The sequence below is a fragment of the Janthinobacterium sp. GW456P genome (genome assembly GCF_002127655.1).
GTDB lineage: Bacteria > Pseudomonadota > Gammaproteobacteria > Burkholderiales > Burkholderiaceae_D > Janthinobacterium.
The window spans coordinates 209,015-266,244 of record NZ_NEHB01000013.1 but is presented as its reverse complement, the minus strand read 5'-3'; the positions used below and the strand labels follow the sequence as shown (position 1 = coordinate 266,244).

At 63.9% G+C, this 57,230-nt stretch carries 49 protein-coding genes and 2 pseudogenes (2 of these 51 running past the window's edge); 27 read left to right on the top strand and 24 right to left on the bottom strand.

The window, feature by feature from the left end; genetic code table 11:
* Positions 1 to 1,358, bottom strand: partial view of a PLP-dependent aminotransferase family protein gene (locus CBW66_RS14640; RefSeq protein WP_230492198.1) — the 5' portion only. Its footprint begins 61 nt before the window's first position; the window shows 1,358 of its 1,419 coding nt (coding positions 1–1,358); it begins with the start codon at positions 1,356 to 1,358; its stop codon lies beyond the left edge, outside the window.
* Positions 1,359 to 1,499: 141 nt separating this feature from the next.
* Here CBW66_RS14640 and CBW66_RS14635 point away from each other — a divergent pair, with 141 nt between their 5' ends.
* Together CBW66_RS14635 and CBW66_RS14630 are read left to right on the top strand one after the other, a co-directional pair.
* A complete protein-coding gene (locus CBW66_RS14635; RefSeq protein ID WP_086138880.1) occupies positions 1,500 to 2,414 on the top strand; it encodes a DMT family transporter in 915 nt (304 codons plus the stop codon).
* Positions 2,415 to 2,590: 176 nt separating this feature from the next.
* Entirely contained in the window at positions 2,591 to 3,784 is a 1,194-nt protein-coding gene (locus tag CBW66_RS14630; RefSeq protein WP_086138881.1) for a PLP-dependent aminotransferase family protein, read from the top strand.
* Between the two features lie 126 nt (positions 3,785 to 3,910).
* Here CBW66_RS14630 and CBW66_RS28995 read toward each other — a convergent pair whose 3' ends face one another.
* A complete protein-coding gene (locus CBW66_RS28995; protein ID WP_170932942.1) occupies positions 3,911 to 4,057 on the bottom strand; it encodes a hypothetical protein in 147 nt (48 codons plus the stop codon).
* A 17-nt stretch (positions 4,058 to 4,074) separates the two neighbouring features.
* Here CBW66_RS28995 and CBW66_RS14625 point away from each other — a divergent pair, with 17 nt between their 5' ends.
* Entirely contained in the window at positions 4,075 to 5,433 is a 1,359-nt protein-coding gene (locus tag CBW66_RS14625; RefSeq protein ID WP_086138882.1) for a diguanylate cyclase, read from the top strand.
* 110 nt (positions 5,434 to 5,543) lie between these two features.
* On the opposite strand, the gene CBW66_RS14620 is transcribed toward CBW66_RS14625, so the two are convergent.
* The 5 genes from CBW66_RS14620 to CBW66_RS14600 form a co-directional block, all read right to left on the bottom strand.
* On the bottom strand, positions 5,544 to 7,814 hold the full coding sequence (locus tag CBW66_RS14620) for a TonB-dependent hemoglobin/transferrin/lactoferrin family receptor (protein WP_170932943.1): 2,271 nt from the start codon (positions 7,812 to 7,814) through the stop codon (positions 5,544 to 5,546).
* Between the two features lie 245 nt (positions 7,815 to 8,059).
* The gene (locus CBW66_RS14615) at positions 8,060 to 9,637 is read right to left on the bottom strand and encodes an FGGY-family carbohydrate kinase (RefSeq protein ID WP_086138884.1); all 1,578 of its coding nucleotides are present in this window, start codon (positions 9,635 to 9,637) and stop codon (positions 8,060 to 8,062) included.
* 3 nt (positions 9,638 to 9,640) lie between these two features.
* A complete protein-coding gene (locus tag CBW66_RS14610) occupies positions 9,641 to 9,868 on the bottom strand; it encodes a hypothetical protein (RefSeq protein ID WP_086138885.1) in 228 nt (75 codons plus the stop codon).
* Positions 9,869 to 9,986: 118 nt separating this feature from the next.
* A complete protein-coding gene (locus CBW66_RS14605; protein ID WP_086138886.1) occupies positions 9,987 to 11,555 on the bottom strand; it encodes a glycerol-3-phosphate dehydrogenase/oxidase in 1,569 nt (522 codons plus the stop codon).
* Complete coding sequence (locus CBW66_RS14600; protein ID WP_086138887.1) at positions 11,552 to 13,162, bottom strand: FAD-binding oxidoreductase; 1,611 nt, start codon at positions 13,160 to 13,162, stop codon at positions 11,552 to 11,554. The genes CBW66_RS14605 and CBW66_RS14600 overlap by 4 nt, the downstream gene beginning before the upstream one ends.
* Before the next feature lie 138 nt (positions 13,163 to 13,300).
* Here CBW66_RS14600 and CBW66_RS14595 point away from each other — a divergent pair, with 138 nt between their 5' ends.
* From CBW66_RS14595 to CBW66_RS14585, 3 genes are all read left to right on the top strand, one after another.
* Positions 13,301 to 14,368, top strand: a complete 1,068-nt coding sequence (locus CBW66_RS14595) for an AraC family transcriptional regulator (RefSeq protein WP_086138888.1) — start codon at positions 13,301 to 13,303, stop codon at positions 14,366 to 14,368.
* Positions 14,369 to 14,460: 92 nt separating this feature from the next.
* The gene (locus tag CBW66_RS14590; protein WP_086138889.1) at positions 14,461 to 15,243 is read left to right on the top strand and encodes a 3-hydroxybutyrate dehydrogenase; all 783 of its coding nucleotides are present in this window, start codon (positions 14,461 to 14,463) and stop codon (positions 15,241 to 15,243) included.
* 172 nt (positions 15,244 to 15,415) lie between these two features.
* Entirely contained in the window at positions 15,416 to 16,264 is an 849-nt protein-coding gene (locus tag CBW66_RS14585) for a DUF2071 domain-containing protein (protein WP_086138890.1), read from the top strand.
* Here CBW66_RS14585 and CBW66_RS14580 read toward each other — a convergent pair.
* The 4 genes from CBW66_RS14580 to CBW66_RS14565 all read right to left on the bottom strand — a co-directional run bounded on the left by CBW66_RS14580 (position 16,247) and on the right by CBW66_RS14565 (position 20,645).
* Positions 16,247 to 17,836 (bottom strand): PAS domain-containing methyl-accepting chemotaxis protein, encoded by a 1,590-nt coding sequence (locus tag CBW66_RS14580; RefSeq protein ID WP_086138891.1) that lies wholly within the window; start codon positions 17,834 to 17,836, stop codon positions 16,247 to 16,249. The genes CBW66_RS14585 and CBW66_RS14580 overlap by 18 nt on opposite strands.
* A 145-nt stretch (positions 17,837 to 17,981) precedes the next feature.
* Positions 17,982 to 19,250 carry an HD-GYP domain-containing protein gene (locus CBW66_RS14575; protein ID WP_086138892.1) on the bottom strand — a complete coding sequence of 423 codons (1,269 nt, stop codon included), beginning with the start codon at positions 19,248 to 19,250 and terminating at the stop codon, positions 17,982 to 17,984.
* Between the two features lie 376 nt (positions 19,251 to 19,626).
* Positions 19,627 to 20,217 carry a hypothetical protein gene (locus CBW66_RS14570; protein ID WP_086138893.1) on the bottom strand — a complete coding sequence of 197 codons (591 nt, stop codon included), beginning with the start codon at positions 20,215 to 20,217 and terminating at the stop codon, positions 19,627 to 19,629.
* 62 nt (positions 20,218 to 20,279) lie between these two features.
* Positions 20,280 to 20,645 (bottom strand): helix-turn-helix domain-containing protein, encoded by a 366-nt coding sequence (locus tag CBW66_RS14565; protein WP_086138911.1) that lies wholly within the window; start codon positions 20,643 to 20,645, stop codon positions 20,280 to 20,282.
* 112 nt (positions 20,646 to 20,757) lie between these two features.
* Here CBW66_RS14565 and CBW66_RS14560 point away from each other — a divergent pair, with 112 nt between their 5' ends.
* On the top strand, positions 20,758 to 21,465 hold the full coding sequence (locus tag CBW66_RS14560) for a glutathione S-transferase family protein (protein ID WP_086138894.1): 708 nt from the start codon (positions 20,758 to 20,760) through the stop codon (positions 21,463 to 21,465).
* Between the two features lie 118 nt (positions 21,466 to 21,583).
* On the top strand, positions 21,584 to 23,680 hold the full coding sequence (locus CBW66_RS14555; RefSeq protein ID WP_230492197.1) for a S9 family peptidase: 2,097 nt from the start codon (positions 21,584 to 21,586) through the stop codon (positions 23,678 to 23,680).
* A 125-nt stretch (positions 23,681 to 23,805) separates the two neighbouring features.
* On the opposite strand, the gene CBW66_RS14550 is transcribed toward CBW66_RS14555, so the two are convergent.
* From CBW66_RS14550 to CBW66_RS14515, 8 genes are all read right to left on the bottom strand, one after another.
* A complete protein-coding gene (locus CBW66_RS14550) occupies positions 23,806 to 25,860 on the bottom strand; it encodes an esterase-like activity of phytase family protein (protein ID WP_086138896.1) in 2,055 nt (684 codons plus the stop codon).
* Positions 25,861 to 25,933: 73 nt separating this feature from the next.
* Positions 25,934 to 26,860: an AraC family transcriptional regulator gene (locus CBW66_RS14545; RefSeq protein WP_086138897.1), complete on the bottom strand. Its 927-nt coding sequence runs from the start codon at positions 26,858 to 26,860 to the stop codon at positions 25,934 to 25,936.
* A gap of 55 nt (positions 26,861 to 26,915) precedes the next feature.
* Entirely contained in the window at positions 26,916 to 27,833 is a 918-nt protein-coding gene (locus CBW66_RS14540) for an AraC family transcriptional regulator (protein ID WP_086138898.1), read from the bottom strand.
* Between the two features lie 15 nt (positions 27,834 to 27,848).
* The gene (locus CBW66_RS14535) at positions 27,849 to 29,324 is read right to left on the bottom strand and encodes a mannitol dehydrogenase family protein (protein WP_086138899.1); all 1,476 of its coding nucleotides are present in this window, start codon (positions 29,322 to 29,324) and stop codon (positions 27,849 to 27,851) included.
* The gene (locus CBW66_RS14530; protein ID WP_086138900.1) at positions 29,324 to 30,373 is read right to left on the bottom strand and encodes an ABC transporter ATP-binding protein; all 1,050 of its coding nucleotides are present in this window, start codon (positions 30,371 to 30,373) and stop codon (positions 29,324 to 29,326) included. Before CBW66_RS14530 ends, CBW66_RS14535 begins: the two co-directional genes overlap by 1 nt.
* Positions 30,374 to 30,391: 18 nt before the next feature.
* Positions 30,392 to 31,210, bottom strand: coding sequence for a carbohydrate ABC transporter permease (locus CBW66_RS14525; RefSeq protein ID WP_086138901.1), 819 nt, complete (start codon positions 31,208 to 31,210; stop codon positions 30,392 to 30,394).
* A 10-nt stretch (positions 31,211 to 31,220) separates the two neighbouring features.
* Positions 31,221 to 32,081 (bottom strand): carbohydrate ABC transporter permease, encoded by an 861-nt coding sequence (locus CBW66_RS14520; RefSeq protein WP_086138902.1) that lies wholly within the window; start codon positions 32,079 to 32,081, stop codon positions 31,221 to 31,223.
* 217 nt (positions 32,082 to 32,298) lie between these two features.
* On the bottom strand, positions 32,299 to 33,609 hold the full coding sequence (locus CBW66_RS14515) for a sugar ABC transporter substrate-binding protein (RefSeq protein ID WP_086138903.1): 1,311 nt from the start codon (positions 33,607 to 33,609) through the stop codon (positions 32,299 to 32,301).
* A 321-nt stretch (positions 33,610 to 33,930) separates the two neighbouring features.
* On the opposite strand from CBW66_RS14515, the gene CBW66_RS29430 reads away from it, so the two are divergent.
* The 7 genes from CBW66_RS29430 to CBW66_RS14480 all read left to right on the top strand — a co-directional run bounded on the left by CBW66_RS29430 (position 33,931) and on the right by CBW66_RS14480 (position 40,183).
* Positions 33,931 to 34,872, top strand: coding sequence for a carbohydrate porin (locus CBW66_RS29430; protein ID WP_253251339.1), 942 nt, complete (start codon positions 33,931 to 33,933; stop codon positions 34,870 to 34,872).
* Entirely contained in the window at positions 34,805 to 35,437 is a 633-nt protein-coding gene (locus CBW66_RS29425; protein ID WP_367379989.1) for a carbohydrate porin, read from the top strand. Before CBW66_RS29430 ends, CBW66_RS29425 begins: the two co-directional genes overlap by 68 nt.
* Entirely contained in the window at positions 35,410 to 35,667 is a 258-nt protein-coding gene (locus CBW66_RS29790) for a carbohydrate porin (protein WP_367379988.1), read from the top strand. Before CBW66_RS29425 ends, CBW66_RS29790 begins: the two co-directional genes overlap by 28 nt.
* 277 nt (positions 35,668 to 35,944) lie before the next feature.
* Entirely contained in the window at positions 35,945 to 37,198 is a 1,254-nt protein-coding gene (locus CBW66_RS14495; RefSeq protein ID WP_086143001.1) for an ABC transporter substrate-binding protein, read from the top strand.
* Positions 37,199 to 37,313: 115 nt separating this feature from the next.
* Complete coding sequence (locus tag CBW66_RS14490) at positions 37,314 to 38,198, top strand: carbohydrate ABC transporter permease (RefSeq protein ID WP_086140640.1); 885 nt, start codon at positions 37,314 to 37,316, stop codon at positions 38,196 to 38,198.
* A complete protein-coding gene (locus CBW66_RS14485) occupies positions 38,195 to 39,064 on the top strand; it encodes a carbohydrate ABC transporter permease (RefSeq protein WP_034777933.1) in 870 nt (289 codons plus the stop codon). The genes CBW66_RS14490 and CBW66_RS14485 overlap by 4 nt, the downstream gene beginning before the upstream one ends.
* A 9-nt stretch (positions 39,065 to 39,073) precedes the next feature.
* Positions 39,074 to 40,183, top strand: coding sequence for an ABC transporter ATP-binding protein (locus CBW66_RS14480; RefSeq protein ID WP_086140639.1), 1,110 nt, complete (start codon positions 39,074 to 39,076; stop codon positions 40,181 to 40,183).
* 71 nt (positions 40,184 to 40,254) lie between these two features.
* Here the strand turns inward: CBW66_RS14480 and CBW66_RS14475 are convergent, their stop codons facing one another.
* Positions 40,255 to 41,283, bottom strand: a complete 1,029-nt coding sequence (locus CBW66_RS14475; protein ID WP_086140638.1) for a ParB/Srx family N-terminal domain-containing protein — start codon at positions 41,281 to 41,283, stop codon at positions 40,255 to 40,257.
* A 25-nt stretch (positions 41,284 to 41,308) separates the two neighbouring features.
* A complete protein-coding gene (locus tag CBW66_RS14470; RefSeq protein WP_086140637.1) occupies positions 41,309 to 42,526 on the bottom strand; it encodes a hypothetical protein in 1,218 nt (405 codons plus the stop codon).
* 241 nt (positions 42,527 to 42,767) lie between these two features.
* Here CBW66_RS14470 and CBW66_RS14465 point away from each other — a divergent pair.
* Both CBW66_RS14465 and CBW66_RS14460 read left to right on the top strand, forming a co-directional pair.
* A pseudogene (locus tag CBW66_RS14465) lies at positions 42,768 to 43,131 on the top strand (type II toxin-antitoxin system RelE/ParE family toxin).
* Complete coding sequence (locus CBW66_RS14460) at positions 43,100 to 43,435, top strand: DNA-binding protein (protein ID WP_086140636.1); 336 nt, start codon at positions 43,100 to 43,102, stop codon at positions 43,433 to 43,435. Before CBW66_RS14465 ends, CBW66_RS14460 begins: the two are co-directional and overlap by 32 nt.
* Before the next feature lie 15 nt (positions 43,436 to 43,450).
* Here the strand turns inward: CBW66_RS14460 and CBW66_RS14455 are convergent, their stop codons facing one another.
* The 3 genes from CBW66_RS14455 to CBW66_RS14445 are packed head-to-tail and all read right to left on the bottom strand — an operon-like array spanning position 43,451 to position 46,347.
* On the bottom strand, positions 43,451 to 44,473 hold the full coding sequence (locus tag CBW66_RS14455; protein WP_086140635.1) for a Gfo/Idh/MocA family oxidoreductase: 1,023 nt from the start codon (positions 44,471 to 44,473) through the stop codon (positions 43,451 to 43,453).
* Between the two features lie 28 nt (positions 44,474 to 44,501).
* The gene (iolG, locus tag CBW66_RS14450) at positions 44,502 to 45,488 is read right to left on the bottom strand and encodes an inositol 2-dehydrogenase (protein WP_086140634.1); all 987 of its coding nucleotides are present in this window, start codon (positions 45,486 to 45,488) and stop codon (positions 44,502 to 44,504) included.
* A complete protein-coding gene (locus CBW66_RS14445; RefSeq protein ID WP_034757651.1) occupies positions 45,481 to 46,347 on the bottom strand; it encodes a MurR/RpiR family transcriptional regulator in 867 nt (288 codons plus the stop codon). Before CBW66_RS14445 ends, iolG begins: the two co-directional genes overlap by 8 nt.
* 275 nt (positions 46,348 to 46,622) lie before the next feature.
* Between CBW66_RS14445 and CBW66_RS14440 the strand changes: the two genes are divergently transcribed.
* From CBW66_RS14440 to CBW66_RS14395, 10 genes and pseudogenes are all read left to right on the top strand, one after another.
* Positions 46,623 to 47,645, top strand: coding sequence for a sugar ABC transporter substrate-binding protein (locus tag CBW66_RS14440; RefSeq protein WP_230492273.1), 1,023 nt, complete (start codon positions 46,623 to 46,625; stop codon positions 47,643 to 47,645).
* Between the two features lie 175 nt (positions 47,646 to 47,820).
* On the top strand, positions 47,821 to 48,954 hold the full coding sequence (locus CBW66_RS14435; RefSeq protein WP_170933038.1) for an ABC transporter permease: 1,134 nt from the start codon (positions 47,821 to 47,823) through the stop codon (positions 48,952 to 48,954).
* A 3-nt stretch (positions 48,955 to 48,957) separates the two neighbouring features.
* A complete protein-coding gene (locus tag CBW66_RS14430; protein ID WP_086140632.1) occupies positions 48,958 to 49,743 on the top strand; it encodes an ATP-binding cassette domain-containing protein in 786 nt (261 codons plus the stop codon).
* Between the two features lie 8 nt (positions 49,744 to 49,751).
* Positions 49,752 to 51,698: a 5-dehydro-2-deoxygluconokinase gene (gene iolC, locus CBW66_RS14425; RefSeq protein WP_086140631.1), complete on the top strand. Its 1,947-nt coding sequence runs from the start codon at positions 49,752 to 49,754 to the stop codon at positions 51,696 to 51,698.
* Entirely contained in the window at positions 51,695 to 51,931 is a 237-nt protein-coding gene (locus tag CBW66_RS14420) for a 2-deoxy-5-keto-D-gluconate 6-phosphate aldolase domain-containing protein (RefSeq protein WP_086153641.1), read from the top strand. The genes iolC and CBW66_RS14420 overlap by 4 nt, the downstream gene beginning before the upstream one ends.
* Positions 51,928 to 53,997, top strand: a complete 2,070-nt coding sequence (locus CBW66_RS14415; protein ID WP_086153640.1) for a 3D-(3,5/4)-trihydroxycyclohexane-1,2-dione acylhydrolase (decyclizing) — start codon at positions 51,928 to 51,930, stop codon at positions 53,995 to 53,997. The genes CBW66_RS14420 and CBW66_RS14415 overlap by 4 nt, the downstream gene beginning before the upstream one ends.
* A gap of 15 nt (positions 53,998 to 54,012) precedes the next feature.
* A complete protein-coding gene (iolE, locus tag CBW66_RS14410; RefSeq protein WP_086140630.1) occupies positions 54,013 to 54,927 on the top strand; it encodes a myo-inosose-2 dehydratase in 915 nt (304 codons plus the stop codon).
* The gene (gene iolB, locus CBW66_RS14405; RefSeq protein ID WP_086140629.1) at positions 54,924 to 55,718 is read left to right on the top strand and encodes a 5-deoxy-glucuronate isomerase; all 795 of its coding nucleotides are present in this window, start codon (positions 54,924 to 54,926) and stop codon (positions 55,716 to 55,718) included. The genes iolE and iolB overlap by 4 nt, the downstream gene beginning before the upstream one ends.
* 14 nt (positions 55,719 to 55,732) lie before the next feature.
* Positions 55,733 to 56,146 (top strand): aldehyde dehydrogenase family protein, encoded by a 414-nt coding sequence (locus CBW66_RS14400; RefSeq protein WP_086142999.1) that lies wholly within the window; start codon positions 55,733 to 55,735, stop codon positions 56,144 to 56,146.
* Positions 56,086 to 57,230: pseudogene (locus CBW66_RS14395) on the top strand (CoA-acylating methylmalonate-semialdehyde dehydrogenase); its annotated part runs 151 nt beyond the window's last position; the annotation flags it as partial. The gene CBW66_RS14400 and the pseudogene CBW66_RS14395, both read left to right, overlap by 61 nt.

Here is a 57,230-nt window from a genome sequence, read left to right as displayed (position 1 = left end):
AGGCGCATGCGGGTTGACGGCAGCTGGCGCGGCGAAAACAGGCTGCCCGGCCCCAGCACCAGTCCCTCGGCCAGCGCCTTTTCGGCCAACACATTCGTATCGCAGCCCGCATCGGCCCAGATGAACATGCCGGCCGGCGCGGGATCGAAACGCAGACCGGCACGCTCGGCGCGGCGGTACGTGCCCTCGCGCACCTTGTCGAGCCGCGCGCGCAGCCGTTCCGCATGCTTGCGGTACAGGCCTTGCGAGAGGATTTTATACACCACGCGCTCGCCGATGTCGCTGGTGGTCAGGGTGGCGAGCATCTTGCGGTCGGCCAGGCGCTGCGCCCATTCCGGCGAGGTGGCGATGAAGCCCACGCGCAGGTTGGCCGACAGGCTCTTGGAAAAGCCCCCCAGGTAAATCACGCGGCGCAGCTGGTCCAGCGCGGCCAGGCGGGTGGCCGGCTGCACCTCGCCACCGGGATGCATGTCGCAATAGATATCGTCTTCGACGACGAGGAAATCGTGCTGTTCGGCCAGGCGCAGCACCTGGAACGCCTTGGCCGCCGACAGCGACGTCGAGCTGGGGTTGTGCAGCACCGAGTTGATCACGTACAGCTTGGGACGGTGCAGGGCCGCCAGTTCCGCCAGCACGGCGATATCGGGGCCGTCACCCAGGCGCGGGATGCCGATGACGTGCATGCCCATGGCCGCAAAGGCGCCGAACATCAGCCAGTATGCGGGATCGTCGACGAAAATAGTGTCGCCGGGACGGGCAAACTCGCGCGCCACCAGGTCCAGCGCTTGCATCACGCCCACCGTGGTGACGATCTGCTCGGGCGGACAGGCGATTTCCAGGCCCGCCAGTTTCAGCTGCAACTGCTGGCGCAGCGGCAGGAAACCCTGCGGCGATCCGTAACCGAGCAACAGGCTGCCCGGCTGACGGCTGACGTCGCGCAGGGCGCGCGCCACCAGGTCGCCATCGAGCCACTCGGCGGGCAGCATGCCGGTGCCGGGCGCGGGGATGACCGGCGTCTTGCGGAACATGTTACGGATCAGCCAGACGACGTCCATCGGCTGCGCCGCCGCGTCCTGCGCGCCGGCGGGCGGCGCCGGCGTGTTCATGGACGAACGCTCGCGCACGAAAAAACCGGCGCCGCGCCGCGATTCCAGGTAGCCGCGCGCCACCAGCTTGTCGTAGCTGGCCACCACCGTGGCGCACGACACATCCAGGCTGGCGGCGCACTGGCGGATCGACGGCATGCGCGCGCCGCCGCGCAGCAGCTTGTCGTCGATGCGCGCCGCCAGCGAGCGCGTGATCTGGTCGATCAGGGTTTCGCCCGAGGCGCGCGACAGCAAAGGGAGTGTATTGCTCATATGACCATGACAGTATGTGAAATTATGCGTGAAAGTGTATTTGTACTGTATTGCTATTGAGCCCTAGGATAGCAGTACGGCAGAAATTAATCCACGCCTGCCGCGCACCCCGCACACCCATTCGCCAGTATCAGGAAATCCATGCCATCGACTATCAGTACCGCCCCCGCCAGCCATCCTCCCCGCCTCGGCGCCGACCGCAAAGGCTTACTGCTGGGCCTCATCGCCGTCGCCCTCTTCAGCCTGACCCTGCCGTTTACGCGCCTGGCCGTAGCCGAACTCGACCCCACCTTTGTGGCCCTGGGCCGCGCCCTGGTGGCCGCCGGCCTGGCCGGCCTGTGGCTGTGGCACCAGCGCGCGCCGTTGCCGCGCCGTGAACAATGGCTGCCGCTGGCGCTCGTGTCGCTGGGCTGCGTGCTGGGCTTTCCCTGGCTGACGTCGATCGCCATGCGCAGCCTGCCCGCCTCGCATGGCGCCGTGCTGGTCGGCATATTGCCGCTGGCCACCGCCGTGTTTGCCGTGCTGCGCGGCAAGGAGCGCCCTTCCCCGGGGTTCTGGCTGATGGCCCTGCTCGGCACACTATTGGTGGTGGCGTTCGCATTGCGCCAGGGCGGCGGCAGCTTCCACCTGGCCGACTGGCTGATCTTTGCCGCCGTGCTGCTGGCTGCCCTCGGCTACGCCGAAGGCGGACGCCTGGCGCAAACGATGCCGGGCCAGCACGTGATTTCCTGGGCGCTGCTGCTGGCCGTGCCTTTTGTCTTGCCCGTGGTGCTGTGGGACGCCTGGCCGCAGCGCGCGCTCATGGCGCAGGCCAGCAGCGTGGCCTGGCTGGGTTTTGCCTACATCTCCGTGTTTTCCATGTTTATCGGCTTCTTTTTCTGGTACCGTGGCATGGCGCTGGGCGGCGTGGCGCGCGTGGGACAGACGCAGCTGCTGCAGCCTTTCCTCTCTCTGGTGGGCGCGGCCGTGCTGCTGAACGAGCCATTGACGGGCGAAAGCCTGCTGTTTGCCGGCGCCGTGATCGCCGTCGTGGGCATCGGACGCAAGCTGAAGTAAGGTTCCCTGACGCCCATTTGCAACGCCGTTGCGCGTACGCATGGGCACGGCGGCGTACAAGCCGTACAATACAGCAGCACTTTGGCGGCGCCTACCCGGCGCCGCTTGCGCACGCACCGCCACAAGCGGGCCAACAAATCCAGCCGGCGCAGCTCGGCATCTTCTGTGAGACTCGTATGAAAATTGAAAATCCGAATCCGATCCAATGGCGCTTTGCCGAACGCGCGGAACAGCTGCAAAGCTCGTTCATCCGCGAAATCCTGAAGATCACGCAGCGTCCCGAGATCATCTCGTTTGCCGGCGGCCTGCCCTCGCCCGCCACCTTCCCCGTGGAAGAAATGAAGAGCGCCTTCGACAAGGTATTGTCGAACAATGGCAAGGTGGCCCTGCAATACGGCCCCACCGATGGCTACCTGCCGCTGCGCCAGTGGATCGCCGACTCGCTTTCCGGCAATGGCAGCACCATCCTGCCCGAGCAAGTGCTGATGACGTCCGGCTCGCAGCAGGCGCTGGACTTGCTGGGCAAGGTCCTGATCGACGAAGGCAGCCGCGTGCTGGTGGAAACCCCCAGCTACCTGGGCGCCCTGCAGGCGTTTTCCGTCTACCGTCCCGAATTCGTGTCCGTCGATACCGATGACGAAGGCCTGGTGCCGTCGTCGATCGATCCCGTCGCCGATGGCGCGCGCCTGTTGTACGCGCTGCCGAACTTCCAGAACCCGACGGGCCGCAGCCTGTCCGTGGCGCGCCGCGTGGAACTGGTGGAAACCTGCGCCCGCCACGGCCTGCCGCTGATCGAGGATGATCCGTACGGCGCCCTGAGCTACAGCGGCGAGCCGTATCCGAAGATGGTCAACATGAATCCGGACGGCGTCATCTACATGGGCTCGTTTTCGAAAGTGCTCACGCCCGGCATCCGCCTCGGCTACGTGGTGGCGCCGATGCCGCTGGTGCGCCGCCTGGAACTGGCCAAGCAGGCGGCCGACCTGCACACCTCGCAGCTGACGCAGATGGTCGTGCATGAAGTGATCAAGGATGGCTTCCTGGAGCGGCATATCCCCAGCATCCGCAGCCTGTACGGCAACCAGTGCCAGGCCATGCTGTCGGCGCTGGAAGAGCACTTCCCGGCCGGCGTCACCTGGACAAAGCCGGAAGGCGGCATGTTCATCTGGGTCACCCTGCCGAAACACATCGATGCGATGAAACTGCTCGATGAAGCCATCGCCAACAAGGTCGCCTTCGTGCCGGGCGCGCCGTTCTATGCCAACACGCCGGACACGCACACCTTGCGCCTGTCGTTCGTGACGGTGCCGCCGGAACGCATCCGCGAAGGCATCGCCATCCTGGGCAAACTGATCGCCGCAAAAATGTAATCGCCCTCTCCACGCCCCGCAACCGCGGGGCGTGTCCCCCGCTGCGCCGGCGCCACCGGGCACGCATCTTTTCCGTTTAAAAATAGCTTTCACGATAGCAACTGCGTTTATTTATTTTTAAAAATATCATAAAAATAATATTTCCATGCCTTGCGCAGCATCGATTTTTTCACCCAAAAAATTGGCGAGGCGGTATGATTTGACCGCTGCATCAGATTTGACCCCGGTCAGCATCACCGAAAATGCAGCAAACGCTGGCAGCGCAGAGTACATCGAGAAGGCCGGAAGCAATGAGTCCAGGCAGTGTGGAGCATTCCCAGCGGCATGAAGCCGCCATTTTGATTGTCGACGATGCGCCGGCCAACCTTGAGCTGCTGCGCAAGCTGATGAGCGAACAGGGTTATCAGACCTATGTTGCCACGTCCGGCGAGCGGGCGCTGGCGATCGCCCAACGCACCCAGCCCGACCTGATCCTGCTCGACGTGATGATGCCGGACATGGACGGCATCGAGACGTGCCGCCGCCTCAAGCAGCATCCGCTGACGCAGCGCATCCCCGTCATCTTCATGAGCGCCAAGACGGAAACGGAAGACGTGGTGGCCGGCTTCGACTGCGGCGCCGTCGATTACATCAGCAAGCCGCTGCGCATGGCCGAAGTGCGCGCGCGTGTGCGCGCCCAGCTGCAAATCCGCAGTAACAATGAAACCCAGCAGGAACAGGCCGAGCGCCTGCGCACCATCGTCAACAACATGGCCGAGGGTTTGCTGATCATCGAGGCGAACGGGCGCATCCAGTACACCAACCCGGCCTGCGACCAGTACCTGGGCTACCGCGAAAACGAATTGGCCGGGCGCTTCATCGGCGAGTTGCTCAGCCCCCTCGTGACGCAGGAATACCTCGACTACTTCGCCATGCACGCGGCCAATCCGGAAAAGGCGCACAACCACGGTACGCGCGAAGTGGCGATCCGCCACCGCAACGGCGCGGCGCTGAGCATGGACCTGACCCTGACGCCCATGTATCTGCGCCAGCCCCTGTATATCGGCCTGCTGCACGACATCACGCACCACAAGCAGTCGGAAGACGCGCTGCAGCGCGCCGCCTATCTCGATCCGCTGACCCAAATAGCCAACCGCCGGCATTTCGACAGCTTCCTGGAAAAAGAGTGGCAGCGCGCCGTGCGCGGCGGCGGCGCCCTGTCGCTGGTGGTGCTCGACGTCGACCACTTCAAGCTGTACAACGACAGCCTGGGCCACCCGGCCGGCGACAGCTGCCTGCAGCAGGTGGCGCAAGCCATCGATGCGCATGCCAGCCGCTCCGGCGACCTGGCGGCCCGCTACGGCGGCGAGGAATTCGTCCTGCTGTTTGCCGATACGGACGCGGCCAGTGCCCTGCACCTGGCCGAGGCCATCCGCGCCAGCATCGAAGCGATGCGGCTGCCGCACCCGCGCTCCACCACCTCGCCGTGGATCACCGTCAGCATCGGCGTGGCGACCATCCGCCCGCACCAGCTGGACGACCGCGAAGCGCTGTTCGTCGCCGCCGACCGCGCCCTGTACGTGGCCAAGGAAGCGGGCCGCAACCAGGTCCGCGCCACGCACTCGGGCAGCACGGCCTGGGAAACGGTCAAGGCGATCGTTTTACGTTGACGTTTGAAGTTGGAAGTTCAACGGAACATGCAACGGATCGGGAGTAGGCCCAAGTCACAAAAAAAGGCACTCCGGGCCAAGCGTCTCCGGCCCGCCGTTCTCAAAGCGAATCAAAATTTTCTGGACACGCTCAATTTCGCATTGCGCCCCACTCCTGTCACCGCCTCGCTCAGGTAGGGCATGTAATTGCGGTTGAAGACATTATCGACCGTCAGCCGCACCTCCGTGCCGCGCCACACGCCCTGCCTGCCATTCCATGAGGCGAACAGGGTGTGCAGCGCATAGCCTTTCGACGGCGGCAAGCGGTACACATTGCCCACTGGCAGGACACGGTCCTGCTTCGCCACGAAGCGGCCCTGCCAGCCGATGCTGGCCCCAAGGTCGGGCATGCGCCAGCCCAGGCCCGCCATCAATTTATCGGGTGCGATGGTCGACACGGGTTCGTCCCGGCCCCACGGGTCGCGTTGCGAACCGCTGCGGGTGCCGCGCTGCTTCGACAGCGAGGCGCTGGCAAACAGGCGCGGCGAGTTGTAGTAGGACTCCACTTCCACGCCCTGCGTATGGAAACCGGCCAGGTTGCGGTAGGACGACAGCGCTGGCGGCACCTTGCCCGATCCCGGCACATAGCCTTCGACCAGAATGCCCAGACGCGGACCGATATTGTCGCTGACACGGTTCTGGTACGCCGTCAGGCGCAGCTGCGCATCGTCGCGCTCCATGAAGACGTTCTGGCGGTGCAGCATGGCGCCCGCGCGCACGGCCGTCACGCGCTCGACAGCCAGGTCGCGGCTGGTGCCCGGCGTCGATGAACCGAGCCTGGACGACACATAGTATTCGTTCGAATACATCTCGTCGATCGTGGGCGCGCGCCAGGTGCGGCTCAAGTCGCCGAACAAGGCCAGCGTACTGGACGCCTTCCAGAACAGGCCCAGACGGGGCGACCAGTCTGCGTGCGCCTTTTCGCTGAAGTCGTGGCCGGCCGCCGCCAGCGGGCTGTTGTAGCGCGGCGCCTTGTTCGGCACGCCCTCGGAGACGACCCGGTCGTGGCGCAGGGCCGCCGTCAGCGTCAGGTCGCCATACGTCATCGCATCCTGCAGATACAGGCCCGTGGTTTCCTGGCGCCCGGCCGGCATGTAGTAGGGCTGGAAGTAGCCGTAGTTATAGCTGGGGTCCTTCAATGCCGTCGACGACGGGTAGTACATCAGGGTGTCGCGCACATTCTTGTGCCATTGCAGGCCCATTTGCAGCACGTGCGACACGGCGCCCGTCGCAAACGCGCTTTCGTTGCGCACTTCCGCGATGCGGTCCACGTACGAGGCCCAGCTCTCGTTGCCCAAGGACCCCAGGTAGGAACCCAGCGAAGCCGATGGCAGGCGCTTGTCATGCTGGTCCGTGTGCGAATAGCCGGCGCTGGCCGTCAGCTTGATCCAGGGATTATCTTGCGGCGCGTACTGCCACTTCACGGAATACGTATCATCGTCCTGGTCGCGGTAGACGGCCTTGCGCTGCCACGCCTCTTCCAGCCCGTACTTCTTGATTTCCGCCTCGGTCGGCGTGGGCACGTCCTCGCCCATGGCGGCGAACGGGCCCCAGCCCGAACTGCCGCTCTTCATCGCCGTCAGGGTCAGCAGCTGCTCCGGCGTCAGCCGGATATTCAGCTTGGCCAGGCTCGATGGCGCGTCGATGGCGGAAAAGCGGAATGGCTTGCCGTCTGGCTTGCGCACATCGTCCGACTTGCGCCGCGTGGTGAAGGCCATCGCATCGAAGCGGCCGTCTTCCGTGCGGCCGTAGACGGCCACGGTGGCGTCGTTTTCGCCATTGTTCGAGTGGCGCGAGTACTTGAGCATGGCGCCCGCTTTCTCGCCGCCTTCGAGCAAGTCCTGCGCATCCTTGGTCTCGACCGTGATGACGCCGCCGAAGCCGCCATTGCCGTACAAGCTCGTATGCGCGCCCTTGTTCACTTCGATCTGCTTGATCAGTTCCGGCTCGATGAAAATGGAACCTTGCCGGTATTTCTCGAAGCCCTTGGGCACGCCGTCAAGGATGACCTTCACGTCCTGCACTTTGTTGAAGCCCCAGATATTGAGGCTCTGGCCGCTGGGACGGGCCGTGCCGGCCAGGTCCACGCCGGGCAAGGTGTCGAGCAGGGACGCGACATTGTCGGCCTGCTGGCGTTCGATGTCGGCGCTGCTGATATACGAGCGTCCGGCCGTGCCGGCGCTGATGGCGTCGCCAAACACGCTGATGGCGGGCATCTGCACGGCGTCAGCCTTCTCGGACTTGTCGGCCATCGCCGCCGCCCGCGCATGGCCGTGCGCGCCGCCCAATGCCAGCGCCAGCGCGGCTGCCAGCGGGGTCCATCCTTGTTTGCTGCTCTTCATCGCTATCCTTGCCTGGGTTTGCTGCTTCATGCTTGTGGAATGAAAAAACGCTGGGCAGAGGACAGGCGGTGCACGATCAAGCGGCGGCGTTGACGGAAGCGTTGCGGCGGAATCCTGCCCGCGCGGACACGCCGCCGGCGCATGGCCGGCGGCGCACTGCAGTCACCGGGATACGTTGCCTTGGTGAAATGCGGAACACATCATATACCGGATGAGAATGATTCGCAATAGCATTGAAAGCCTAGTTATTCCGGATAGCCGGTGATGTCGGCAATCTCGCGGTACAGCGGCTGCAGCCGCGCATACATCTTGCGATACACGCGCCGGTACAGCTGCTCGTAGATTTTGCGGTGCTGGGGATGGGGCTGGAAGACCTTGCCCTTGCGCGTCATCGCTTGCACGGCGGCGGGAAAGTTTGCATGCCAGCCCAGGCCCACGCTGGCGGCGATGGCCGCGCCCAGGCCCGAGCTTTCATACACGTGGGCGCGCGCGGCCGGCAAGCCGAAGATGTCGGCCGTCAGCTGCATGGCCGCATCGCTTTGCGAGCCGCCGCCCGCGACGCGCAGCTCGGTGATGGCGATGCCGCTGCGCCGCTCGATGCGCTCCCTGCCCTCGCGCAGCGCATACGCGAGGCCTTCGAGGATGGCGCGGTAGATGTGCGCGCGCGTGTGCACGTCGCCGAAACCGATCATGGCGCCCTTCGCTTCCGGCCCCGGCACCTTGATGCCGGGACTCCAGTACGGCTGCAGCATCAGGCCCATGGAGCCGGGCGGCACGGCGTCGACCAGGCGGTCGAACAGCGCTTCGGCCGACAAGCCCGTGCCATCCTCGGCGGCCGCCGCCCGTTCCCGGTCGCCGAACTGTTCCTTGAACCAGTTGACCATCCAGTAGCCGCGGAAAATCTGCACTTCCGTGCTGTAGGCGCCCGGCATGGCGGCCGGATACGGCGGAATAAAACGCGTCACTTCCACGTACTTGCGGTTGGTCGTGTTGATGGTGGCCGTGGTGCCGTAGCTCAGGCACGCCACGTGCGGCTCGACGCAGCCGGCGCCCAGCACCTCGCACGCCTTGTCGGCGGCCGCCGCCAGCAGCGGCGTGCCCTCAAGAATGCCCGTCGCCGCGGCGGCCGATGCCGTGATGGCGCCCATGCGCGTGCCCGGCGCCACCAGCTCGGGCAGCATGGCAGGCTTGATCGCCAGCGCCTGCCACTTCCAGTCGAAGCGCCCGGCCCAGGCATGGCGCTTGTAGTCGAACGGGATATACGCCACCTGCGAGCCCGTCGAATCGACGTAGCGTCCGCAGAGGCGGTGGTTCAAAAAACCCGACAGCAGCAGGAATTTGTGCGTGCGGCGCCAGATGTCGGGCTGGTGCGCCGCGATCCAGTTGATCTCGGCCTCGCGGCGGAAGTAGCCGATCGTGCCGTCGAGGCGCGTGGCGCGAAAAAGCGCGCGCCACCATGGCGCCAGTGGGGGAACGTCGCGCGTGCTGCGCTGGTCCAGCCAGGTGATGGCGGGCCGCAGCGGTGTGCCGTGTTCGTCCACGTTGACCACCGTGCCGCGCTGCGTCGTCACGGCCACGCCGGCCACCAAGGATTTGTCGATGGCCGTGCCGCGCCACAGCTGCTGGCACGCTGCGCACACGGCTTGCCAGTAACCGTCGGCGTCGTGTTCGGCCCAGCCGGGGTGGTCCGAGTAATACGCTTCCAGGAACACTTGCGCCTTCGCCGCCAGCGTCCCGTCCCGGTCGAACAGCAGCGCGCGCACGCTCTGCGTGCCATTGTCGATGGCAAGAATGTACGGCCCCTGGCCGGAGACGCTGGTCATCGCCTATGCCAGGCTGGCGAGCGCGGCGCGCAGCGCCTGCAGCAGCGCTTGCGGATCCTTGTCCGGCTGTGCGCTGAAGGCGGGCGCTTCCCAGTCCTGGCCGCGCACCGCCACCACGCGCAAGCGCCCCTGTTCGTTCCAGGCCGGATACCAGCCCACGTCGACGATGTCGCCATTCGCGCACGTGATTTGCAGCAGGTCTTCGCCCAGCTCGTCGACAAGGGCGGCCACGGGCTGGCGCAAGTCCAGCGGCGACAGGCTGTCGTAGGTGATGCGCGCGTCGCCCAGTGCCAGGATCTGGCCAAACAGGATGGTGTCGATGATGCTCTCCTTACTTTCTTATGGTTTTTCAATCGCCCCGCGGCACGCTGTAATGGCGGCGCCACAAGGCCAGGTAGCGCTGCTGTTCTTCCTCCCAGCGCGCATCGTCCCAGCCCAGTTCATGCTGACAGACGGCGCGCAGGCGCGGCATGATAGCAAGCGCGCCGCCGGCCAGCTGCAAACCGAGGCGCGTGCGCCGCAGCAGCAAGTCGTCCAGGTGCCGCACATCTTCCATGCGTGCGCCCCAGCGCAGCTGCGCCCACAGCGTCTGCGTGCCGGGTATCGGCGCCAGTTCACCGTCCCGCGCCGCATCGCACAGCGCCTGCGCGGCGGCGCCATGACGGCCCAGCAGGCGCGCGCGCTGCTCGCCGTCGAGCAGCAAGGCTTTGCCCGACAAGGGCGGCGTGGCGTCGAAAATCGGCAAGGGACGCAAATCCGCCTGCCAGCCCGGCAGCAGCGGCGCGGCGCGGCGCAATGCATCGAGGGCGATCACGCGAAACGTCGTCAGCTTGCCGCCCGCCACCGTCAGCAAGCCGTTTTCCAGCCATAGCGCATGTTCGCGCGCTTCCTTCGACGGGTCAAGCCGGCCGCTGTCGATCACCGGACGCACGCCGGCAAACGTGGCCAGCACGTCGTCTTCGCCCAGTGCCAGCTGCGGGAATTGCCAGCGCAGCGCCACCAGCAGGTAATCGAGTTCGCCGCGCGTGATGGCCGGCTCCAGGTCCAGGCTGGCGCCGTGGTCGACATCGGTGGTACCCACCAGGGTTACGCCCTCCCACGGATACGCAAACACGGGGCGGCCATCGTGCGGATGCATCAGGCTGACGGCTTGCGCCAGCGGCAAACGCCAGGCCGGCAGCAGCAGATGGCTGCCGCGCAGGGGCCGCAGTTTCGGCGGCGCGCCGACTTGCCCGCGCAAGGCGTCGGCCCAGGCGCCCGTGGCACTGATCACCAGGCGCGCGCGCGTGGTGAATGTCGCGCCGCCGGCCGCATCGTGCAAGGTGGCGCCGGCGACCTTGCCATCTTCGCGCAGCAGCGACGCCACGCCCAGGTAATTGACGGCCACGCCGCCATGGCGCCGTGCCTCCTGCAGCACGCGCAGCACCAGGCGCGCGTCGTCCGTCTTGGCGTCCTGGTACAGCATGCCGCCGCGCAGCTCGTCGCGCCGGACGTGCGGCGCCAGCATGGCAAAGTCAAGCGCGTCGACATAGCGGCGCGCGCGCCGGCCCGCCATCACGTCGTAGATGGCCAGGCCCAGCATGAACTGGCGCCGCCCCGGCTTCCTGCCCGTGTAGTCGCCGAAGGCGAAGCCTTGCGGCTCGACCAGCCCGGCCGCATCCGCCAGCAAGGCTACCCGCTCGTGCACCGACTCGCGCGTCATGGCGAACTGTCCCTGCTTCAGGTAGCGCAAGCCGCCGTGCACCAGCTTTGATGACCGGCTCGACGTGCCCCAGGCGAAATCGCGCTGTTCCACCAGCAGCGCCGTCAAGCCGCGCCGCGCCGCTTCCAGCAGGATGCCGGCACCTGTGATGCCGCCGCCGACGATCAGCACATCCCACTCGCGCGCCAGGAGGCCAGGCAAGTCCGCCCTGTTCATGACGTGCCGCCGGCGTCGGGCAGCAGTTTGCCGGGGTTCATCATGCCCTGCGGGTCGAACTGGCGCAGCAGTGCGCGCATGGCGGCGATGCCCAGCGCTCCCTTTTCGACCATCAGCCACGGCGCGTGGTCCGTGCCCACGCCATGCTGGTGGCTGATGGTGCCGCCGTTGGCGACGATGGCGGCGCTGGCCGCGTCTTTCAAACTGCGCCAGCGCGCCATGTTTTCTTCAAAGGTGGGCGCCAGCCGGTACACATAGGTGGTATAGACGCTGGCACCCTGCGCATACACGTGCGACAAATGCGTGTAGGCGTGCACCTGCTCGCCGTGCTGCGCCAGCGCGCGGGCTCCCGCCTGCTCCAGCGCCGCCATCATGGGCGCCACGCCTGGCCAGTCGACGGCTGTTTCCACCGTGTCGATGACGTAGCCGTGTTCCCACGCGGCGTTGCGCAGGTAGACGTTGCGAAAGCGTCCCTGCTTCCACTTGTCGCCCATGTGGCGCCCCACATGCACGCCCCCGTTCCGCCGCGCCAGCGCCAGCGCCCCGCGCAGGGCCGCGCGCGCCGGTTTCTCGTCGCCGCTGACGCCCAGCATCAGCATGCACTTGCCTTCGCCGCAGCCGCGCAGCGACAGATAGCGTTCCAGCAGTCCCACGAGTTTTTTATGGCCGGCCAGGGTCAGCATGGTTTGCGTTTCGACCGCGTTCGACAGGCGCAGCATGCACAAGGACAGGCGTGACTGGGCCAGCGTCCGCACGGCCGCCTGCGCCTGGCCCCAGTCGGCAAAAAACACGGCGTGGAACGCCTCATACGGCGGCAGCGGCGAGACGCGCACGGTGGCCTGCGTCACGATGCCCAGCCGCCCTTCGGAGCCGAGCACCATTTCGCGCAGGTCGATGCCCGCCGCCGAAGCGGGAAACGTGGGGATGCTCAAGGTGCCGGACGGCGTTTCCACCTCGCCGCCCGCGAACAGCTGCTCGATGCGGCCATAGCGCAGCGATTGCTGGCCCGACGAGCGTGTGGCGATCCAGCCGCCCAACGTGGAATACTCGAACGACTGCGGATAATGGCCCAGGGTGTAGCCATGCGCGCGCAGCTGCGCCTCCAGGTCGGGGCCATACACACCCGCGCCGAACGTGGCCAGCTGCGCCTCGCGGTCCAGGTGGCCCAGCGCGCACAGGCGCACGAGACTGATCGACAGCACGGGGCGCGGCCCCGCCGCCACCGTCAAATGCCCGGCCACGCTGGTGCCGCCGCCATGGGGAATGACGGTCACGCACGCCTGACGCGCATACGCGAGCAGCTGGCGCACCTGCAGCGCGCTGTCGGGAAAGGCCACGCCGTCGGGCACCGCGCCGATGCGGCCGTGGCGTAATTTAAACCAGTCGGGCAGACTTTGGCCGAGCGCATGGCGCACGCGCGTGGCAGGCTGGGTGTTGATCAGCGGATGCGGCGCCAGGCGCGAAGCTGCTACCCGCGCGCAGGCGTCGTCAAAGGTGGCATCGGGAATGGGGCTGCCAGGCCCCAGCCGCTCGCCCAGAAATGCCAGCGCGTCCTCGCCCAGCGCATACGTGATGCTCTCGTCTCCCCAGCCATTCCAGCGTTGCATCGATATCCCCTGTGTTCGGTCAGTTGCGCGCCACGGCGGCTTGCTATACTGTTCTTGCCTGATTTCTTGCCAGATCAATAGCATATGCCGCCACAGACGAAGGGTATTGGTTTTTCATGACAATCGCATTGTTCCATCATGACAAGCACTGACGGCCGGGTCGCCGGCGCCTATCTGCTGCCGCTGCTCGAAGCGGCCGGCGCCCACGGCATCGATAGCGTCACCCTGGCGCAGGCGGCCGGCGTGGCGCCGCACGGTCTGGAAGCGTCCGCGCCTGGCCCGGGCCTGGCCGCGCGCAACTACGTGCGCCTGCTCGATGCGGGTGCGCTGCTGGCGGGCGACGCGCATTTCGGCCTGCACGTGGGCCAGCGCGTGCGCATGGGCACTTACAGCGCCTACGGCTTGATCTTACTCAGTTGCAGCAACGTGGGCCAGGCGCTGGAACAGACGGCCCGCTATGAACGGCTGGCGCACGACCTCGGCCGCTCGACCCTGCAGCGCGACGGCGCCATCGCGCATTACCGCTGGGCCAGCAACTACCCGGGCGCCAGCCGGCATTTGGTTGACAGCGTCTTTGCCGGCATCCGTGTCAGCGGCGACTGGCTGGCCGGCATGCCGCTGCCGCCGGCCCGGCTGGCGTTCAGCCACGATGGCGGCGGCGACCTGCTGCGCCACGCGGCGCACCGTGACGAATACGTGCGCGTGCTGGGCAGCCTGCCCGCCTTTGGCGCGGGCGCCAACACGGCCACTTTCGATGCGCAATTGCTGGACTGGCCCGTGCCGAACGCGGACGTCAGCCTGTATTCCGTGCTGTGCCGGCATGCGGAACAACTGCTGGCGCAGCGCCAGGCGGAAACGGACACTGGCGGCACCGTCGACGCGCAGGTGCACGCGGCCATTGTGGCAGGCTTGCGCCAGGGTTCGGCGCGGCTGGCCACCGTTGCCGCCACGCTGGCCGTCACGCCGCGTACCCTGCAGCGCAAGCTGGCCGACGCGGGCACCAGCTTCCAGGCCCTGCTGGACCAGGCCAGGTATGGCCTGGCGCGCGACTACCTGCGCGAGCCGGATTTGTCGCTGATCGACATCGCCTTCCTGCTCGGCTACCAGGAACAAAGCGCGTTCAACCACGCGTTTCGCACCTGGTCGGGCACCAATCCCGGCGCCTGGCGCATGCAGGAGATGCTTGACAGGCAGCAGGCCGTTTAGCCGTGCGCGGGGCATGCGTGGCGCGTTTTCTCGCTATACTGGCAAAGTCAGGTTTTCCATGATCACTCCAACCCGCAATGCAAAGGATTAATATGCAACTCAAAGACAAAGTCGCACTGATTACCGGCGCCGCCAGCGGCATCGGCAAGGAAATGGCCATCGAATACGCAAAACAGGGCGCCAAGGTCGTCATCGCCGACCTGGCCCTGGAAGCGGCCAGCAAGACGGCCGAGGAAATCAAGCAGTCGGGCGGCCAGGCGTTTGCCGTCGCCATGGATGTGTCCAGCGAAGCGCAAGTCGACCAGGGCGTGGCCGATGCCGTGGCCCACTTCGGCGGCATCGACATTCTGATCAGCAACGCGGGCATCCAGATCATCAGCCCCGTCGTCGACTACCCGTTCGAGCAATGGAAAAAGATGCTGGCCATTCACATGGACGGCGCCTTCCTCACCACACGCGCCTGCATGCGCGAAATGATCAAGGCGGGCCGCGGCGGCGCCATCATCTACATGGGTTCCGTGCACTCGCACGAAGGCTCGCCATTCAAGAGCGCTTACGTGGCGGCCAAGCACGGTCTGCTGGGCCTGGCCAAGGTGGTGGCCAAGGAAGGCGCGAAGGATGGCATCCGCGCCAACGTCATCTGCCCCGGCTTCGTGCGCACGCCGCTGGTCGACAAGCAAATCCCCGAACAGGCAGCCCAGCTGAACATCAGCGAGGAAGACGTGATCAAGAAAGTGATGCTGAAAGACACCATCGACGGCGAATTCACCACCACGCAGGACGTGGCGCAAACGGCCATCTTCCTGGCCGCCTTCCCGTCGAACGCCCTGAGCGGCCAGTCGATCGTCGTCAGCCACGGCTGGCACATGCAGTAATAGTGACGCCCGTCCACATCGGCTGCGCGGCGCCCTGTGCGGCCTGCGATGCTCGCTGTGCTCCAGCACAGCTGTGCGTCTCGGCCACACATCGCCGCCGCTCGCGATGATGTGGACGGACGTTGCAGCGTTAGCGTATCGACCTTCCTGCGCCTTTCCCGAAAGTTTCCAATTGCAAGACAACACTTACCGCCACCCGCGCGCGGGCTGGCCAGGGCGCCTGTTTGCCGCGCTCGCCAATTGCACGCATTTCGCCAAGCTACGCCAGGCCGTCATGTCGCGCCTGCCCTTCCTGCCCCTGCACAGCGACGTGCGCGACGTCGTGTACGTGAGCTGGCTGGTCGATGCCGCTGCGGCGCAGAAATTATTGCCGCCGGGCGTGGCCTTGTGGCAGCACGACGGCAAGACGCCGTTCACGGTACTCACCTATCGCCACGGGCATTTCGGCCCTGCCCTGCTCGGCCCCTTGCGCAAGCTGCTGCCGTCTCCCCTGCAAAGCAACTGGCGCTTGTACCTGGACCACACGCCGCCGGGCGCGCCGGCCGTTCCCTGCGTATATTTTTTGAAAAACATCATGGCCAGCTTGCCGCATGCGCTGGGCACGCGGTTGTTCAGCGATATCCTGCCGACGCACCTGGCCGCCGGCATGGCGCTGGAAGTCACAGCCACGCAGGCCAGCTGCAGCATTGCCAGCGGCGCCGGCAGCGCTCCGGCGCTCGATGTGCAGGCAGCCATCACGGCGGCGCATGGCCTCGATGCCGACTGGCAGCAACTGTTCGGCAACTGGCACGACGCCGTCGCCTTCCTCGCCTGCCAGGATGCGGCCATCGCCCACGTGCCGCGCAACGGCAAGCTGGTCTTCGGCGAAATCGACTTGCCCGTTGATGTGGATCAAGTACAAGCACTGACGGCCTTGCGCGCCGACTGCGGCTTGCTGGGGCAGTTGCCGCCCCTATCGAAACCGTTCGCCTTCCTCGTGCCCAGGATTGCCTTCAAGGCGTTATCAGAGCGCCTGCTGTAGCACCCTGCGTTCCAGCTTGAACAGGGCCATCGCCTGTTCCAGCTGCAAGGCCTGGTCTTGCAGCGACGCGGAAGCGGCCGCCGATTCCTCCACCAGGGCCGCGTTCTGCTGCGTCACCTCATCCATCTGGGTGACGGCCATGTTGACCTGGCCGATGCCGTGGCTTTGCTCGCGCGACGCCGAGGCGATCTCTTCCATGATGCCGTGCACGCCCTGCACGGCGCCCAGCATTTCGGCGCTGCTGGCACCCGCCTGCTGCGCCAGCTTCGCGCCCGCCTGCACTTGCTCCAGCGACGCCGTGATCAATTGCTTGATTTCCGTGGCGGCCGCCGCGCTGCGATGGGCCAGGCTGCGCACTTCGCCCGCCACGACGGCAAAACCGCGCCCCTGGTCGCCCGCGCGCGCCGCTTCGACGGCCGCGTTCAAGGCCAGGATATTCGTCTGGAAAGCGATGCCTTCGATAATGCCCGTGATGTCGCCGATCTTCTTCGAGGAGACGTTAATGCCCTCCATCATGCTGACCACCTGCCCGACGATTTCGCCGCCACGCCCGGCCAAGCCCTGCACCTTGCCCGCCATGTCGCTCGCCTGCACGGCGTTGCCGCTATTCTGCTGCACCGTGGCGGCCAGCTGCTCCATGCTCGACGCCGTCTGCTGCAGGGCCGAGGCCTGCGCTTCCGTGCGGCCCGACAAATCCATATTGCCGGCGGCGATTTCCTGGCTGGCCATGCTGATGCGCAGGAAATTGCCGCGCACGTCGCCAACGATGGAATGCAGGTTCACGCGCAACTGGCGCAAGGAACGCAGCAACTGTCCCATCTCGTCGCGCCGCGCGGTGTCGAGCTCGCCCGTCAGGTCGCCGCCCGCCATCACGTCGCAGGCCTGGCGCGCCCGCTGTAACGGTTGCAGCACGGCGCGGTGCAAGCTGTGCCAGAAATACAGGGTTGCGCACAAAGCCAGCACGGACAGGCCCGTCAGCCAGCCGTGGGCCGCATCCGGCAACACGCCCGCATTCCACGCCAGTTGCAGCAGTAATACCAGGCTCAGCAAGCCCAGATTCCAGCCGATGCGCTTGCCCAGCGGCAGGTCGCGCAAGCGCGCCAGCCTGGCCAGCCAGCCCGTGCGCACGGCCGCGCCCTGGCTGATGACGATGCCATCGGCCTGCCCCGCCTTGATGCGCGCATACAGGGCGGACGCCTGCGCCACTTGCTGGCGCGTCGGCTTGGTGCGCACGGACATGTAGCCGACGGCCACGCCGTCTTCGACCACCGGCGTCACGTTCGCCAGCACCCAGTAATAATCGCCGCTCTTGCAGCGGTTTTTCACCATGCCGCTCCACGAGCGTCCCGAGCGGATGGTGGCCCAGAAATCGGCGAACGCTTCGACCGGCATGTCCGGATGCCGGAGAATATTTTGCGGCGCGCCGATCAATTCTTCCGCGCTGTAACCGCTGACGGCGATGAAATACGGGTTGGCATACGTGATATTGCCTTGCAAGTCAGTAGTCGAGACAATGGTCTCGCTATCGCTCAGTGTGATCTCGGTATCGCTGACGGGAAGATTGAGTCGCATGGTCACATCCTCAAAAGTAGCCCGTACGGTGACGGGTTTGCGGACAAGAAACGGTCGCCAGCCAGCAAAGCGGGCACGGCACTGGCACCATTATTTTAATATTTTATTATTAACAAAATGTACTTTATTACGGCCCTGCCGGCCGTCATGCCACGGCAGGTTCGCCGGCCCAGTAACGGTCGATGTCCTGCAGGCGCCACTGGGCTGCGCTTTCCGTGGAAACGATGCGCTCCTGGCAGCCCGGCGCGGCCAGGTCGAGCAGAGTCGGGACGATGCAGGTGCCGGCGCGGATGGAAAAAAACACGCGCACGGTGGGCTGGGTCAGCGGCTTGCCCGGCGCCTGTCCCACCACCACGGCCAGGCGCTCCGACTGCAGCCGCACCAGGGTGCCCAGCGGATAGATGCCCAGACATTTGACGAAGGCGGCAAACAGTTGCGCGTCCAGGTGCCCGCCGCGCCAGCCTGCCATGCGGCGCAGCGAATCGGCCGGGCACCAGCCCTGCTTGTACGGCCGGTTCGAGGTGATCGCGTCGTACACGTCGCAGATGGCGCCCATGCGCGCAAACAGGCTGATTTCCTCGCCGCGCAGCCCCTTGGGGTAGCCGCTGCCATCGAGTTTTTCATGGTGGTGCAGGCACACGTCGAGCGCCACCGGGTCGATCTCGCCCACTTCCTGCAGCATGCGGTGGCCGGCGGCCGGATGCGCGCGCACGGAGGAAAACTCCGCTTCGCTCAGGCTGCCCGGCTTGTTGAGGATGGCGGACGGCACGGCCATCTTGCCGATATCGTGCAGCAAACCCGCCAGGCCGGCCGAGCGCACCTGCTCGGGCGCCAGACCCAGTTCCCTGGCCAGCGCCGTCATCAGCGCGCATACGGCCACCGAGTGCATATACGTGTAATTGTCGGCGGATTTCAGGCGCGCCAGGCCCAGCAGGACATTGCCGCCGCGCAGTACCGAGGCGGCAATATCGTCGACCAGTTCATAGGCTTGCGCCGCAGACAGGGCCTTGCCCATGCGCACCTCGTCGAACATCGTCTGCACGGCCTGGCGCGAGCGCTCCAGCAAGCGCCGGGCGTGCGCCAGCTCCTCGTCGCGCGAGCGGGGCGGGCCCGCATCGGCGGCGACGCCGGTTTTGCTTGCGGGCCCGGCTGCGTTAGTCGCTGCGGGAGTGGCTGCGGCGGCAGGCGGTACTGCGGGAGCAGGCGGCGCGGCGGGCGGCGCGACTTGCGGCGCCTGCCCGCGCGTCGTGTCGATCCACACTTCGCACAGGCGTGCCGAGCGGATACGCTCGAGGTCAGCCGGCGACTCCAGCAAAAAAGAACGCGTCCAGAAAGGGGTGTCGAGCCAGGAGCGGCCCAGACGTTCTACATACATTCCCAGCATCAGTTCGCTACTCGTTATTTTTTTCAGCACGGCGGTTCTCCAGACATTCAGATCGCGGTATTTACTTGCGCATTATCAATATCATACGCCAAAAATAACGATTAAAACGAATATATTGTTTTATATGGCCAAATCACAACATAATCGACAATAATCACAAATTCTATCATTTTGATTTTTTTAAAATATTGATTCAACAAATATATCAATTCAGCCATATTGCCTACGCTGAACTGTATGTCTGGTGCCGATGTGGGATGCGATATGCCTGCCGGCGGCCGCATGGGCCGCCAGGCAGGCTGGACGTGCAGGAAAGAGTGCATGAGCGCCAGACGCCCCGAAGTGGGGCCGGCGCTATGGAGAAAGGAATGTCAGGCCGCTGGGCCAGCGGCGTGGGGCCGGCAGCTTAGCGCGGCACGTAGCGCCAGCCGGCGCTTTCCAGCATGAAGGTCAGTTCCGTCTTGATGCCGTCAGGACGGCTGGGCACGCTCAATTGCGTGTCGCACACCAGATAACCGGTCTTGCGCTTGACCTCGCACTCGTTGATGGCCGTGACCTGCATGGTGCTCTGCGCTTCCTGCATCTGCACGTCCTTGGCCGCTTCCGGATTGCGCGCCACTTCTTCCTTGGCCCAGGCGCGTATCATCGCTTGCGCCTCGGCCGGCGACGGTCCGGCGAACTTGGCATCCTTGCGCTCGACGCCGACCCAGGTACCGCCTTCATCCCGCAAGGGCAACACATTGAAAGCGTCGCGCATGCCGGCGCTCATGCCCACCAGGCACACCACTTCGCCCGGCACTTCCTGCGACTGCTGGCAACCCTGCAAGCTGGTCACCTTGATGGCGAACGGCATGCTCGACTGCATCTTCGCCTGGGTCTTGGCCACGCCCGCCTGCACGGCGCTGCGGATTTGTTCGAGTGTCGGCATGGTGGACGCCTGGGCCGGCAAGGCGGCGAACAGGGCGGCGGCGGTCAGGGCGATGGAAGTCAGGCGCATGGGTGTCGAAAAGTAGTGTTTAAAGGCGGGCAGTCTAGCACTTTGCATAAAGACAGCTGTTTCTATTGAGCATGATCCTCGCCGGCGGGCGCGAGAAAAGCGCCGCCGCCGTCGGCCTGCCCGCGCAGACGCAGGCCGACGGCGCGCAGCATCTCGACCAGCTCGCGCAAGCGCAAACCCTCGTCCGTCAGCCGGTATTCCACCTTGACGGGCACTTCCGCGTAAATCGTGCGCGTCAGCAAGCCCGCCTCTTCCAGCGCGCGCAAGTCCAGGGTCAGCATGCGCTGCGAGATATTCGGCACGGCGCGGCGGATTTCGCTGAAGCGCTTCGGCCCGGCCATCAGATAGCTGAGCAGCACGATCCTCCAGCGCCCGCCCAGCAAGCGCATGGCTTCTTCCACGGCGCAGCCGGAGACATTGTCTTTCATGGCGATTTCCATCTGGTATAAAAAATGTACCTATACCACATTATTCTGCCTTCTTCCAAATAGTAACCATCGCGATTAGACTGCCCTTCCCTCACCTGAATGGAGCTCCAGCATGGAAACCACCCTGATCTACAGCGTGCCGTTCGGCTGCTCGTTTGCCGCCATCGCCGCCCTCGAATGGAGCGGCTTGCCGTATCGCCTGGCCCGCGTCGAAGCGCGCGACCCGGCCAGCAAGCAGCATCCGGCTTTTCTCGCCATCAATCCCCTGGGCCAGACGCCGGCCCTGCTCACGCCCGCGGGCACGCCGCTGCTGGAAAGCATGGCGATCCTGCTGCACCTGGCCGCGCGCGCACCGGACAGCGGCCTGGGTTTTGCGCAGGGCACGCCGCAATACGACCGCCTGAACAGCGTGCTGTCGTTCCTGCATACGACGTTCCACGCGGCCTTCATGCCCGCCTTCCAGGCGTCGCGCGCGGCAGAAGGCGATGCGCGCGTGGCCGTCTGGCGCGAAATGGCCAGCGAGAAGGTGCACAAAAGCCTGGCGCATCTGGAGCGCCTGCTCGATGGCCGCGCCTGGCTCGCTTCCGATACCGCGCCGACGATTGCCGACGCCTACCTGGCCGCCACGGCGCGCTGGGCCGAGCCGCTGCAGCTGGCGCGGCTCAGCGACTATCCGCAGGTGGCGCGCGTGCTGGCGGCGCTGGAACAGGACCCCGGCATCCGCTTCGCCCACACCATCGAGGCTGGCTTGCCGGCCGCCAGCCGGGGCGGTTTCCTGGGCCACGTGGCGCTCGACCAACTGGCAGTGCCGGCCGGCTAACCGGCGGTCAACTTCGGCAGCGGACGCGTCTTTATTGCTATGATGTCGGGCTGCCGGCGGTACAGCCGGCCACGTCAATACCATATCGATAACGTCGTCATCAGAATCGGGAGTTTGAATGAGTTTACGTCTGCTGCTCTTGGGAGCATTCAGTGCCGCCATGGCCACCACCGCCGTTGCTGCGGAATCGGCGCCGGCCGCGCCGCGCGGTTTCACCGTGGAAGACATGGTGGCCATGGAAAGAGTCGGCAGCCCCGTGCTGTCGCCTGACGCCACGCGCGTCGTCTACACGGTGCGCACCACCAACCTGGAGAAAAACCGCGGCAACACGCAGCTGTGGATGATCGACCTGCGCGCGCCGAATGCGGCGCCACGCCAGCTTACGCGCAGTGAAGCTGGCGCCAGCGCCAGCGACCCGCAATGGTCGCCGAACGGCGACGCCATCTACTTCCTCTCAAGCCGTTCCGGCTCCTCGCAAGTGTGGCAGCTGCCCCTGAACGGCGGCGAAGCGTCCAAGGTCACCGACCTGGCGCTGGACGTCGATACCTACCGCCTCTCGCCGCAGGGCGACCGCCTGGCCTTCAGCATGGGCGTCTTCCTCGATTGCGCGGACCTCGCCTGCACGAAAAAACGCCTCGATGAAAAGGCGAAGAACAAGGCCAGCGGCATGGTCTACGACCAGATGTTCGTGCGCCACTGGGATACCTGGGCCGATGGCCGCCGCAACGCGCTGTACTCGGCGCCGATCGACGCGACCGGCAAGGTCAGCGCCGCACCCGTCAGCCTGAGCGGCACCCTCGACGGCGACGCGCCCTCAAAACCGTTCGGCGACAACAGCGAATACCACTTCAGCCCGGACGGCAAAACGGTGGCCTTTTCCGTGCGCGTGGCCGGCCGCACGGAATCGTGGTCGACCAACTTCGACGTCTACACGATACCGGCAACGGGCGGCCAGGCGCCGCGCAACCTCACGGCCGACAATCCGGCCTGGGATGCGAAAGCCACCTGGTCGCCCGATGGCCGCACCCTCGCCTGGGTCGCCATGACCAGGCCGGGCTTCGAAGCGGACCGTTTTCATCTGGTGCTGATGGATGTCGTCACGGGCAAAAAACGCACCGTGGCCGACGACTGGGACCGTTCCGTCGCCGATTTCCGCTGGACGCCGGATGGCAAGGCCTTCCTCGTCGCCGCCGATGACGTGGGCCAGCACCGCCTGTTCCACATCGACGCGGCCAGCGGCAAGGTCAACGCGCTGACGGGCAAGGGCGCCGTGGGCGAGTTCGACGTGCGCGGCAATACCATCGTGCTGGCGCAAGCGAACCTGGCCTCGGGCGCGCAACTGTACACGCGCAAACTCGATGCCAAGTCCGAATCTGCACCGATGGTGCAGCTGACCAAGCAGAACGCGCAAGCGCTGGCCAACGTGCGCTTCGGCGAGTATGAGCAGTTCTCGTTCGCCGGCGCGGATGGCGAAACCGTCTATGGCCACGTGATGAAGCCATGGAATGCGAAGGCCGGCGAAAAATATCCGATCGCCTTTTTGGTGCACGGCGGCCCGCAAGGCAGCTTCGGCAACAGCTGGAGCTACCGCTGGAATCCGCAAGTGTATGCGGGTGCCGGCTACGCCACCGTCTTCATCGACTTCCACGGTTCCACCGGCTATGGCCAGAAGTTCACGGATGCCATCAGCGGCGACTGGGGCGGCAAGCCGCTGATCGACCTGCAGAAAGGCCTGGAAGCGGCCACCAAAAAATTCCCGTGGCTGGACCGCGAGCGCAGCTGCGCGCTGGGTGCGTCGTACGGCGGCTACATGATGAACTGGATCGCCGGTAACTGGCCGGACGGCTTCAAGTGCCTGGTCAACCACGACGGCGTGTTCGACAACCGCGGCATGGCCTATGCAACGGAAGAACTGTGGTTCACCGAATGGGAAAATGGCGGCACCTATTACGACGCGCCAGCCAAGTACGAGCAGTTCAACCCCGTCAACTTCGTGAAGAACTGGAAGACGCCGATGCTGGTGGTGCAGGGCGACCTGGACTTCCGCATCCCCACGGCGCAAGGCCTGGGCACCTTCACGGCGCTGCAGCGCCGCGGCATCCCGAGCAAGCTGCTGGTTTTCCCGGACGAAAACCACTGGGTGCTGAAGCCGGCGAATTCGCTGCTGTGGCATCACACGGTACTGGACTGGTTGAATACGTACACAAAGAAATAACCCCCAGCGCAAAGGCTGGTGGTTAAAAAAGCCGCGCGGTGCATCTTTGCACCGCGCGGCTTTTTCATGTTTACGTAGGTCGGATTAGCGCCGCGCAGCGGCGCGTAATCCGACACCGCAGCACATCAATACGTATTGAGCGCCTTGGCAAACTTCACGATCCACAAGCGGCTTGGGCGCTCGCGGTCGTCGCCGCGCGCCACGCGAATGGTGTTGGCCGCGTTGCAGCCGGCCACACTGCTCGTGACGATGGTGCCGTTCGCGTCGACCGCGCACTTGGTCACGTCGGCGTCCGCCACTTCCACGCCATTCGCGTCGAAGACCTTGGTTTTCAGGCCGAAGTCATTGTCATTGGCCAGCGCGATGGTGGAGTCGTCGATCAGGGTCAGGCCTTCCGCCTTTTCCGCCGCCCAGCCGATGGCGTTCAAGTCCAGCAGCAGGGTTTTCTTCAGCGGCGTGACGGCGGTCCAGTCGGCGCCATTGACGGCCGCGCCGCCCATGCTGCTTTTCTCCAGGTCGGACGTCGTCGCGTTGAAAGCGGCGGCCGCGATGTCCGTGGCGCCCTTCAATTCGACCAGCATCAGTTTATTGAACACCTTGCCCGACGGCGCGGCGCCCTGCTCGATGACGAGGAACTTGCCGCCGCCCAACGCCACCATGTCGCCCAGCTTGGCGTTGCCCGTGCGGCCATCCTGATAGTCGGCCGCATTGAGCGGATACGCATACATCTTGCCACTGGTGCCCGTCACCGGGTCGAATTCGATCCAGCGCGTGAAGCGGGCGAAGCGCTCGACCTGTTCATTCTTCTTCGTCACCGAGTAAGGTGCCGTGCCGTCGGACAGGGGGCTTTGCAGGAAGGCATACAGCTTGTCGTTGCTCGTGTCGAGGGTCATGCCTTCCATGCCGCGGTTCGCGCGGCGCTTGGCGAACAGCGCCGGCAAGCCCTTGCCCGGCTCGTACTTGGCCTGGATGATGCCGGTGGCCGCATCGATCTTGACGATGAAGGGGCCGTATTCGTCCGACACCCACAGCGCATTGCGCTTGGCATCGACGACGATGGCTTCCGAATCGAGGCCGCCCGCGTTGAAGACGGCCTTGCCGGTCGCGTCGAACTTCATCGCATCCATGACGGGAATCTCGGCCGAATTGCCGACCGCGCCCACGGGCACGGGCAAGCCCGAGCTGTTGACGGTGGCCGACACCTTGATCGGCGTCGACGAACCCAGCACGGCGCCGTTCTTGCCCACGGTGATCACGCCGAACGAAGGGGTAAAGCTGGGCGACGGGAAGATCTTGCTGCCGATGGTGCCCTTGCCCGATGGATCGGGCACCAGCGGGCCGTCGCCATTCGGGCCGCGGTCCGTCAAACCATAGAATTCCAGCTCGCCGGCAGCATTCTTGCCCTTGTAGGCTAGGCCCGAGCCGTACGACGGCAGGAAGCCGTTCGGGAATTCGCCCTTGATCTTGGCGTTGGCGCCTTCGTACGGCACGTAGAATTTGTCGGCCGCCTGTATCTGGTAGCGCGTCACCGTCACTTTCACTTCGCCGACAGGATTGGCTTGCGTCAGTGCCTCGTTGACCGGCGCACCCGCTTTCGAGGCCAGGGTGTCTTCAAAATGCTCGCGCACGAGGGCACGGCGCTCGGCATCGACCGTGCGGCCGGCGAACTTCGCGCCCACCGTCGCCAGATGCGCGGCCAGGGCCGTGTTGAAGACGGCCGGGGCGGTGGCAAAGTCCAGGGTCTTGCCGGCCAGCGCGGCCTTCACTTCGGCCGTCAGCTTGATGCCGTTCGACGGATCGCTGTCGTCGTCGAGCAGTTGCAGCGCCAGCAGGCGGTTGACGACCTTGTCGTCCGCCACGTTCGTGCTGGCGGCCAGCGCCAGCGGCGTGACGACGGCGCCGCATGGTGCCGAACCGAGGGCCAGGCCACCCACGCTGAAGGCCACCGTCTCGCCCGGGTTGCAAATGAATTCACCCTTGGCATTGGTGCTGGCCTTGGCCGCGCTGCCAGCCACATAATCGAGTCCTTCCACCGCGCCGTCGAGGAACACACCCGTCTGCGCCACGGGCTTGGAAGGCTCCGCCGGCGTATTGTCGCTGCCGCCGCAGGCGGCCAGGGCCAGGCCGGCGGCGATGGCCAGCAGGGTCAGTTTCGGGGTGGACGTTACAGCAGTGTTCATGCATTCCTCGGCTAAGGTGGGTGGATTTAGCCGTGCAGAATAACGCTTCAAAGTGACAAGCCCATGACAGGCATCATGGTGGTGGCGTATCCGCAACAGGCCCGCCGATACCGCCGAAGCGGCCATCGGCCTGGCGCCGGAACTCCTTGGGCGTGACACCCTTGACCTGCAGGAAGCGGCGGTTGAAGTTGGCCACGTTCTGGAAACCCACATCGTAGCAGACGTTCGACACGTACTGGTCGGTGTCCATCAACAGCTGGCAAGCCTTGTTGATGCGCAGCCGGCTGACGAAGTCCGTGAAGCTGTTGCCCGTCGCCTTGCGGAAGAAGCGCGAGAATTTACTCAGCGACATGCCCACCTGCTCGGCCAACATTTCCGCCGAAATCGGCTCGCGGTAGTTGTCCGTAATGTAGTTGAGGACGGAATTGACCTTGGCCAGCGTGGCGTCATCGTCGTAGGAACGCAGGGAAGCGCTCGACAGCAGGCGGTAGTGAGCCGTGCGCGCCAGCTTGCTCATTAATTGCACGAATTCGGCGAAGCGCTCGGCCCCATGCGTGGCGCGGATGCGCGCCAGGTGGCGCTCGGCCTCGTGGCCCATGCCGAAAAACTCCACGCCATAGCTGGAGCGCTCAAGCAGCGGCAGCAGCTCGCGCAATTCGGGAATCACGCGCGCGGCGCCCGCCAGCGGCGCATGGGCGAACTGCACGATCATGTCGCGCAGGGCCACGCCGCCTTCCGGCATCACGTTGGAAATCCAGTTGTGCGGCAGGCGCGGGCCCGTCAGCACCAGGTGGCCGGGCGAAAATTCGCCGATATAGTCACCCACGAACAGGCGCCCGCTGGTGGCGACGATCAGGTGCAGCTCGTACTCTTCATGGCAGTGCCAGCGCACGCGCGAGCTGGGATAGCCATGTTCCAGGTAATTGATGATGCCGTCGTAGCTTTCGCGTTCCAGCTCGGGCGCCTTGCGCTCGCTGTCCTTGTGCCATAGGTGTTCCATGCTTGTCTCTCTCAGGCTGTCCCCGCCCGTGCCATCGAATGTACCTCAAAAAGCTTCACTCGCCAAAACGGCCCAGCGCCTGCTGGCGAAACTCCTTCGGCGTCATGCCCTTCAATTCCAGGAAGCGCCGGTTGAAATTGGCCACATTGTTAAAACCCGCCTCGTAGCAGATGTTGCTCACATAGCGCTCCGTCTCCATCAGCAGCTGGCACGCCTTGTTGATGCGCAGGCGGTTGACGAAGTCCGTGAAGCTGTTGCCGGTGGCGCTGCGAAAGAAGCGCGAAAAGGTCCGCTCGGGCATGTCCACCTGCTCGGCCAGCTGCTTCAGCGAGAACTGGCTGCTGTAATTGTGCACGATGAAGTTGATGGCCGAACTGATGCGCGCCAGCGCCGCGTCGTCGTCGCTCGACTGCATCGGCACCGTCGACAGCAGCTGGTAGTCGCTGGTCTGCACCAGTTCGCCCAGCAAGGTGAGAAATTCGATGAAGCGCGGCAGGCCGCTCGTGTCGCGGATGCGCCGGAAGCGCCGCAGCGCCTGTTCGCTGGCGCCAAAGAATTCCACGCCGTGCAGGGCGCGCTGCAGCAGCGGGAAGATGCCCTTCAATTCGGGAATGGCGGCCGCCATCGAGGCCAGCGGCGCGTGCGAAAACTGGATCACCATGTCGCGCAGGGCCACGCCCTCTGCCGGCGTGTCGAGCGAGACCCAGTTGTGCGGCACGCGCGGCCCCGTCAGCACCAGGTGGCCGGGCGCGAACTGGCCGATGTAGTCGCCGACAAAGACCTTGCCACTGCTCTCGACGATCAGGTGCAGTTCGTACTCGTCATGGTAATGCCAGCGCACCAGCGCATTCGGAAAGCCGTGCTCCAGGTAGCGGATGAAGCCGAAACTGCCTTTCGGCTCGAAGCCGGGCGTGGCGTCGCGCTGCTGTTCCAGCTCCATCTGCGGCAACGATGCATCGGCCTTGCGTGGCATGGCGCGCCTTCCCCCTCAGGCGACGATCTGGTCCAGCGCCGCGCGCGCGCCCAGCCCATACAGGCTGGCCAGCGCCTGCCCCACCGCCTGCGTGAACGCGGGTGTATCGCTCAAGTCGCCGAACAGCTCGCGCAAGGACAGCAGCGCCGCGGCATCCGCCTTTCCCTGCAGCGCCAGCGCGCGCAGGCGCGCCGCGTACGGGTCGCTCAAAGGCATGGCGTGCCCCGCTTCGTCGTGGCCTTCCAGGTAACGGAACCAGCACGCCACGGTAAACGCCAGCAGCTTGATGGCGCCGCCACGGGCCAGCGCTTCGCGCACGGACGGCAGCACGAATTTCGGGATGCGCGCCGAGCCTTCCGTGCCGATGCGCGCCAGCTGGTCACGCACGGCCGGATTCGAAAAGCGCTCGATCAGGGTGGCCTTGTACCGTTCCAGATCGATGCCTTCCACGCTATCGAGCAAAGGCGTGACCTCGTCATCCATCATGCGCCGCACGAGCGCGCGGATGCCAGGGTCACCCATCGCTTCATGCGCAAACGTGTAACCGAGCTGCATGCCGATGTAGCACAGGGCCTGGTGACTGGCATTCAACAAGCGCAGCTTCATCTTTTCATACGGCAGCACATCGTGCGTCATCTGCGCGCCCACCAGTTCCCAGGCCGGACGGCCCAGCGGGAACTCGTCTTCGATGACCCACTGGCGGAATGGCTCGCATACGACGGGCCAGGCGTCGACGATGCCGAAGCAGTCGCGCACGAGCGCCCGGTGTTCATCGGTGGTGGCCGGCGTGATGCGGTCGACCATGCTGTTGGGGAAACTGCCATGCGTGGCCAGCCAGCGCGCCAGTTCTGCGTCGCGCAAGGCGACAAAGGCCAGCAGCATCTTGCGCGTCACGTCGCCATTGTTTTGCAGGTTATCGCAGGACATGATGGTAAAGGGCGCCAGTCCCCGCTGGCGGCGCAGGGCCAGCGCGGCGGCCAGGTAGCCGAACGAGCAGCGCGGCGCCTCCGGGTGCGCCAGTTCGTGCACGATGTCGGGGTGGCCCGCATCGAACTCGCCCGTGCCCTGGTTGACGTAATAGCCGCCTTCCGTGATGGTCAGCGCGACGATGCGCGTGCCGGGGTCGGCCAGCTTTTCCAGCACGGCCTGCGGCTCGTCGGGCGCATACAGGTAGTCGCCGATGCAGCCGATGATGCGCGCCGAGTCGCCCGCCGCGCTGCGCTCGACCACCGTATATAAACCGTCCTGCGAGCGCATGGCGTCGCGCATGGCCGCGTCATGCGCGAGCAGGCCCACGCCGCAATAGCCCCATTCCGCGTTGCCGGGCAAGGCCAGCAAATCGTCGAGGTAGACCGCCTGGTGGGCGCGAAAAAAACCGCCCACGCCGATATGCACGATGCCGGGCATCAGCGTCTCGCGCGCATACGCGGGCACGGCGACGTTCCCTGCCATCCTGGCCAGGTTCGATTGCTTCAATGCGATGGCGTCCATTACAGCGCTCCTTTCGCCGCCGCGTAAGTCTTGCCGGCACGGTCGAAATAATGAACGAAGCCCGGCTCGAACGTCAGGTGCGTCTGCTGGCCCGGTTGCAGGCTGCTGCGCTGTGCGCCGCGCGACACCACCTGCACATTGTTCGGCAATCGCACATAGGTCAGTGTTTCCACGCCCAGTGACTCCACCAGGTCGACGGTGACGGGCACGCTGCCCGGCTGCGCCGCGCCCAGGTGCACGTGTTCGGGGCGGATGCCGACAAAGCCATCGGCCTGCGCCGCGCTGCCCGCCTGCGCCAGCAGCTGCGGCGCCGCATCAAACGGCACCACGTTCATGCTGGGCGTGCCGATGAATTGCGCGACAAAGCGGTTGGCGGGACGGTCATACAATTCCAGGGGCGAGCCGTGCTGCTCGATCTGCCCGTCGCGCAGCACCACCACCCGGTCGGCCAGGGTCATCGCTTCCACCTGGTCATGCGTGACATAGATGGTGGTGGCGCCCAGTTCGCGGTGCAGCTTGGCGATCTCGATGCGCGTCTGCACGCGCAGGGCCGCATCGAGGTTCGACAGCGGTTCGTCGAACAAAAACACTTTCGGGTCGCGCACGATGGCGCGGCCGATGGCCACCCGCTGGCGCTGGCCGCCCGACAGTTCCTTCGGCGTGCGTTCCAGGTAGCGCCCAAGGTCGAGGATGGCGGCCGCCTTGTCGACCTTTTCGCGGATGATGGCAGGATCGACGCCGGCCAGCTTCAGCGCGAACGACATGTTCTGGAAGACCGTCATGTGCGGGTACAGCGCATACGACTGGAACACCATCGCCAGGTCGCGCTTGGACGATGGCAGGGCCGTGATGTCGCGCCCGTCGAGCGACAGCGTGCCGCCGTCGATCGGTTCCAGGCCAGCGATCAGGCGCAGCAGGGTGGATTTGCCGCAGCCGGACGGCCCGACGAAGACGACGAACTCGCCTTGCCGGATCTCCAGGTCGATGCCCTTGATGGCGCGGTGCTCGCCAAAGAATTTCTCGATATTGCTCAGTTGAAGGTAAGCCATGATGTTATCCAATAGTGTTTACTTAACGGCGCCGAAGGTCATCCCCTGGACCAATTGTTTTTGGCAGAACCAGCCCAGCGCCATGATGGGCGCGATGGCCATCAGGGAAGCGGCCGACAATTTGGCCCAGAAGAGTCCTTCCGGGCTCGAATACGAGGCGATCAGCCAGGCCAGGGTGCCCGCGTTGGAGGCGCCCAGGTTCAGCGACCAGAACGATTCATTCCACGACCACACCATGCACACGAGGGCCGTGGAAGCGATGCCGCCCACGGACAGGGGCAGCACGACGTGACGGAATTCGTCCCACACGGTGGCGCCATCCATGCGCGACGCTTCCAGGATCTCGCGCGGCAGCTCCTTCATGCTCGTGTACAGCAGCCAGATCATGATGGGCAGATTCATCAGCATGAACATGATGGTCAGGCCGATGCGCGTATCGAGCAGGCCGAAATACTGGTAGCAGATATAGATGGGCATCAGCGCGCCCACGCCCGGCATGTAGCGCGAGCTGAGCATAAATTTCAGCAAGCCGATGGTGCCGCCCGTGGGAAAGAAGGCCATCGAATACGCGGCCGGGATGGCGATCAAGAGGCCGATGGCCGTCGACACCGCGCTGGTAAACAGCGAGTTCCACGCGTAGCCGAAGTAATTGTCACGCGCCAGCACCTCGCGGAAGCTGTCCAGGGTCGGCGTGAAGAACAGCAGCGGCGGCGTGGCGATGGCTTGCCCTTCCGTCTTGAAGGCCATCAGGCCCAGCCAGAAGATGGGGAAGAACAGCAGCAGCGCGCACAGCCAGGCGGCGGCCGTGCGGCCATACAGATTGAACTTGCTATGCATCAAGGTCTCCTTATTTCGACAGATTCTTGCCGATGACGCGCATCAGGAAGAAGGCGGCGATGTTGGCGATGAGCACGGCGAACAGGGCGCCGGCCGAGGCCGCTCCCACGTCATACGACAGCAGTGCCTGCTGATAGATCATGAAGGTGATGGTGGTCGTGTCGAAGCCGGGACCGCCGCCCGTGGTGGTAAAGATTTCCGCAAAGATCGACAGCAAAAAGATCATCTCGATCATCAGCACCACCGAGACGGCGCGGCCCAGGTGGGGAATGTAGAGGTAGCGCAGTTGCTGCAGATAGGTGGCGCCATCCATGCGCGCCGCTTCCAGCTGTTCGCGGTCCATCGATTGCAGGGCCGTCATGAAGATCAGGCAGGCAAACGGCAGCCATTGCCACGAGACCATCATGATGATGGAAAACAGCGGATGGGCCGACAGCCAGTCGACGGGCGTGGCGCCAAAGAAGAGGCTGATTTGCGCGAACAGGCCGTAGATCGGATTGAGCAGCATGTTCTTCCACATCAGGGCATTGACGGCCGGCATGACGAGAAACGGCGAAATCAGCAGCACGCGCACGACGGCGCGCCCCGGGAACGCTTCATTGATCAGCAAGCCCAGCGCCGTGCCCAGCACCACCGTGACCAGCATGACGGAAAACAGCAGGGTGAACGTGTTCTGCAAGGCCGGCAGGAACGAGGCATCGGTAAAGAAAAAGTGGAAATTGGCCAGGCCATGGAAAGGATGGCCGCTCGGATCGAGCATGGAATAGCGCACGAACGCGTAATACAGGGTGATCAGCAGCGGGATTACGGAAATGACGGAGACGGCAAGCACGGCCGGCGTCAGCAAAGTCCGGGGGATAAGGCGTTTCATAATGTTCTCTTGGGGCGTGAGGTGAGTGATTAAACTCGCGCAATAGCGAGGCCAGTCACATTCCCTGTTTGACAAACCAGACGGCACAGCAAAGATGCCTGACAAAACCGTAGCGAGCGGCAGCGATTTGTGGCCGAGAAGCGCAACCGTACGCGAGTACGGTGAGCATCGCCGGCCGCAAAGCGCGCCGCGCAGTAGGTTTGGTCAGGCTATCCTCTTATTTGTAATAGCCGCCCTTGCGCATTTCGCGTTCCGCCGTCTGCTGCGACAATTCCAGCGCCTGCTCCACCGTCACCTTGCCCAGCAAGGCAGCCGCCATCTGCTGGCCTGCCGCCACGCCGATCACCTGGAATTCGGGAATCGACGCGAACTGCACGCCCACGTACGGCGACGGCGGCAAGGTGCTTTGCACGGCGCGCGTGGTGGCCAGGGCCTTGCCTTCGGCGGCGGCGAATTTCGCCACTTTCTGGAATTCGGGGCTCGCATACGTCGACTTGCGCGTGCCCGTCGGCACGTTGGCCCAGCTCGTTTCCCTGGCCACCAGTTTCACGTAATCGGGCGAGGTGGCCCAGTTGATGAAGCGCTGCGCCTCGTTCGGATGCTTCGAGCTCGACGGAATGGCCAGCGACCAGATCCACAGCCAGTTGGCACCCCGCTCCGTCACGCCGATGGGCGACTGGGCGAACGCCACCTTGTCGGCCACTTTGCTCTGTTTCGGATCGGTAATAAAAGAGGCGGCGATCGTCGCGTCGATCCAGATGCCGCACTTGCCCTGGTTGAACAGCGCGAGGTTTTCGTTGAAGCTGTTGGCGGCCGCGCCCGGCGGGCCGTATTTCTTCATCAGGTCGACATACATGGTGACCGCGTCCTTCCACGGCTTGCTGGTAAATTGCGGCTTCCATTGCATGTCGAACAGCTGGCCGCCGTAGGAATTGGCCATGGTGGTGATCAGGGCCATGTTGTCGCCCCAGCCCGGCTTGCCGCGCAGGCAGATGCCGTACACGCCGTTGGCCGGATCATGCAGCTTGGCCGCCACGTCGCGCAGCTGGTTCCAGGACGGGCGGTCCTCGATGGTCACGCCCGCCTTTTTGACCAGGTCGCTGCGGTACATGATCATCGAGCTTTCGCCATAGAACGGCGACGCGTACAGCTTGCCGTCGCCGGACAGTCCCTCGCGGATGGCGGGCAGCAGATCGTCGATATCGTATTTGGCGTCCGGCTTGATGGGGATCAGCCAGTTCTTCTTGCCCCAGATGGGCGTCTCATACAGGCCGATGGTCATCACGTCGAACTGGCCGCCCTTGGTGGCGATATCGGTGGTCATGCGCTGGCGCAAGACGCCCTCTTCCAGGGTCACCCACTTGAGCTTGATGTCGGGATTGGCTTGCTCGAAAAACTTGCTGAGCTTTTGCATTTCGATCATGTGGCCGTTGTTGACGGTGGCGATGACGAGGTCGGTTGCGGCAAAAGCGGACGAGCTGAGGCAGAGCGCGCCGGCGCACAGCGCGGCAATGGCGGAACGTTTCATTGTGTGTCTCCAGTGTTTTTTGTCGTTGGCAATGCCTGCATGCTGCTGAATACTTGGCACCACGACCACAATGTAGCACCGGACTTTGATACTTTCTGATACTCCAAAACCGCAATTCGATACTCTTTTGCACCCCCTCCATGCACCAGAGTATCGATATTGAGTAAAAACAACACTTTGAAAGAAAGTATCGGTACTTGTTCGATTTGTATCAGGGTGGTTAAAAAAGCGCTGCTAGACTTGGTTTTCGGCATTAGACCGTGTGCGGTGACCGGCCTTCCGGGGCGCCACCGCTACCACCAACATTCTTCTGGAGACCGCATGAATCGCACTGCATTGAAAACTTTACCTGCCCTGCTCCTGGCCATCGCCAGCGCTTCCGCCATGGCCGACCCCATGTACCCATCCGACACCGAAGGCTTCCATGGCTACCTGCGCGCCGGCGCCGGCAGCAATACCTCGGGCGACGGCGGTTCGCAAGGCTGCTTCGGCCTGGGCGGCAATACCATGAAATATCGTCTGGGCAATGAGTGCGNATTACTGAGGAGACTTACCATGCTGCATCGCAACATGTTGAAGGCCGTGTTGAAGACACTGCCAGCTGCCATCGTCCTGGCCATCGCCAGCGGTTCCGCTGCCGCCGACCCCATGTACCCATCCGACACCGAAGGCTTCCATGGCTACCTGCGCGCCGGCGCCGGCAGCAATACCTCGGGCGACGGCGGTTCGCAAGGCTGCTTCGGCCTGGGCGGCAATACCATGAAATATCGTCTGGGCAATGAGTGCGACGCCTACACGGAATTCGGCTAYACCAAGTCCGTCGCCCAGTCCGGCGGCGTGAACTACCTGGCCACCATCTGGGTCAACGCCTACGCGCCCAACTCCGATTTCGGCGACAACAAACTGGGCATCGTCAAGGCCTAYGTCGAAGCACAGGGACTCGATTTCCTGAACGGCGGCACGGCCTGGATCGGCAAGCGCTTCTACTACCGTCCTGACATCCACATGCTGGAYTTGCARTACATCAAYATGAACGGCACGGGCGCCGGCCTGGACCGCATTCCTGCCGGYCCCGGTAAATTCTCGTAYGCCTTCTTCAAGGACAACGACATCAACATCCGCAACGCGGATGGCACCATCCGCGGCACGAAGTCGGCCGTGCGCCAGAACTTCATCTACGGCGAGATTCCCGTCAATGAAAACGGCACCCTGGACCTGGCCGCGACCTACATCATCGGCGAAGGCAAGNATTCCCGTCAATGAAAACGGCACCCTGGACCTGGCCGCGACCTACATCATCGGCGAAGGCAAGGACAACGACGCGTTTGGCCAGAAGCACAATGGCTGGCAGTTGTCGGCCTTCCACCGCCAGGCGAAAGTCTTCGGCGGCGGCAATACCTTCGGCGTGCAGTACGGCGTCGGTCCCGGYACSGGCAAGGGCGCGCAGTTCGGCGCGTCGGGCGACACCAGTCTGGGTTCGGATGTGAAACGCACGCGCATCTTCAATGACATGGCGATCCAGCCGATGGCCAACTTCGGCATGGAATTCGTCGCCCTGTGGCAAAAAGACGAGTCGAACGCCAACGGTTCGTCGACCTGGACCTCGGTCGGCGTGCGCCCTGTGTACGCGTTCACCAACAACTTCAAGCTGGTGGGCGAACTGGGCACGGACCGCGTGACGCAAGCGGGCGGCCTGCCGGCCAAGCGCCTGACCAAGCTGACCATCGCCCCGACGATCTCGGCCGGTCCTGGCCTGTGGTCGCGTCCCGANTGTACGCGTTCACCAACAACTTCAAGCTGGTGGGCGAACTGGGCACGGACCGCGTGACGCAAGCGGGCGGCCTGCCGGCCAAGCGCCTGACCAAGCTGACCATCGCCCCGACGATCTCGGCCGGTCCTGGCCTGTGGTCGCGTCCCGARCTGCGCGCGTTCGTGACCTACGGCAAATGGAACGATGCGGCCACCGCCTCGGTCAACGCGTCGAACAACGGCGGCCCGATCTACAACAACAATACCAGCGGCACCTCGTATGGTTTCCAAGTGGAAACTTGGTTCTAAACACCGAACCAAACCTGCTGCGCGGCGCGCCGCGCAGCATTTGTGCGCCACTGCAGATCAACCTGGCGCATCCTTCGCGGATGCGTTTTTGGCGCCGTCCCGTGATATAAATGCAATGTAGTCATGTCATGGATCACGGCGCCGTCTTTTCACTGAAGATGATGCCCGTTTGCAAGCGGGTCTGAGCACAAGAGCGCCGGCACAGGCGCAGATTTCACCTTTTTCGGCCCCGTATGCCGAAGCCCCCTAAAAGCTTGATCAAAAAAGGAATGTGGAGATGAAACTGAAATTCAAGATTACCCAACTGGCCGCATTGACCACCCTGGCATTCGCCGGCAGCGCGTTTGCGACCGACGTGGAAGTGTTGCACTACTGGACCTCCGGCGGTGAAGCGAAGTCCGTGGGCCAGTTGCAACAAATCGTGAAGGAAAGCGGCTTCGGCTGGAAAGATTTCGCCGTGGCCGGCGGCGCTGGCGAAAACGCCGCGACCGCGCTGAAGACCCGCGTCATTTCCGGCAACCCGCCGACGGCCGCGCAGATCAAGGGCCCATCGATCCAGGAGTGGGGCGCTGAAGGCGTGCTGGCCAATATCGATGATGCCGCCATTCCAGGCAAATGGGATGCCGTGCTGCCGAAAGTCGTCGCCGACATCATGAAATACAAGGGCCACTACGTTGCCGCTCCCGTCAACGTCCACCGCGTCAACTGGATGTGGGTCAATCCTGAAGTGCTGAAAAAAGCCGGCGTGGCGACCACCCCGACCACCTGGGATGCGTTCTTCGACGCGGCCGAGAAGATCAAGAAATCGGGCGGTATCGCCATCGCCCACGGCGGCCAGCCTTGGCAGGACGCCACCGTGTTCGAATCCGTCGCGCTGGGCGTGGGCGGCACGGAGTTCTACAAGAAAGCCATCCTCAAGCTGGACCAGAAGGAATTGACCGGTCCGACCATGCTCAAGGTGTTCGACACCCTGGGCAAGGTGAAGACCTACATCGACAAGGATGCGGCCGGCCGCGACTGGAACCTGGCCACCGCCATGGTCATCAACAACAAGGCCGGCTTCCAGTTCATGGGCGACTGGGCCAAGGGCGAATTCACGGCCGCCGGCAAGGTGCCGGGCAAGGACTACCTGTGCGTGGCTGCGCCTGGCACGGACAAGGCCTACACCTTCAACATCGATTCGTTCGCCATGTTCACGCAAAAGGATGCGAATGCGAAGAAAGGGCAGATCGCCCTGGCCAACGCCATCATGAATCCGAAGTTCCAGTCGATTTTCAACTTGAACAAGGGTTCCATCCCCGTGCGTTCCGGCGTATCGAAGGACAAGTTTGACGCTTGCGCCCTGAAATCGATGGAAGACATGGACGCCACCAACAAGAACGGCGGCCTGGTGCCATCGTTCGCCCACGGCATGGCGTTGCCATCGGCCACGCAAGGCGCCGTGACCGACGTCATCGCCAAGTTCATGAACACCAACATGAGCTCGAAGGACGCGGTTGCAGCCCTGGCCAAAGCGGCAAAAGTGAAGTAATCACGACGGCGCCGGCACTCTCGCCGGCGCCCGCTGCATCGCATGCATCGCAGGCGCCGCCCTGGCGTTCGTCCAGGCCGGCGCCACACGCAGTTTTTACTTCTACGGCTGTCCTATGTCCATACGCAAGCAATTCGACCGATGGATACCGCAGATGGTGCTGGGCCCCACGCTCATCGCCAGCCTGGTATTCGTCTATGGTTTTATCTTTTTGACCGGTTGGCTGTCGCTGACCGAATCGCGGCTGATGCCGAACTACGAGTTCGCCGGCCTGGTGCAATACATCGAGCTGTTCGACAACGAACGCTGGTGGACCTCGCTCAAGAACCTCGGCATCTTCGGTGTCCTGTTCATCGGTTGCAGCATCGCCATCGGCTTGTTCCTGGCCATTCTGCTGGACCAGAAAATCCGCGCCGAAGGCGCGCTGCGCGCCATCTACCTGTATCCGATGGCGCTGTCCTTCATCGTCACCGGCACGGCCTGGAAATGGATGCTCAACCCCAGCCTGGGCCTGGAAAAGGTCATGCATGACTGGGGCTGGACCTCGTTCACCTTCGACTGGCTGGTGAACTCCGACATGGCCATCTACACGGTGGTAATCGCCGGCGTATGGCAGTCGTCGGGCTTTGTCATGGCCCTGTTCCTGGCCGGCCTGCGCGGCATCGATGACGAAATCATCAAGGCGGCGCAAGTCGATGGCGCATCGCTGCCGACGATCTACTGGCGCATCGTGATTCCCGCCATGCGTCCCGTGTTCTTCAGCGTGCTGCTGATCCTCGCGCATATCGCCATCAAGAGCTTCGACCTGGTCATCGCATTGACGGCTGGCGGACCTGGCAATTCCTCGTCCGTGCCGGCCATCTTCATGTACCAGTTTTCCTTCACCCGCGGCCAGCTGGGCCTGGGCTCGGCATCGGCAATGATGATGCTGGCCACCATCGTGGCCGTGCTCGTGCCGCTGATGTACCTGGAAACGCGCAGCGCAAAGGCGATGAGATGACACCTACACGTAACAATCGCCTCACCCTCGGACGGGTGGTGGTATACCTGCTGCTGATCCTGTTCGCGGTGTACTACATCGTGCCCCTGTACGTGACCCTGTCGACGTCGTTCAAGTCGCTCGACGAGATCCGCAGCGGCAACCTGCTGGCACTGCCGCACGTGTGGCAGTTCGATTCCTGGTCCAAGGCCTGGTCCTCGGCCTGTACGGGCGTCACCTGCGACGGCATGCAGCCGTTCTTCTGGAACTCGATCAAGATGGTGATCCCCGCCGTGCTGATCTCGACCTTCCTGGGTGCCTTCAACGGCTATGTGTTCGCGCACTGGCGCTTCCGCGGTTCGGAAATCCTGTTCGCCGCCTTGCTGGTGGGCTGCTTCATTCCGTTCCAGGTGGTGATCCTGCCGATGGCGCGTTTGCTCGGTGAATTCGGCCTGGCCAACACGACGACCGGCCTGGTTTTCGTGCACGTGGTGTACGGCACGGCCTTCACGACCCTGTTCTTCCGCAATTACTATATCGGCGTGCCGGAAGAACTGATCAAGGCGGCCCGCATCGACGGCGCGGGTTTCTTCCTGATCTTCCGCAAGATCGTGCTGCCGATTTCGGGTCCGATCTTCGTCGTCTGCATCATCTGGCAATTCACGCAGATCTGGAACGACTTCCTGTTCGGCATCGTCTTCGCCAGCGGCGATTCGCAGCCGATCACGGTGGGCTTGAACAACCTGGTCAACACGTCCACGGGCGTGAAGGAATACAACGTCAACATGGCCGCCGCGGTGATTGCCGCGCTGCCGACCCTGCTGGTCTATCTGGTCGCAGGCCGTTATTTTGTGCGCGGTCTGACCGCAGGCGCAGTCAAAGGTTAAGGAAAGAATATGTCCAGTTTATCGATACGCAGCATCCGCAAGGTGTACACGAATGGCGTCGAAGTCCTCAAGGGCATCGACATCGAGATCAAGGATGGCCAGTTCCTGATCCTCGTCGGCGGCTCCGGCTCCGGCAAGTCGACCCTGCTCAACATGGTGGCCGGCCTGGAAAGCGTCACCTCGGGCGAAATCCTCATCGACGGCAAGGTGGTCAACGACCTGCCGCCGAAGGACCGCGACATCGCCATGGTGTTCCAGTCGTATGCGCTGTACCCGTCGATGACGGTGCGCGAAAACATCGCCTTCGGCCTGAACGTGAAAAAGGTGCCGAAGGCGGAGCAGGAAGAAATCGTCTCGCGCGTGGCCGAAACGCTGCAGATCACGCATTTGCTGGACCGCCGTCCGGCGCAGCTGTCGGGTGGCCAGCGCCAGCGCGTGGCCATGGGCCGCGCCATCTCGCGCAAGCCGTCGCTGTTCCTGTTCGACGAACCGCTGTCGAACCTGGATGCCAAGCTGCGCGTGGAAATGCGCGCCGAGATCAAGCTGCTGCACCAGCGCCTGAAGGCCACCATCGTCTACGTCACGCATGACCAGATCGAGGCGATGACGATGGGCGATTTGATCGCCGTCATGAAGGATGGGGTGGTGCAGCAACTGGGCACGCCGCAGGAAATCTACGACAATCCGGCGAATCTGTTCGTGGCCGGTTTCATCGGCTCGCCGTCGATGAACTTCATCACCGTCAAGCCTGTCATCGAGGGCAACGAAGTGTTTGTCGCCATCGACAACGCGGGCAAGAGCATGCGCCTGGCGCTGCCATTCGCCGCCGACAAGCTGCGCAGCCATGCGGGCCGCGACGTGATCCTGGGCGTGCGCCCGGAGCAGATCACGGACATGAGCAGCGCGCACGGCGACGTGGGCCAGGAACTGGGCTGCTTGATCGACCTGGTCGAACCGACCGGCCCCGACACCCTGCTGACGACGCGTTTGAACGGCGCCGCCGTCACCTGCCGCACGCACCCGCGCGAAGCCGTGCTGCCGGGGCAGACCATGCAGCTGTCGTTCAACCTGTCGAAGGCGGCCCTGTTCGATCCGGCCAACGGCGAGCGTATCGCGTAAGCGGCAGCAGCAATAGAAAACGGCCCGCTTGTCGCATGACAGGCGGGCCGTTGTCGTTTACGCCGCCGCGCTTATTGCGCCAGTGATTTTTTATAGGCGATGGCGTGGCGCAGCTTGCCCTTGTCGTCGATCAGCTCATCGAACGCTTCCCGGTTGACCTCGCGCAGGGCGCCCAGCTCGCGCGCGCTCTTGCCGCCGCTGACGATATCACCGGGCCGCAGCGCCGCCATTGCCTGCGCGGCCAGCAGGATCGCATTGGCATACGCGGCGGGATCGCGCAGGTCGACACGCGCCAGGTCCAGCGCCGGCATGCCGCGCAGCCAGTCGGCCCAGTAAAACTCGAGAAATTCCGTGGCGTGCTCCGGCGGCTCGTAGCCGATCCCGCGCGTAAAGTAGACGAGCGAGCGGTATGGGTCGTCGCCCAGCGATGCAAGGCCGATGGCGGACGGCAGCTGCTGCGGCGTGATGGCCTGGTTGCGGCCGTTTTTCAGCCAGACCTTGTTTTCCGCGCGCATGCGGGCCCAGAATGCCGCGTCGTCCAGCGCGCTGAAATTGTCGCTGACCTTGACCCAGACCTTCAATTGACGATTGCGCCCGCCATCGGCTTCCCGGAAGCTGGAAAACGTATGGTGGCCATCGGTCAGGTACACGATGCCGCGCGGGCCGATGACGACGGTCTTCATGTCGTCGGGACGGCTGCCCACGGCCGCCTTGCAGCGGTAGCCGGCCGGGGGCGCGGCCAGGGTGGCGCCGGCCACGTTGGCCGTGTTGGGCATGACGTCGCCCTGGCCATTGGCTTCGCACAGGTCGGCGAATTTCCTGGGCTTGGCGATGTCGGCGATATGTTTTTCTTCGGCCGCATAGCGTCCCAGCTTGTAGTACACCTGGTCATAGCCGATGGCCGGCTGGGTCGGATGCAGTTCATCGAGGCGCACCTGCAGGATGCGCGGATGGGCGGCGCTGCCCACCACGGTGGACATCAGCGCCTGCTGGCGCGCGCTGAGCGCCGGTGCAGTGGCGACGGCGGCATCCCTGGCGCTGGCCATGCCGGTGAGGGACAGGGCCAGCAGCAGGGCGCTGGCAGTGTGCGTGACGTGCATGCGACTCTCCTTTATCGTTGGCGCCTCATTCCAGCAGCGCGCTGGGCACGCGCGGCGAGGACATCAGGTCGCGGAAGGCGGCCCAATGCGCGGCACGCGTCGCGCCCTGGCGTTCGACCCAGGCTTTCGCCATGTCCTGGCCCAGGTTGTAATTGATGACGTACGCGCCCATGGCATCGTAGAACTGCAGGCGCTGCGCGGATTTTTCGGCCGGGTACAGGCGCACGTTGATCAGCCATTCCAGCGCCTCTTCGCGGGACAGGCTGCCTTCGAGGTACTGGCGCGCGATGTCGTTGTCGGCGTAGCCCAGTTTGGCCAGCAGCGCATTGAGCTGCGCGTAGCGGGGCGCCAGCTTTGGCTCGAGGCCGGCCAGCGGGTACAGCACCTGCTGTTCGAAGTCCAGCCGCTCCGCGTCCGTGAAACTCAGTTCGATGCCGTAATTGGCCGTGCCTTCGGCGATCAAGGATTGCGGCGAATACAGCGGATAGATGCAGTATTCGACCCAGCCCTTGCCGCGCACCAGGTCGCGCTCGAGCAGCACGTTGTAGACGTGGTGGCCCGGATACGCTTCATGGCAGCCGAGGTCGACCGCGCGGTCTATATACACGGGCAAGTCCGTATTGATCTGGATCACGCTCTGGTAGTTGCCCTTGTACCAGTTGTAGCCGCTCCACGGTTTGTCGGTGACAAATTCCAGCACAAAATCTTCGCCGTCGGGCAGGGTGATGTACTGCAAGGTGCGCTCGCGGCCCATGCGGATAGCCGCGTCCATGACGGCGCGCAGCCTGTCGGCGGGAATGACGAGTTGCGCGCGCAAGGCGTTGACACGCGCGCTGACCGTGCCGGGACCGGGCAGCAGGGCGTCGATCTGCGCCACCAGCGCTTCGTACCAGGCGCGGCTGTGATGGGGGGAGACGGCGTCGTACAGGCGCGCGCTTTCCGTATCGAAATCGAGGCGCGCTCCCTGCAGCATGTCCGCCTTGGCCAGCACGGCTTGCAACTGCTTGCGCAGGTTGAGGGCGCGCAGGCCAGGTGCGTCGGCCAGCAGGGCCAGCGCCTTGTCTGTCGCAGCTTTGATGTCGCTCAAACTCAATTGCTGTTCTACCGCTTCCTGTTGCCATGTGGGCGGGCCGTAATAGGCGTCCACATACGAACTATCGTGCTGCCCCATGGCCAGGACCAGCTTGACGTAGCGTTCGGCCACGTCGGTGAGGAGGGGAGTATTGCTATCTTCATGCGTCATGGCGGCAGGGTTTCTCGCGGTTGGCAGGCATCTATTGTATAGCGCATTGGCGCTGGCGAGCGCCGTGCAGTGACGCCATCATTTCCCTATAACAATTAGAAAAATGCACCTTGATATAGCTCAGTGAAAGCGGCATTCCCGGCCTGTGCGATGGGCTTTGGTAGCAAGATGGCGTGGTCTTCTTTTTTTTTGTGGCTGCGTGATTTTCTTCTTGATCTTTCTTCGTTTATGGACGAATATACTGTACGAGATCCGGCACTATCTGACGTCATCGGGCAGGGATTTATATACGGAATGGCTGAAACGCCAGCGCGACAATACGGCCAAGGTGGCCATCGTGCGTCGCGTGCTGCGTATGATTCCCGGCAACTTTGGCGACCACAAGTTTTGTCATGATGGCGTGTGGGAGTTGCGCATCGATGTAGGTGCCGGCTACCGCATCTATTATGCGATTGCCGACGGGCAGATCATTTTATTGCTGTGCGGCGGCGCAAGCGCGAGGCGACAAGCGTACCCAATCGAAAGATATCGAATACGCCTGTGCCTGCTGGCACGACTGGAAGGAGAGAGGACATGAGCAAACCACCGAGAGACCGCTCGCATGACGAGGCGATGGCCGAGCTGTACCGCGACGATCCCGATCTGGCCCTTGAATTGATCAACAATATCCTCGCCGATGGCGACCACGGCGAACTGCTGGCCGTGCTGCGCCAGCTGACGCGCGCCTTTGGCGGCGTGCCCGCCGTGGCGCAGGCGGCCAAGCTCAATCCTACCCAGCTGTACCGCACCCTGTCGCCCGAGGGCAATCCATCGCTGAGCACCCTGACGGCCATCCTCGATGCCATGGGCTTGCGCCTGGCCGTGGAACCCAGGCAGCCGGAACGCTCGTTTCCCGCGCCGGCCGCCTGAGTCCATGGTTGTCGCTTAAAACTCGACAGGGCGCGCCTCGCGCATCGCCTGCGTCATGGCCAGGCCGATGCGCGTCGCTTCCGTCGCGTCGTGCAAGGTCAATGACAAGGTGCGCCGGCCCAGCGCCGCATCGGTGAACTCCTGCGCCTCGATCAGGAAGGCATCGGCGAAGCGGGCATAGAAGTCCGGCGTGCATTCGTTGCGCACGCCGTGCGCATCAGAAATTTCCACCCTGTTCAGGCGCGGATTGCTGCCGACGGCCAGGCGGCCGCCCGTGCCGAACACTTCCGTCAGGGTTTCATGGCCGTGCGCCATGGTGCGCGAGGCCATGAAGCTGGCCATGCTGCCGTCGCCAAATTCGACGGTGGCCAGACCGTTGTCGACGTCGCCGAACGCTTGCAAGCCCGTGTGGATGGCGTTGGTGCCGCTCGCATACACGCGTTTGGGCACGGGATTGCCCAGCAGCCAGCGCGCCAGGTCGATATCGTGTACGCTGCAATCGAGAAAGATGCCGCCGCTGGTGGGGGCGAAGCGCATGAAGGCGCCGCTGGGGTCGTTCTGGTCGCACGTTTGCGAACGCACGAGATACGGCTTGCCTATCAGGCCCTGGACGATCTTTTGCTGCGCGTCGTGGTAGCTGGCGTCGAAACGCCGCACGAAGCCGATCATGACGGTCAGTTGCGGGTGGCGCGCCGCCTCCGCTTCCACCTTCAGGCAGTCGGCCAGGTCCAGCGATAGCGGTTTTTCGCAAAAGACGTGCTTGCCGGCGCGCAAGGCGGCGATGATCTGCTCCGCATGCAGCGAGGTGGGCGTGACGAGGAAGACGGCGTCCAGACCCGGGTGGGCCAGCAACGCGTCGTAATCGGCATAGCCGGTGGTGATGCCCAGCTGGCTGGCAGCCCAGTCCAGTTCGGGTTGCACGGGGCTGCAGGCGGCCACGACTTCGGCGTTCGGCACGCGCTGCGCCAGATTGATGGCGTGGCGCTGGCCCAGCCGGCCCAGGCCGACGATGCCGATTTTTAATGTTGGGGATGACATGGTGTCTCCAGGTATTTTTATTATTAGTTTACAAAGTGACCATGCGCTGTTCGCGCCACGACACGGTGGCCGCCTCGGCCAGTTCCAGTGCCTTCAAGCCATCGTGGACGGTGGTGCGCAGCGGCGTGCCGTGGGTGAGGGCGTCAAAGAAGTGCGCCATTTCCTGCGCGTAAGCCACGCGGTAGCGTTCCAGGAAGAAATCCTCGGGCTTGTCCACGCTGACGTTCACCGAGCCATAGGCCGTCACTTCCGTCGGCTTGTGATTGCCCGCCTGCAGCATGCCGGCGCTGCCCAGCACTTCGAAGCGCTGGTCATAGCCGTAGGCGGCGCGGCGCGAGGCATTGATCTGGCACAAGCGGCCCTTGGCCGTGCGGATGGTGACGACGGCCGTATCGAGGTCGCCCGCCTCGCCGATGGCCGGATCGACGAGGCAACTGCCCGTGGCGTGCACGCTGACGGCTTCGTCGTCGAGTATCCAGCGGAAGATGTCGAAATCGTGGATCAGCATATCCTTGAAGATGCCGCCCGAGACCTTGATGTAGCTGACGGGCGGCGGACCGGGGTCGCGGCTGGTGACGATGAGTACTTCCGGCGTGCCGATCTCGCCCGCTGCGATGCGTGTCTTGACGGCATTGAAGGTGGGGTCGTAGCGGCGCTGGAAGCCCAGCATGCACAGCACCTCGGCTTCCTTGACGGTGGCGGCGCAGGCGCGTGCCCGGTCCAGCGTCAAATCGACGGGCTTTTCGCAAAAGATGGCCTTGCCGGCGGCGGCCGAGCGCAGGATCAGGTCCGCGTGCGTGTCCGTGCTGGAGGCGATGACGACGGCCTTGACTGCCGGGTCGGCCAATGCCGCTTCGACAGTCGCGCTGCTGCCGCCATGCAGGCCGGCCAGCGCGGCCGCCGCTTCCTGGTTGACGTCGACGACGTACTTGAACTGCACGCCGGGCTGGGCGGCCAGGTTGGCCGCGTGGATTTTGCCGATGCGTCCGGCGCCGAACAACGCTACTTCAATCATCATGTTCTCCTGGGGTGTGGATTTCTTCGATGTCGAGCTCTAATTTGTAGGCCAGCGCGATGAACAGCGCCTGGCACAGGCAGATGGTGCTGGTCAGCGAGCGGAAGGCGAAGGCGCTGCCCTCGGTGACGGTGAGCAGCGCGTCGGCGGCCCGCGCGAGCGGGGCCAGTTTGCTGTCGGTAATCACCAGGACCTTGGCGCCCTTGTCTTGCGCCGCCTTGATGCACTGCTGGGTTTCCTTGCCGTAAGGCGAGAAACTGATGGCGATCGCCACATCGCGTTCGCGCACGCTGCGCATCTGTTCGCGGTGCATGCCGCCCAGTCCGCTAATCAGGTGCACGCGCTTGTCCGTGTGCTCGAGCGCGTAGGCGATGTAGGAGGCGATCGGGAACGACCGGCGCACGCCGATCACATAGATGTTTTCCGCTTTCAGCAGCAGGTTGACGGCCGCTTCCAGCTGGGCATCGTCGAGTCCCGCGGCCAGGTCGTCGAGACCGGCGCGGCTGGCGCCGACGAATTCGCGCGTCAGGTCGCCCGCGCTGAGCGCGGCGTCGCGCGTGGAAATGAGCTTGCGGATGCGCTGCTGATAGTCGGGCGTGGCGCCGGCCTGGTCCGTGTACGCCTGGCGGAACACGTCCTGCATTTCGGAAAAGCCCGTGTAGCCGAAGCGCTGCGCGAAACGCACGATGGCCGACGGCTGCACGTCGCAGGCGGCGGCGATGTCGCTGATACGCTCGAGCATCAGGCTGGCCCGGTGCTTTTCAATGTATTGCGCGATGACTTTCAACTGGCGCGACAGGTTGTCGTACTCGGCGGCAATGTGCTGCATCAGCTGTTCGATGGGGGCGGTGGCTGCCATGATTTTTTCCTCGGTGTGCTTGCTGGGCCGCGTCATTGGTGCGGCTGGTTCTGGCGAGAATTATAGGAGGGAATCTTGGAAATAGAAACGATTTTCTATTTAAATATATTTTGAAAATTTTATTGCATTTGTCTTTTTTGTGGCCTAAGCTGTGCGCAGTGCATCGGTTCGCGTGCCGCAAGGCCGGGCCGGTGACACCCTTCATAAAAGCTCGCAACTATAAAAATTAATCCGTCTAGGAGACATTCATGCATAGCAATAAAAGCAAGGGTTTGATGAAGTGCCTGGCCATCGCCAGCCTGGGCCTGAGCCTGGGTTTGAGCACGGGCGCCAGTCATGCTGCCGGCGAGAAATTCGTCATGGTCAGCCATGCGCCGGACTCCGATTCCTGGTGGAATACCATCAAGAACGCCATCAAGCAAGCCGGTGAAGATTTCAACGTGTCCGTCGACTACCGCAATCCGCCAAATGGCGACCTGGCCGACATGGCGCGCCTGATCGAGCAGTCCGCCGCGCGCAACTATGATGGCTTGATCGCCGACATCGCCGACTTCAGCGTGCTGCAAAAACCGCTGGGTACGGTCGTGGCGAAGAAAATCATGCTCGTGACCATCAATTCGGGGACCATCGCGCAAAGCGAACAGTTGAAAGCCATCATGCACGTGGGCCAGCCCGAGTATGACGCGGGCCTGGGCGCCGGCAAGCGCGCCAAGGAAGCGGGCATCAAATCATTCGTGTGCGTGAATCACTATGCGATGAATGCGTCGTCGTTCGAACGCTGCCGCGGTTTTGCCGATGCGCTCGGCGTCGATTTCAAATCGTCCACGCTCGACACCAATGGCGTCGATCCTGGCGTGATCGAAAGCAAGGTCAGCGCCTATCTGCGCAGCAATCCGAAGACCCAGGCCGTGCTGGCGCTGGGACCGGATTCGGCGCCGGCCGCCATGCGTGCCGTCGAAAAGCTGGGCCTGAAAGGCAAGATGTACTTTGCCAGCTTCGACTTGTCGGAAGAAATCGCCAAGGGTATCAAGGATGGCAGCATCCAGTTCGCCATCGACCAGCAGCCCTACCTGCAAGGCTACATTCCCGTCGCCGTGATGGCCATCATGAAACAGCAAAAAATTACTGACCTGGCCAAGGTCAAGGAAATCCTGATCGCCAATCCGAAATACCAGGCGCGCCTGGCCGAATACGGTCTGACGCCCATCTACGGCCCGCGCCACATCAGCTCCGGCCCCGGTTTCGTGACCAAGGAAAACATCGCCAAGGTCGAAAAATACGCCGGTCAATACCGCTAATCCACACAGTCGCCACCAGGAGTTGCCCAGCGCCGCACCGCCTCCCGCGGGCGGCGCATGGGAGGAACACGCCTGGCGCCAGCGATGCTGGCAGGAAAGTAATCGGAATTGGTAACAAGTATCACTGAAAGGACTTCGTATGACTGCGCTCAAATCCAGCCTGGCTAGCCCCGGCATGAATCCTCCTCCGCCTCCCGGCGCCTCCAGCAAGCCAGTTGCCGCCGCCGACGAGCGCGTGGGCACGACCAGCTGGGTCAAACGGTTTTTCGGCCGCCCCGAGTTTGCCTCGATTTCCGGCGCGGTGCTCGTGTTTGCCTTCTTTGTCATCACGGCCGGCGATTCCGGCATGTTCAACCTCGATGGCGTCGTCAACTGGATGCAAGTGGCGTCTTACCTGGGCATCATCGCCATCGGCGCCTGCCTGTTGATGATCGCCGGTGAATTCGACCTGTCGATCGGTTCCATGATCGGCTTTGCCGGCATGATGATCGCCATCCCGACGATTTATTTCCACTGGCCATTGTGGGCCGCCATCGTGTTCGCCTTTGCCGGTTCCATGGCGCTGGGCTGGCTCAACGGCTATATCGTTATCAAGACACGCTTGCCATCGTTCATCGTGACCCTGGCATTCCTGTTCATCCTGCGCGGCTTGACCCTGGCCCTGTCGATCATGTTCGCCAACCGCACCATCGTCAGCGGCGTGGGCGACCTGGCGGCGCAGGACTGGCTGGCCAGTCTGCTGTTCCACGGCAACGTCGCCACCGGCCTGTTCCAGTGGATGGGCGCGCATGGCTGGATCGCCGTGCTCGACGACGGCTCGCCGCTGGTGAAAGGCGTGCCGAAAGTCATCGCCTGGTGGCTGGTGCTGGCCGCCGGCGCCGCATTCGTATTGTCGCGTACCCGTTTCGGCAACTGGATGTTTGCCGTCGGCGGCGACGCCAATGCGGCCAAGAATGTGGGTGTGCCGGTGCGCAAGGTAAAGATTTCCCTGTTTGTCTTCACGGCCTTCTGCGCCTGCCTGTTTGCCACCTTGCAAGTATGCGACGTGGGTTCGGCCGCCGCCGACCGGGGCATGCAAAAGGAATTCGAAGCCATCATCGCGGCCGTCATCGGCGGCGCCCTGTTAACGGGCGGCTACGGTTCCGTCGTCGGCGCCTGCTTTGGCGCGCTGATCTTCGGCGTGGTGCAGATCGGCATCACTTATACCAACATCAATTCGGACTGGTTCCGCGTATTCCTCGGCGTGATGCTGCTGATCGCGGTGCTGTTCAATAACTTTGTACGCTCACGCGTCACGGAAGCGAGATAAATCATGAGCGAGCATATTCTTGCCCTGGAAAATGTCAGCAAGCGCTTCGGCTCCGTGCTGGCCTTGCAAAACATCACCATGCGCTTGCGCGAGGGGGAGGTTCATTGTTTGCTGGGCGACAACGGCGCCGGCAAGTCCACCCTGATCAAGACCCTGGCCGGCGTGCACAAGCCCACCGATGGCCAATACCTGGTCGATGGCAAGCCCGTCGTCTTCAATTCGCCCAGCGAAGCGCTGGACATGGGCGTGGCCACCGTTTACCAGGATCTGGCGCTGGTGCCGCTGCTGTCCGTGGCGCGCAATTTCTTCATGGGCCGCGAGCCGATGAAAAAGCTGCTGGGTCTGGTGCCCGTGATGGATATCGACTATGCGGCCGACACGGCGCGCGACAAGCTGGCCGAGATGGGCATCATGGTGCGCGACCCGCACCAGGCCATCGGCACCATGTCGGGCGGCGAAAAGCAGTGCCTGGCCATTGCCCGCGCCATCCACTTCGGCGCCCGCGTGCTGATCCTTGATGAACCGACGGCCGCCCTGGGCGTGAAACAATCGTTCAATGTACTGAAACTGATCTACAAGGCGCGCGAGCGCGGCATTTCCGTGATCTTTATTACGCATAATGTGCACCATGCATATCCGGTCGGCGACTCGTTCACGTTGCTGAACCGGGGCAAGTCGCTGGGCACCTTCACCAAGGATACGGTGAGCAAGGATGCCTTGCTGGACATGATGGCGGGCGGTGCGGAAATGCAAACGCTGATGAGTGAACTCGACGGTGTCACGATTTAAGGATAGCCATGAATAATTCCACACAATTTGCCCAGGGCCGCGCGCTGGACGTGATCTGTCTGGGCCGCCTGGCGGTGGACCTGTACGCGCAGCAGATCGGCAGCTCCCTGGAAGACGCCACCAGTTTCGCCAAATACCTGGGCGGCTCGTCGGCCAACATCGCCTTCGGCACGGCCAGGCTGGGCTTGAAGTCGGCCATGCTGTCGAAAGTGGGCGACGACCACATGGGCCGTTTCTTGACGGATACCTTGGCCAAAGAAGGCTGCGACGTCAGTCACGTCGGCATCGACCGCGAGCGGCTCACCGCCCTCGTCATGCTGGGCATCAAGGACAAGAACACGTTCCCGCTGATTTTCTACAGGGAAAATTGCGCCGATATGGCCATCGAAGCGTCCAGCGTCGACGCCGCCTTTATCGCATCCAGCAAGGCGCTGTTGATCACCGGCACGCATTTTTCGACGAGCGCCATGCATGGCGTCAGCACGCAGGCATTGAAACTGGCGCGCGCCAATAATGTACGCACCGTGCTCGACATCGATTACCGGCCCGTGCTGTGGGGCTTGTCCGGCAAAGCGGATGGCGAAACGCGTTTCGTCTCGAACGAAGGCGTGACGCGTCACTTGCAGGCCATCCTGCCTCATTTTGATTTGATCGTCGGCACGGAAGAGGAATTCATGATCGCCGGCGGCGGCGCCGACATCATGGCGTCCCTGCGCGCCGTGCGGGCCGCCACCCTGGCCACCCTTGTCGTCAAGCGCGGCCCGCTGGGCAGCGCCGTTATCGACAACGTGGTGCCGGCCAGTCTGGATGACGCGTATAACTACCGTGGCGTGCGCGTGGAAGTGCTGAACGTGCTGGGCGCGGGCGACGCTTTCCTGTCGGGATTCCTGAAAGGCTGGCTGCGCGGCGAGGATTACGAGGCCTGCTGCCGCTACGCGAACGGCTGCGGCGCCCTCGTCGTGTCGCGCCACGGCTGCGCGCCGGCCATGCCGTCGCCCGTCGAGCTCGACTATTTCCTGGCCCATGCGGCAAAGCTGCGGCAGCCGGACCAGGACGCCACCTTGTCGCGCTTGCACCGCACGACGGTAGCGCGCAAGCAGTGGAACGAGCTGTGCGTGTTTGCCTTCGATCACCGCACGCAATTCTTTGAACTGGCGCAACAGACGGGCGCGCCCGAAGCGGCCATTGCGGCCTTGAAGCAATTGATGGTGCAAGCCGTGGCGCAGACGGAAACGGCCTTGCAACTGGCTGGCAAGACGGGTGTGCTGATCGATGGCCGTTATGGCGTCGATGCGCTCAACGATGCGACGGGGCGGGGCTGGTGGATAGGCCGCCCTGTGGAATTGCCGGGCTCGAATCCGCTGCAATTCGACTGGGGCCGCTCCATCGGTTCGCACCTGCTCAGCTGGCCGAAGGAACACGTGATCAAATGCCTGGTGCAACTACACCCGGACGATGCCGTGGAAAACCGCCTGGAGCAGGAAGCGCAAATCAAGGCCCTGTACGACGCGGCGCAAGTGAGCGGTCACGAACTGTTGCTCGAAGTCATACCGTCGGAAGCCTTGCCGCACAGTGAAGACACGGTCTTGCGCGCCGTCAAGCGCTTGTACAACCTGGGCATCTACCCGGAATGGTGGAAGCTGGAAAGCATGTCAGCCCAGCAATGGCAAGCCATCGATGCCCTCGTGCACGAGCGCGATCCGTATTGCCGTGGCGTCGTATTACTTGGCTTGAACGCACCGATCGCCGCCCTGGCCGACAGTTTTGAACAGGCCAGTGCCAGCAGCACCTGCCGCGGCTTCATGGTGGGGCGCACCATCTTCCAGGAACCGAGCCGCCGCTGGCTGGCCGGCGAACTCGACGATGCGGGCCTGATCGCCGCCGTGCGCGCCAACTTCGAGCAGCTTATTTCGCTGTGGCAGCGTACGCGCAACCGCCTGGAGCGTGCGGCATGAGCGCCACGATTCGTTTAACCATGGCGCAGGCGCTGGTGCGCTACTTGTCGGTATTGCGCACGGAAGAGGGCGAACCTGTGTTCGGCGGNCGCCCCATCTTCCAGGAACCGAGCCGCCGCTGGCTGGCCGGCGAACTCGACGATACTGGCCTGATCGCCGCCGTGCGCGCCAATTTCGAGCAGCTTATTTCGCTGTGGCAGCGTACGCGCAACCGCCTGGAGCGTGCGGCATGAGCGCCACGATTCGTTTAACCATGGCGCAGGCGCTGGTGCGCTACTTGTCGGTATTGCGCACGGAAGAGGGCGAACCTGTGTTCGGCGGCGCCTTCGCCATCTTTGGCCACGGTAACGTCGCCGGCATGGGCGAGGCGCTGTACCAGTACCGTGACCAATTTCCCACCTACCGCGCCCACAACGAGCAGGCGATGGCGCACTCGGCCATCGCCTACGCGAAAGCCCACATGCGCCGGCGCATGATGGCGGTGACCACTTCCATCGGTCCCGGTGCCACCAATTTGCTAACGGCGGCTGCCTTGGCCCACGTCAACCGCCTGCCCGTGCTCTTGCTGCCCGGTGACGTGTTTGTCTCGCGCGCACCGGACCCCGTCTTGCAGCAGCTGGAAGATGGCACGGATGGCAGCGTCTCCGTCAACGATGCTTTTAAACCTTTGTCGCGTTACTTCGACCGCATCGTGTATCCGGAGCAGTTGCTGACAGCCTTGCCGCGCGCGATTGCCGCCTTGACGGACCCGGCCGCCTGCGGTCCCGTGACCTTGTCCCTGCCGCAAGACGTGCAAACGATGGCCTACGATTATCCGGCCGATTTCTTCGAACCGAGGACCGTGCGTGTGCGCGCCGTGCCGCCCGTCGAGCAGGAATTGGAAGAGGCGGCGTTGCTGTTGAAAAATGCGAAACAGCCCTTGATCGTCGCCGGTGGCGGCGTGCTGTACGGCCAGGCCGGCGCCGCCCTGCAGGCGTTTGCCGAACGGCACGGCATTCCCGTGGCGGAAACCCAGGCCGGCAAAAGTTCCTTGCCGTGGGACCACCCCTTGCAGCTGGGCGCCATCGGCGTCACCGGTTCGCCCGCCGCGAACGCGCTGGCGGCGGACGCGGACGTGGTGCTGGCCGTCGGCACGCGCCTGCAGGATTTCACGACCGGTTCCAACTCCCTGTTTGCGCAGGCGCAACTGGTCAGCCTGAACGTCAACAGTTTCGATGCGCTGAAACGGCGCGGCCTGGGTGTCCAGGCGGACGCGACGCTTGGTTTGCAGGGCTTGTCGCGGCTGCTGGGTGGCTGGCACAGCGCGGGCCAGTGGCTGGAGCGGGCGCAGCAGGAGGCGCATGCGTGGCGCGCCACCGTGCTGGCCATTACCGGCAAACGGGAAGTGGCCGGCTTGCCATACGACGGCGAAGTCATCGGCGCCGTGCAGCGTTCCTCCAAGGATTCCACCACCCGCGACATTGTCGTCTGCGCGGCCGGTACCTTGCCGGCCGAGCTGCACAAGCTGTGGAGAACATCGACACCGGGCGGCTACCATATGGAATACGGCTACTCGTGCATGGGTTATGAAATCGCCGGCGGCCTGGGCGTCAAGATGGCGNCCCGCGACATTGTCGTCTGCGCGGCCGGTACCTTGCCGGCCGAGCTGCACAAGCTGTGGAGAACATCGACACCGGGCGGCTACCATATGGAATACGGCTACTCGTGCATGGGTTATGAAATCGCCGGCGGCCTGGGCGTCAAGATGGCCAAGCCGGATGCCGAGGTCATCGTCATGGTGGGCGACGGCAGCTATCTGATGATGAATTCGGAAATCGCCACCTCCGTCATGCTCGACAAAAAACTGATTATTGTCGTGCTCGACAACCGCGGCTATGGCTGCATCAACCGCCTGCAGCAGGCGTGCGGCAATGCCTCGTTCAACAATATGTTGCCCGACAGCGCACCGCGCATCGACTTCGCCCTGCATGCGCGGTCGCTGGGCGCGCTGTCCGAACACGTTGCCAGTATCGCCGAGCTGGAACAGGCGATGCTGCGCGCCCGCGCCGCTGCGCGCACCTATTTGATCTGCATCGACACGGACGACACGCGCACGACGCAAGAGGGCGGTTGCTGGTGGGAAGTGGCCGTGCCCGAAGTGTCGACTCAGCCCGGCGTGCAAGCTGCGCGTGCCCGTTCGACACGGACGACACGCGCACGACGCAAGAGGGCGGTTGCTGGTGGGAAGTGGCCGTGCCCGAAGTGTCGACTCAGCCCGGCGTGCAAGCTGCGCGTGCCCGTTATGAAAATGATCGCCTGAAACAAAGGAATTGAAATGACTACCTGGAATGTACGCATCGGCATCAACCCGATCTCGTGGATGAACGACGATTTGCCCAGCCTGGGCGGCGAGACCCCGCTGGAAACGGCGTTGAAAGAGGGCGCCGAGATCGGCTATGTGGGCTTTGAACTGGGCAACAAGTTTCCGAAAGATGCCCCGGCCCTGAACGCCGTGCTGGGCAAATACCATCTCGCCTGCGTCTCCGGCTGGTATTCGGGCCGCCTGGCGCAGCGCTCGGTGGAAGAAGAGATCGCTTCTGTTGGCCCGCATTTACGTTTACTTGCCGACAGCGGCGCCACCGTCATGGTCTACGGCGAAGTGGCCGACGCCATCCAGGGCGAAGCGCGCCCCTTGTATAAACGCCCGCGTTTCCAGACGCAGCAGCAATGGCAGGACTACGCGGATAAATTGACGGCGTTTGCCGCCCACTTGCTGGCGCACGGCGTGCGCCTGGCCTACCACCACCACATGGGCGCCTACGTGGAAACGCCGGCCGACGTGGACCAATTGATGGCCTTGACGGGAGCCGAGGTCGGCTTGCTGTTCGACACGGGCCACATCACCTTTGCCGGCGGCGACGCCTTGGCGGTGCTGAACAAGCATATCGATCGGATTTGCCACGTGCATTGCAAGGACGTGCGGCCCAACGTGGTGAAACTGGCCCGCAATGGCCACTGGAGTTTCTTGCAGGCCGTCATCAATGGCGCCTTTAGCGTACCCGGCGACGGCTGCATCGACTTCCCCGCGATTTTGACGCGGCTGTATCTGCACGGCTACGCAGGCTGGCTGGTGGTGGAAGCGGAGCAAGATCCGGCCGTGGCCCCCAGCTATCAATATGCGAAGATGGGCCACGATTACCTGGCGCGACTGGTCGACGCGATTCCCCGCCTGGGTCGGGAGGCGGCATGAGCCCGCTGCTGGTCAAGGCAAAGTCCGGTTCCACCATCGTCGAAGTCACGCCGGCATCGGCCGGCTGGACGCACGTGGGCTTTGCCGCGCACAGGTTGCAGGCCGGCGAACACATCAGCCTGGAGACGGGCCGCCGCGAACTGTGCCTCGTCGTGCTGACGGGCACGGTTACTGTCCGGGCCGGCGAACACGAATGGCGCGCGATCGGCAAGCGTCAAAGCGTCTTCGAGGACGTCTCGCCCTATGCCGTGTATGTGCCATTGGAAACAGCGGTCAGCATCACTGCGGAGAGCAAGGCTGAAGTGGCCCTGTGCAGCGCGCCGGCCACGACCAAGCGCCCGGCGCGCCTCATCGAGCCGGCCAGCATGACGCGTTCCGTGCGCGGCCAGGGCGCGAATACCCGCTATGTGTGCGACATCCTGCCGCAGACGGAAGAGGCGGACGGCTTGCTGGTGGTCGAGGTTGTGACGCCGTCCGGCCATTCCTCCAGCTATCCGCCGCACAAGCACGACAGCGACAATGTGCCGCTGGAAAGCTCGCTGGAAGAAACGTATTACCACCGCCTTCATCCCGAACAGGGCTTTGCCTACCAGCGCGTCTATACGGATGACCGCTCCATCGACGAAGCCATGGCCGTGGAAAACCACGACGTGGTGATGGTGCCCAGGGGCTATCACCCCGTTACCGTGCCGTATGGCTACGACGGCTATTACCTGAACGTGATGGCCGGTCCCAAACGGGTCTGGCATTTTAAAAACGATCCGGCCCATGACTGGCTGATGACGAAATAACCAAGGACAAGACAATGACGACCCCGATGATCGGCCACTTTATTGGTGGCAACCCCATGGCCTCGCGCTCGGAGCGCACGAGCGAGGTGTTCAATCCCGCCACGGGCGCCGTGACGGCCAAGGTGGCGCTGGCCACGCCAAGCGAGCTGAACGCGGCCGTGGCCGCCGCCCATGCGGCTTTTCCCGCCTGGTCGCAAACCTCGCCGCTGCGCCGCGCCCGCGTCATGTTCAAATTCAAGGAGTTGCTGGAGCAAAACGCCGACAGGCTGGCCGAGCTGATCACGCGTGAACACGGCAAAGTGTTTACGGATGCGAAAGGGGAAGTGACGCGCGGCATCGAAGTGGTGGAGTTTGCCTGCGGCATNCCCGCGTCATGTTCAAATTCAAGGAGTTGCTGGAGCAAAACGCCGACAGGCTGGCCGAGCTGATCACGCGTGAACACGGCAAAGTGTTTACGGATGCGAAAGGGGAAGTGACGCGCGGCATCGAAGTGGTGGAGTTTGCCTGCGGCATCCCGCAGATGATGAAGGGCGAGTATTCGGAACAGGTGGCCGGCGGCATCGATGCCTGGTCGATCCGCCAGGCGCTCGGGGTGTGCGTCGGCATCACGCCGTTCAACTTTCCCGTGATGGTGCCGATGTGGATGTTTCCGATGGCGATTGCCTGCGGCAATACCTTCGTGCTGAAACCGTCGGAGCGCGACCCGTCGGCCAGCCTGCTGCTGGCCCAATTGCTGACGGACGCGGGCTTGCCGGACGGCGTCTTCAACGTGGTGCAGGGCGACAAGGAAGCGGTCGACGGCTTGCTGCACCACCCGGACGTGCGCGCCGTCAGCTTCGTCGGCTCCACGCCGATCGCCGAGTATATTTATGCGACGGGCTGCGCCCAGGGCAAGCGCGTGCAAGCTTTGGGTGGCGCGAAAAACCACATGGTCGTCATGCCCGACGCGGACATTCCCCAGACGGTCGACGCCCTGATGGGCGCCGCGTTTGGTTCGGCCGGCGAGCGCTGCATGGCCATTTCCGTCGTCGTGGCGGTCGGCAATGTGGCGGATCAATTGGTGGACGCCTTGGTGCCGCGCATCGCGGCGTTAAAGATCACGCAGGGCATGGATTTGTCCGCCGAAATGGGCCCCGTGGTGACGCAGGTGCACAAGGACAAGATCGCCGGCTATATCGCCACGGGCGTGCAGGAAGGCGCCAAGCTCATCTGCGACGGGCGCGGCTTCGTGCTGCCAGGTCACGAGCGCGGCTTTTTCCTCGGCGGCAGCCTGTTCGACCATGTCACGCCCGAGATGACCATCTACAAGGAAGAAATTTTCGGTCCCGTCTTGTGTATCGTGCGCGTGCCCGATTTCGCCACGGCGCTGGACCTGGTCAACGCGCATGAATACGGCAACGGCACGGCCATCTACACGCGCGACGGCAATACGGCGCGCGAATACACGCACCGGGTGCAGGTCGGCATGGTGGGCGTCAACGTGCCGATTCCCGTGCCGATGGCCTTCCACAG

What these genes read in the sequence shown, in the direction of transcription:
- CBW66_RS14570 (WP_086138893.1), bottom strand. Translation starts at nt 20,217, where the DNA reads ATGCGCCTGACTTCCATCGCCCTGACCGCCGCCGCCCTGTTCGCCGCC.
- CBW66_RS14440 (WP_230492273.1), top strand. Translation starts at nt 46,623, where the DNA reads ATGAAGTGCCTGGCCATCGCCAGCCTGGGCCTGAGCCTGGGTTTGAGC.
- CBW66_RS14435 (WP_170933038.1), top strand. Translation starts at nt 47,821, where the DNA reads ATGAATCCTCCTCCGCCTCCCGGCGCCTCCAGCAAGCCAGTTGCCGCC.
- CBW66_RS14530 (WP_086138900.1), bottom strand. Translation starts at nt 30,373, where the DNA reads ATGGCTTACCTTCAACTGAGCAATATCGAGAAATTCTTTGGCGAGCAC.
- CBW66_RS14455 (WP_086140635.1), bottom strand. Translation starts at nt 44,473, where the DNA reads ATGTCATCCCCAACATTAAAAATCGGCATCGTCGGCCTGGGCCGGCTG.
- CBW66_RS14525 (WP_086138901.1), bottom strand. Translation starts at nt 31,210, where the DNA reads ATGCATAGCAAGTTCAATCTGTATGGCCGCACGGCCGCCGCCTGGCTG.
- CBW66_RS14460 (WP_086140636.1), top strand. Translation starts at nt 43,100, where the DNA reads ATGAGCAAACCACCGAGAGACCGCTCGCATGACGAGGCGATGGCCGAG.
- CBW66_RS14540 (WP_086138898.1), bottom strand. Translation starts at nt 27,833, where the DNA reads ATGCCACGCAAGGCCGATGCATCGTTGCCGCAGATGGAGCTGGAACAG.
- CBW66_RS28995 (WP_170932942.1), bottom strand. Translation starts at nt 4,057, where the DNA reads ATGTACTCTGCGCTGCCAGCGTTTGCTGCATTTTCGGTGATGCTGACC.
- CBW66_RS14545 (WP_086138897.1), bottom strand. Translation starts at nt 26,860, where the DNA reads ATGGAACACCTATGGCACAAGGACAGCGAGCGCAAGGCGCCCGAGCTG.
- CBW66_RS14470 (WP_086140637.1), bottom strand. Translation starts at nt 42,526, where the DNA reads ATGACGCATGAAGATAGCAATACTCCCCTCCTCACCGACGTGGCCGAA.
- CBW66_RS14600 (WP_086138887.1), bottom strand. Translation starts at nt 13,162, where the DNA reads ATGCAACGCTGGAATGGCTGGGGAGACGAGAGCATCACGTATGCGCTG.
- CBW66_RS14490 (WP_086140640.1), top strand. Translation starts at nt 37,314, where the DNA reads ATGTCCATACGCAAGCAATTCGACCGATGGATACCGCAGATGGTGCTG.
- CBW66_RS14630 (WP_086138881.1), top strand. Translation starts at nt 2,591, where the DNA reads ATGAAAATTGAAAATCCGAATCCGATCCAATGGCGCTTTGCCGAACGC.
- CBW66_RS14605 (WP_086138886.1), bottom strand. Translation starts at nt 11,555, where the DNA reads ATGAACAGGGCGGACTTGCCTGGCCTCCTGGCGCGCGAGTGGGATGTG.
- iolG (WP_086140634.1), bottom strand. Translation starts at nt 45,488, where the DNA reads ATGATTGAAGTAGCGTTGTTCGGCGCCGGACGCATCGGCAAAATCCAC.
- CBW66_RS14560 (WP_086138894.1), top strand. Translation starts at nt 20,758, where the DNA reads ATGGAAACCACCCTGATCTACAGCGTGCCGTTCGGCTGCTCGTTTGCC.
- CBW66_RS14625 (WP_086138882.1), top strand. Translation starts at nt 4,075, where the DNA reads ATGAGTCCAGGCAGTGTGGAGCATTCCCAGCGGCATGAAGCCGCCATT.
- iolE (WP_086140630.1), top strand. Translation starts at nt 54,013, where the DNA reads ATGACTACCTGGAATGTACGCATCGGCATCAACCCGATCTCGTGGATG.
- iolB (WP_086140629.1), top strand. Translation starts at nt 54,924, where the DNA reads ATGAGCCCGCTGCTGGTCAAGGCAAAGTCCGGTTCCACCATCGTCGAA.
- CBW66_RS14445 (WP_034757651.1), bottom strand. Translation starts at nt 46,347, where the DNA reads ATGGCAGCCACCGCCCCCATCGAACAGCTGATGCAGCACATTGCCGCC.
- CBW66_RS14635 (WP_086138880.1), top strand. Translation starts at nt 1,500, where the DNA reads ATGCCATCGACTATCAGTACCGCCCCCGCCAGCCATCCTCCCCGCCTC.
- CBW66_RS14430 (WP_086140632.1), top strand. Translation starts at nt 48,958, where the DNA reads ATGAGCGAGCATATTCTTGCCCTGGAAAATGTCAGCAAGCGCTTCGGC.
- CBW66_RS14520 (WP_086138902.1), bottom strand. Translation starts at nt 32,081, where the DNA reads ATGAAACGCCTTATCCCCCGGACTTTGCTGACGCCGGCCGTGCTTGCC.
- CBW66_RS14550 (WP_086138896.1), bottom strand. Translation starts at nt 25,860, where the DNA reads ATGAACACTGCTGTAACGTCCACCCCGAAACTGACCCTGCTGGCCATC.
- CBW66_RS14535 (WP_086138899.1), bottom strand. Translation starts at nt 29,324, where the DNA reads ATGGACGCCATCGCATTGAAGCAATCGAACCTGGCCAGGATGGCAGGG.
- CBW66_RS14480 (WP_086140639.1), top strand. Translation starts at nt 39,074, where the DNA reads ATGTCCAGTTTATCGATACGCAGCATCCGCAAGGTGTACACGAATGGC.
- CBW66_RS14595 (WP_086138888.1), top strand. Translation starts at nt 13,301, where the DNA reads ATGACAAGCACTGACGGCCGGGTCGCCGGCGCCTATCTGCTGCCGCTG.
- CBW66_RS14485 (WP_034777933.1), top strand. Translation starts at nt 38,195, where the DNA reads ATGACACCTACACGTAACAATCGCCTCACCCTCGGACGGGTGGTGGTA.
- CBW66_RS14580 (WP_086138891.1), bottom strand. Translation starts at nt 17,836, where the DNA reads ATGCGACTCAATCTTCCCGTCAGCGATACCGAGATCACACTGAGCGAT.
- CBW66_RS14555 (WP_230492197.1), top strand. Translation starts at nt 21,584, where the DNA reads ATGAGTTTACGTCTGCTGCTCTTGGGAGCATTCAGTGCCGCCATGGCC.
- CBW66_RS14565 (WP_086138911.1), bottom strand. Translation starts at nt 20,645, where the DNA reads ATGAAAGACAATGTCTCCGGCTGCGCCGTGGAAGAAGCCATGCGCTTG.
- CBW66_RS14615 (WP_086138884.1), bottom strand. Translation starts at nt 9,637, where the DNA reads ATGACCAGCGTCTCCGGCCAGGGGCCGTACATTCTTGCCATCGACAAT.
- CBW66_RS14620 (WP_170932943.1), bottom strand. Translation starts at nt 7,814, where the DNA reads ATGAAGAGCAGCAAACAAGGATGGACCCCGCTGGCAGCCGCGCTGGCG.
- CBW66_RS14475 (WP_086140638.1), bottom strand. Translation starts at nt 41,283, where the DNA reads ATGCACGTCACGCACACTGCCAGCGCCCTGCTGCTGGCCCTGTCCCTC.
- iolC (WP_086140631.1), top strand. Translation starts at nt 49,752, where the DNA reads ATGAATAATTCCACACAATTTGCCCAGGGCCGCGCGCTGGACGTGATC.
- CBW66_RS14495 (WP_086143001.1), top strand. Translation starts at nt 35,945, where the DNA reads ATGAAACTGAAATTCAAGATTACCCAACTGGCCGCATTGACCACCCTG.
- CBW66_RS14590 (WP_086138889.1), top strand. Translation starts at nt 14,461, where the DNA reads ATGCAACTCAAAGACAAAGTCGCACTGATTACCGGCGCCGCCAGCGGC.
- CBW66_RS14515 (WP_086138903.1), bottom strand. Translation starts at nt 33,609, where the DNA reads ATGAAACGTTCCGCCATTGCCGCGCTGTGCGCCGGCGCGCTCTGCCTC.